Source organism: Vibrio clamense, from assembly GCF_050337905.1.
GTDB lineage: Bacteria > Pseudomonadota > Gammaproteobacteria > Enterobacterales > Vibrionaceae > Vibrio > Vibrio cortegadensis.
The window spans coordinates 1-57671 of sequence record NZ_JAKJTJ010000023.1 but is presented as its reverse complement, the minus strand read 5'-3'; the positions used below and the strand labels follow the sequence as shown (position 1 = coordinate 57671).

Annotated in this window: 51 protein-coding genes and 1 pseudogene (1 of these 52 running past the window's edge); 23 read left to right on the top strand and 29 right to left on the bottom strand. The window is 42.8% G+C overall.

What is annotated here, in order from left to right; genetic code table 11:
- A protein-coding gene (locus L4C39_RS11260) for a DEAD/DEAH box helicase (protein ID WP_429745955.1) crosses the window boundary here: on the bottom strand, positions 1–301 show its beginning. It extends 980 nt beyond the left edge of the window; only the first 301 of its 1281 coding nucleotides appear in the window; the start codon lies at positions 299–301; its stop codon lies off the left edge, out of view.
- Positions 302–502: 201 nt separating this feature from the next.
- Here L4C39_RS11260 and L4C39_RS11255 point away from each other — a divergent pair, with 201 nt between their 5' ends.
- Positions 503–1732, top strand: coding sequence for a M20/M25/M40 family metallo-hydrolase (locus L4C39_RS11255; RefSeq protein ID WP_429745953.1), 1230 nt, complete (start codon positions 503–505; stop codon positions 1730–1732).
- Between the two features lie 65 nt (positions 1733–1797).
- The gene (locus L4C39_RS11250; protein ID WP_429745951.1) at positions 1798–2049 is read left to right on the top strand and encodes a DUF2999 family protein; all 252 of its coding nucleotides are present in this window, start codon (positions 1798–1800) and stop codon (positions 2047–2049) included.
- 131 nt (positions 2050–2180) lie between these two features.
- Here L4C39_RS11250 and L4C39_RS11245 read toward each other — a convergent pair whose 3' ends face one another.
- Positions 2181–3719 carry a methyl-accepting chemotaxis protein gene (locus L4C39_RS11245; RefSeq protein WP_429745949.1) on the bottom strand — a complete coding sequence of 513 codons (1539 nt, stop codon included), beginning with the start codon at positions 3717–3719 and terminating at the stop codon, positions 2181–2183.
- 200 nt (positions 3720–3919) lie between these two features.
- Between L4C39_RS11245 and L4C39_RS11240 the strand changes: the two genes are divergently transcribed.
- A complete protein-coding gene (locus L4C39_RS11240) occupies positions 3920–4546 on the top strand; it encodes a helix-turn-helix transcriptional regulator (RefSeq protein WP_017053454.1) in 627 nt (208 codons plus the stop codon).
- Between the two features lie 72 nt (positions 4547–4618).
- On the opposite strand, the gene L4C39_RS11235 is transcribed toward L4C39_RS11240, so the two are convergent.
- The 3 genes from L4C39_RS11235 to L4C39_RS11225 all read right to left on the bottom strand — a co-directional run bounded on the left by L4C39_RS11235 (position 4619) and on the right by L4C39_RS11225 (position 7834).
- Positions 4619–5743 carry an aminotransferase gene (locus L4C39_RS11235; protein WP_429745947.1) on the bottom strand — a complete coding sequence of 375 codons (1125 nt, stop codon included), beginning with the start codon at positions 5741–5743 and terminating at the stop codon, positions 4619–4621.
- Between the two features lie 44 nt (positions 5744–5787).
- On the bottom strand, positions 5788–6762 hold the full coding sequence (locus tag L4C39_RS11230; RefSeq protein ID WP_429745945.1) for an ornithine cyclodeaminase family protein: 975 nt from the start codon (positions 6760–6762) through the stop codon (positions 5788–5790).
- Between the two features lie 190 nt (positions 6763–6952).
- Positions 6953–7834, bottom strand: coding sequence for a LysR family transcriptional regulator (locus L4C39_RS11225; RefSeq protein WP_429745943.1), 882 nt, complete (start codon positions 7832–7834; stop codon positions 6953–6955).
- Positions 7835–7946: 112 nt separating this feature from the next.
- Here L4C39_RS11225 and L4C39_RS11220 point away from each other — a divergent pair, with 112 nt between their 5' ends.
- A complete protein-coding gene (locus L4C39_RS11220; protein WP_429746150.1) occupies positions 7947–8249 on the top strand; it encodes a putative quinol monooxygenase in 303 nt (100 codons plus the stop codon).
- On the top strand, positions 8246–9226 hold the full coding sequence (locus L4C39_RS11215; RefSeq protein ID WP_429745941.1) for a Gfo/Idh/MocA family protein: 981 nt from the start codon (positions 8246–8248) through the stop codon (positions 9224–9226). The genes L4C39_RS11220 and L4C39_RS11215 overlap by 4 nt, the downstream gene beginning before the upstream one ends.
- Before the next feature lie 105 nt (positions 9227–9331).
- Here L4C39_RS11215 and L4C39_RS11210 read toward each other — a convergent pair whose 3' ends face one another.
- Positions 9332–10231, bottom strand: coding sequence for a DMT family transporter (locus tag L4C39_RS11210; protein ID WP_429745939.1), 900 nt, complete (start codon positions 10229–10231; stop codon positions 9332–9334).
- On the opposite strand from L4C39_RS11210, the gene L4C39_RS11205 reads away from it, so the two are divergent.
- Together L4C39_RS11205 and L4C39_RS11200 are read left to right on the top strand one after the other, a co-directional pair.
- On the top strand, positions 10155–10322 hold the full coding sequence (locus tag L4C39_RS11205; RefSeq protein ID WP_429746167.1) for a hypothetical protein: 168 nt from the start codon (positions 10155–10157) through the stop codon (positions 10320–10322). The genes L4C39_RS11210 and L4C39_RS11205 overlap by 77 nt on opposite strands.
- A gap of 315 nt (positions 10323–10637) precedes the next feature.
- Complete coding sequence (locus tag L4C39_RS11200) at positions 10638–12170, top strand: phospholipase D family protein (protein WP_171755456.1); 1533 nt, start codon at positions 10638–10640, stop codon at positions 12168–12170.
- Between the two features lie 38 nt (positions 12171–12208).
- Here the strand turns inward: L4C39_RS11200 and L4C39_RS11195 are convergent, their stop codons facing one another.
- Positions 12209–12772, bottom strand: coding sequence for a dihydrofolate reductase family protein (locus tag L4C39_RS11195; protein ID WP_429745937.1), 564 nt, complete (start codon positions 12770–12772; stop codon positions 12209–12211).
- 120 nt (positions 12773–12892) lie between these two features.
- Here L4C39_RS11195 and L4C39_RS11190 point away from each other — a divergent pair, with 120 nt between their 5' ends.
- A complete protein-coding gene (locus tag L4C39_RS11190) occupies positions 12893–13453 on the top strand; it encodes a TetR/AcrR family transcriptional regulator (protein WP_429745935.1) in 561 nt (186 codons plus the stop codon).
- A gap of 120 nt (positions 13454–13573) precedes the next feature.
- Here the strand turns inward: L4C39_RS11190 and L4C39_RS11185 are convergent, their stop codons facing one another.
- Entirely contained in the window at positions 13574–14302 is a 729-nt protein-coding gene (locus L4C39_RS11185; RefSeq protein ID WP_429745933.1) for a helix-turn-helix transcriptional regulator, read from the bottom strand.
- Positions 14303–14439: 137 nt separating this feature from the next.
- Here L4C39_RS11185 and L4C39_RS11180 point away from each other — a divergent pair, with 137 nt between their 5' ends.
- Together L4C39_RS11180 and L4C39_RS11175 are read left to right on the top strand one after the other, a co-directional pair.
- Positions 14440–14817, top strand: coding sequence for a hypothetical protein (locus L4C39_RS11180; protein WP_429745930.1), 378 nt, complete (start codon positions 14440–14442; stop codon positions 14815–14817).
- Between the two features lie 103 nt (positions 14818–14920).
- Entirely contained in the window at positions 14921–15337 is a 417-nt protein-coding gene (locus L4C39_RS11175; protein WP_017053441.1) for a GFA family protein, read from the top strand.
- A gap of 53 nt (positions 15338–15390) precedes the next feature.
- On the opposite strand, the gene L4C39_RS11170 is transcribed toward L4C39_RS11175, so the two are convergent.
- Entirely contained in the window at positions 15391–16269 is an 879-nt protein-coding gene (locus L4C39_RS11170; protein ID WP_017053440.1) for a LysR family transcriptional regulator, read from the bottom strand.
- A gap of 130 nt (positions 16270–16399) precedes the next feature.
- On the opposite strand from L4C39_RS11170, the gene L4C39_RS11165 reads away from it, so the two are divergent.
- On the top strand, positions 16400–17656 hold the full coding sequence (locus tag L4C39_RS11165) for an adenylosuccinate synthase (protein WP_429745927.1): 1257 nt from the start codon (positions 16400–16402) through the stop codon (positions 17654–17656).
- On the opposite strand, the gene L4C39_RS11160 is transcribed toward L4C39_RS11165, so the two are convergent.
- On the bottom strand, positions 17646–18497 hold the full coding sequence (locus tag L4C39_RS11160) for a helix-turn-helix transcriptional regulator (protein ID WP_017053438.1): 852 nt from the start codon (positions 18495–18497) through the stop codon (positions 17646–17648). The two genes, L4C39_RS11165 and L4C39_RS11160, sit on opposite strands and share 11 nt — an antisense overlap.
- Before the next feature lie 145 nt (positions 18498–18642).
- On the opposite strand from L4C39_RS11160, the gene L4C39_RS11155 reads away from it, so the two are divergent.
- Positions 18643–18954 (top strand): SemiSWEET transporter, encoded by a 312-nt coding sequence (locus L4C39_RS11155; protein WP_017053437.1) that lies wholly within the window; start codon positions 18643–18645, stop codon positions 18952–18954.
- 203 nt (positions 18955–19157) lie between these two features.
- On the opposite strand, the gene L4C39_RS11150 is transcribed toward L4C39_RS11155, so the two are convergent.
- Positions 19158–19490 carry a LysR substrate-binding domain-containing protein gene (locus L4C39_RS11150; protein WP_429745925.1) on the bottom strand — a complete coding sequence of 111 codons (333 nt, stop codon included), beginning with the start codon at positions 19488–19490 and terminating at the stop codon, positions 19158–19160.
- Between the two features lie 174 nt (positions 19491–19664).
- Here L4C39_RS11150 and L4C39_RS11145 point away from each other — a divergent pair, with 174 nt between their 5' ends.
- On the top strand, positions 19665–19964 hold the full coding sequence (locus L4C39_RS11145; RefSeq protein ID WP_429745923.1) for a Bor family protein: 300 nt from the start codon (positions 19665–19667) through the stop codon (positions 19962–19964).
- Between the two features lie 298 nt (positions 19965–20262).
- Here the strand turns inward: L4C39_RS11145 and L4C39_RS11140 are convergent, their stop codons facing one another.
- From L4C39_RS11140 to L4C39_RS11125, 4 genes are all read right to left on the bottom strand, one after another.
- Positions 20263–20910, bottom strand: a complete 648-nt coding sequence (locus tag L4C39_RS11140) for a hypothetical protein (RefSeq protein ID WP_429745921.1) — start codon at positions 20908–20910, stop codon at positions 20263–20265.
- 388 nt (positions 20911–21298) lie between these two features.
- The gene (gene gcvP, locus L4C39_RS11135; RefSeq protein WP_429745919.1) at positions 21299–24190 is read right to left on the bottom strand and encodes an aminomethyl-transferring glycine dehydrogenase; all 2892 of its coding nucleotides are present in this window, start codon (positions 24188–24190) and stop codon (positions 21299–21301) included.
- Between the two features lie 175 nt (positions 24191–24365).
- On the bottom strand, positions 24366–24746 hold the full coding sequence (gene gcvH / locus L4C39_RS11130; protein ID WP_113797783.1) for a glycine cleavage system protein GcvH: 381 nt from the start codon (positions 24744–24746) through the stop codon (positions 24366–24368).
- 62 nt (positions 24747–24808) lie between these two features.
- Positions 24809–26104: a serine hydroxymethyltransferase gene (locus L4C39_RS11125; protein ID WP_017053429.1), complete on the bottom strand. Its 1296-nt coding sequence runs from the start codon at positions 26102–26104 to the stop codon at positions 24809–24811.
- A gap of 382 nt (positions 26105–26486) precedes the next feature.
- On the opposite strand from L4C39_RS11125, the gene L4C39_RS11120 reads away from it, so the two are divergent.
- Together L4C39_RS11120 and gcvT are read left to right on the top strand one after the other, a co-directional pair.
- Positions 26487–27110 (top strand): helix-turn-helix domain-containing protein, encoded by a 624-nt coding sequence (locus tag L4C39_RS11120; protein ID WP_113797785.1) that lies wholly within the window; start codon positions 26487–26489, stop codon positions 27108–27110.
- 380 nt (positions 27111–27490) lie between these two features.
- The gene (gene gcvT, locus L4C39_RS11115; RefSeq protein WP_017053427.1) at positions 27491–28624 is read left to right on the top strand and encodes a glycine cleavage system aminomethyltransferase GcvT; all 1134 of its coding nucleotides are present in this window, start codon (positions 27491–27493) and stop codon (positions 28622–28624) included.
- A gap of 143 nt (positions 28625–28767) precedes the next feature.
- On the opposite strand, the gene norR is transcribed toward gcvT, so the two are convergent.
- Entirely contained in the window at positions 28768–30360 is a 1593-nt protein-coding gene (norR, locus tag L4C39_RS11110) for a nitric oxide reductase transcriptional regulator NorR (protein ID WP_261889840.1), read from the bottom strand.
- A gap of 243 nt (positions 30361–30603) precedes the next feature.
- Between norR and norV the strand changes: the two genes are divergently transcribed.
- Positions 30604–32130, top strand: a complete 1527-nt coding sequence (gene norV, locus L4C39_RS11105) for an anaerobic nitric oxide reductase flavorubredoxin (RefSeq protein WP_429745915.1) — start codon at positions 30604–30606, stop codon at positions 32128–32130.
- Positions 32130–33266, top strand: a complete 1137-nt coding sequence (norW, locus tag L4C39_RS11100) for an NADH:flavorubredoxin reductase NorW (RefSeq protein ID WP_429745913.1) — start codon at positions 32130–32132, stop codon at positions 33264–33266. Before norV ends, norW begins: the two co-directional genes overlap by 1 nt.
- A gap of 49 nt (positions 33267–33315) precedes the next feature.
- Here norW and L4C39_RS11095 read toward each other — a convergent pair whose 3' ends face one another.
- On the bottom strand, positions 33316–34191 hold the full coding sequence (locus tag L4C39_RS11095; protein WP_429745911.1) for a LysR substrate-binding domain-containing protein: 876 nt from the start codon (positions 34189–34191) through the stop codon (positions 33316–33318).
- A gap of 178 nt (positions 34192–34369) precedes the next feature.
- Between L4C39_RS11095 and hisC the strand changes: the two genes are divergently transcribed.
- From hisC to L4C39_RS11080, 3 genes are all read left to right on the top strand, one after another.
- Positions 34370–35440 carry a histidinol-phosphate transaminase gene (gene hisC / locus L4C39_RS11090; protein ID WP_429745909.1) on the top strand — a complete coding sequence of 357 codons (1071 nt, stop codon included), beginning with the start codon at positions 34370–34372 and terminating at the stop codon, positions 35438–35440.
- A gap of 51 nt (positions 35441–35491) precedes the next feature.
- Positions 35492–36265, top strand: a complete 774-nt coding sequence (locus L4C39_RS11085) for an ABC transporter substrate-binding protein (RefSeq protein ID WP_429745907.1) — start codon at positions 35492–35494, stop codon at positions 36263–36265.
- Positions 36266–36561: 296 nt separating this feature from the next.
- Positions 36562–37566 carry a S1 family peptidase gene (locus L4C39_RS11080; RefSeq protein WP_429745905.1) on the top strand — a complete coding sequence of 335 codons (1005 nt, stop codon included), beginning with the start codon at positions 36562–36564 and terminating at the stop codon, positions 37564–37566.
- Positions 37567–37804: 238 nt separating this feature from the next.
- Here the strand turns inward: L4C39_RS11080 and fruA are convergent, their stop codons facing one another.
- Genes fruA through fruB form a run of 3 tightly spaced genes read right to left on the bottom strand, consistent with a single transcriptional unit; the run spans position 37805 to position 41736 of the window.
- Positions 37805–39562 (bottom strand): PTS fructose transporter subunit IIBC, encoded by a 1758-nt coding sequence (gene fruA / locus L4C39_RS11075; protein ID WP_429745903.1) that lies wholly within the window; start codon positions 39560–39562, stop codon positions 37805–37807.
- Positions 39563–39578: 16 nt separating this feature from the next.
- A complete protein-coding gene (gene pfkB, locus L4C39_RS11070) occupies positions 39579–40574 on the bottom strand; it encodes a 1-phosphofructokinase (RefSeq protein WP_429745901.1) in 996 nt (331 codons plus the stop codon).
- A gap of 10 nt (positions 40575–40584) precedes the next feature.
- A complete protein-coding gene (gene fruB, locus L4C39_RS11065; RefSeq protein ID WP_429745899.1) occupies positions 40585–41736 on the bottom strand; it encodes a fused PTS fructose transporter subunit IIA/HPr protein in 1152 nt (383 codons plus the stop codon).
- A 170-nt stretch (positions 41737–41906) separates the two neighbouring features.
- On the opposite strand from fruB, the gene cra reads away from it, so the two are divergent.
- Positions 41907–43043: a catabolite repressor/activator gene (gene cra, locus L4C39_RS11060; RefSeq protein WP_429745897.1), complete on the top strand. Its 1137-nt coding sequence runs from the start codon at positions 41907–41909 to the stop codon at positions 43041–43043.
- Positions 43044–43169: 126 nt separating this feature from the next.
- Here cra and L4C39_RS11055 read toward each other — a convergent pair whose 3' ends face one another.
- From L4C39_RS11055 to rbsD, 6 genes are all read right to left on the bottom strand, one after another.
- Positions 43170–44177 (bottom strand): substrate-binding domain-containing protein, encoded by a 1008-nt coding sequence (locus L4C39_RS11055; RefSeq protein ID WP_113797809.1) that lies wholly within the window; start codon positions 44175–44177, stop codon positions 43170–43172.
- Positions 44178–44274: 97 nt separating this feature from the next.
- On the bottom strand, positions 44275–45195 hold the full coding sequence (gene rbsK, locus L4C39_RS11050) for a ribokinase (RefSeq protein WP_429745895.1): 921 nt from the start codon (positions 45193–45195) through the stop codon (positions 44275–44277).
- Positions 45196–45343: 148 nt separating this feature from the next.
- Complete coding sequence (gene rbsB / locus L4C39_RS11045; RefSeq protein WP_017053413.1) at positions 45344–46222, bottom strand: ribose ABC transporter substrate-binding protein RbsB; 879 nt, start codon at positions 46220–46222, stop codon at positions 45344–45346.
- A gap of 166 nt (positions 46223–46388) precedes the next feature.
- Positions 46389–47384, bottom strand: coding sequence for a ribose ABC transporter permease (gene rbsC / locus L4C39_RS11040; protein ID WP_017053412.1), 996 nt, complete (start codon positions 47382–47384; stop codon positions 46389–46391).
- The gene (rbsA, locus tag L4C39_RS11035) at positions 47381–48886 is read right to left on the bottom strand and encodes a ribose ABC transporter ATP-binding protein RbsA (protein WP_017053411.1); all 1506 of its coding nucleotides are present in this window, start codon (positions 48884–48886) and stop codon (positions 47381–47383) included. Before rbsA ends, rbsC begins: the two co-directional genes overlap by 4 nt.
- A 52-nt stretch (positions 48887–48938) precedes the next feature.
- Positions 48939–49358, bottom strand: coding sequence for a D-ribose pyranase (rbsD, locus tag L4C39_RS11030; RefSeq protein WP_029203455.1), 420 nt, complete (start codon positions 49356–49358; stop codon positions 48939–48941).
- A 559-nt stretch (positions 49359–49917) separates the two neighbouring features.
- Here rbsD and L4C39_RS11025 point away from each other — a divergent pair.
- A complete protein-coding gene (locus tag L4C39_RS11025; protein WP_429745892.1) occupies positions 49918–50697 on the top strand; it encodes a substrate-binding periplasmic protein in 780 nt (259 codons plus the stop codon).
- Between the two features lie 37 nt (positions 50698–50734).
- Here the strand turns inward: L4C39_RS11025 and L4C39_RS11020 are convergent, their stop codons facing one another.
- The 3 genes from L4C39_RS11020 to L4C39_RS11010 form a co-directional block, all read right to left on the bottom strand.
- Complete coding sequence (locus L4C39_RS11020) at positions 50735–51307, bottom strand: DUF2913 family protein (protein ID WP_017053408.1); 573 nt, start codon at positions 51305–51307, stop codon at positions 50735–50737.
- A 169-nt stretch (positions 51308–51476) separates the two neighbouring features.
- Positions 51477–52514, bottom strand: a complete 1038-nt coding sequence (locus L4C39_RS11015; RefSeq protein WP_429745890.1) for an endonuclease/exonuclease/phosphatase family protein — start codon at positions 52512–52514, stop codon at positions 51477–51479.
- A gap of 168 nt (positions 52515–52682) precedes the next feature.
- Complete coding sequence (locus tag L4C39_RS11010; protein WP_429745888.1) at positions 52683–54134, bottom strand: endonuclease/exonuclease/phosphatase family protein; 1452 nt, start codon at positions 54132–54134, stop codon at positions 52683–52685.
- Positions 54135–54795: 661 nt separating this feature from the next.
- On the opposite strand from L4C39_RS11010, the pseudogene L4C39_RS11005 reads away from it, so the two are divergent.
- A pseudogene (locus L4C39_RS11005) lies at positions 54796–57671 on the top strand (hypothetical protein); the annotation flags it as partial.

The window sequence follows — 57671 nt, the reverse complement described above, 5'->3', positions numbered from 1 at the left end:
CTTGCTTGGCTAATTCACGTGTTGGAACCAAAATAAGCCCAGTAACATAGTTTCCTTTACCGCTTGGCTTTTCAGATTGCTTCTGCGTGAAAACGTACTCTAACAAAGGAAGCGCAAAAGCGGCGGTTTTACCTGAACCAGTATTCGCACCAGCGATCAAGTCACGACCTACTAAAACGCTAGGAATGACCTGTGCTTGAATCGGTGTAGGTTGTTGATATTCAAGTTCAGTTAGACGAGTTAACAGAGGTTGAATTAACCCAAGTTCTGCAAAATTGGCTGGTGTTGTGGTTGTTGTCATCAGTATAAAAGGCTCAAAGCTAAGATAATGGGCAGCATTTTAGCTTATTTGGGCTTGGTTAAGTAGCTCGATATTGACCTAATACGCATTACTCTAAGAGTGATATGGTGAGTAATGTGGGATTATTTTATTCGAATCACTTGAAGTTCGCGGTTGCTCTGATTAACGTAGCGTCAATTAATGGATAGATAAGAGTAAACAATGAATACAACCAATGAGAATGCTCAAAAACAGTCGGTTTGGACCCAACCAATGGCACAAGATCAATTTGATTTCATGTCCACAGTGTTAGCGGCTCCCTCTCCAATTGGCTTCGAAGCGGCAATGAGCTACGGTGTCATCAAACCAGAATTTGAATCTTTTATGCCAGCAAGCTGGGGCGTTCACCAATTTAAGGGAAGTGCGAGCATCGTTTTCGATTCACACCCTGGGCGTGATGATTTAACCAGCATAATGATTGTTGGTCACGCAGATAAGATCCGTATGCAAGTTCGTAAAATTGATGAAGATGGCAAAGTATGGATTAATACCGATTCTTTCTTGCCAACCACGCTTATTGGCCACGAAGTGAAAGTGTTCTGTTTGGATCCTGAAAAGTCAGGAGCGTATAAATCAATTACAGGTTGTACGGTTGAAGCTCTAGGGGCGATTCACTTCTCTACTCCTGCGCAACGTACGGGCGAGCAAGGGATCAAACCTGAATCTATTTATTTAGAATTGCACATGCATGGCGAAGATCGCAAAGCGCAAGTGGAAGCGCTTGGTTTACGTGCTGGAGACCCTATTTTATTAGATCGACCAATTAAACGTGGTGTTGCGGCCGATACTTTCTATGGTGCGTATTTAGATAACGGTTTGGGCTGTTTTTCGGTGACTGAAATCGCACGTATGTTGGCAAGCGAAGGGCTAGATAAAGTTCGAGTGTTGTACACAATTGCGACTCATGAAGAGATTGGTCGTTTTGGTTCAACGCAAGTGGTGGGTGAGATTAAGCCTGACGTGTTGATTGCAACCGATGTTAATCACGATTATGAAGCAGCTCCGGGAATTGGCAGCCGTAACATGACGCCATTGAAAATGGGCGAAGGCTTTACCGTTGGTCGAGGTTCAGTAAGCTCTGAATTTTTAGTTCAAACGTTAGCAAATGTATGTAGCGAGAAAGAGATCCCATACCAAATAGACTTTTCTGGTCGAGATATGGGAACGGATGGCATGGCGGCTGCACTTGCAGGTGTAGATAGTGCTGCGATCACCATCGGCTATCCGATTCGTAATATGCATACGTCATCTGAATCTGCACATACTGGTGACTTATTGGCATCTATTCACGCTATTGCAGAGTTATTGCGTCACTTCAATGATTTTAATAACGGAAACGGTATCACCCGTGATGACCTGAAAAACAGTCATATTCGATTAGATAACCTGTAATTCTCAGCGTAGTCTAAATAATGTTAGACTATGTGATGTTTGATTTAGTATTTAAAGGCAGAGTAATGAACCCAATTCTTACAATCTTGAAAGAAAGTAATATCAGTGACGAACAAATCCGTGAACTTTTTGAGACGTTGACTCAAAATCCACTCGCGGCAATGGCAACAATTGGTCAATTAGGTTTACCTCAAGACAAACTGCAATTGCTAATGGGGCAGGTTATGCAAAACCCTGCGCTAATTAAAGAAGCAGTAGAAGAGCTTGGACTAGACTTCTCAAAAGTTGAAGCAGCAAAAGAGCAGCTTCAGAAATAGACTTAGTTTCAATGATCTAAACATTAGAGATCATCAATAGTCTGAATAATAGAGAGTCGTTTGATGCACCTTATTCGAGGTGCGCTTGCGACTCTTTTTTGATCTCCATTTTATTGCTTATCTACTTTCCATTATTTCTGAAAAGATAACCCCAGCGATGCCAGCTGTTGCGCTTTGCCTTTAATGTGACGCGTTAGCTCCGTGACTTCATCTACTTCTTTTAAGTTACATTGGGATGCATCTCGAATAGTTACAATGTTCTGATTAATATCGCTGGCTACGACAGATTGCTCTTCTGTTGCGGCTGATATTTGAGTCGCTGCGGCTTCGATGTGCTGCATTACACTCGCCATTTCCTCAATTTTCCGCTGCGTATCTGCTGTGAATTCAATGCATATCTGCGCCGAGTTTTTCCCTTGCTTCATCGTTTCAGAGAGTTCAGCTACAGACTCTAATACACTGCCCATTGATTGCTGGATATCGCTGGTGGCTTTTTGTGTTCGTTGGCTGAGTGCTCTCACTTCATCGGCAACAACCGAGAAACCTCGGCCATATTCACCAGCACGAGCCGATTCAATTGCCGCATTAAGCGCAAGGAGATTTGTCTGTTCCGCAATGCCTTGAATTTCAGACATAATCGATGTGATGCTAGTTAGCTTTCGAGACAAGTTTTCGGCAGACTCATAGGAAGCTGAAACGTCGTCCACTAAGGTCGAGACTTGATTTTGAGTTTTCTTACTTAACGAATTTGCATCTTGGCAAGTCGTATTGGCCGAGAGCACTTGATCCAATGTCGAGGCGCTATTTCTTGAAACTTCACCGATGGTTGCCACCATCTGTTCAACCGCCGATGCAATGTTCTCAATCTCTACGGTCTCTTTTTCAATGTTATGGTGAGCGTTATCGGAGACGTTTTCTAAAGAGTGCACTTGTTTAAGTAAATTACTACTGCTGTCTAACGTTCGTCCTAAAATGGTTTGTACTCGTCCTTGCTGCATCTTTAAGTGATATTCGGCGTAGTTTGTCTTGTCATCACAAAAGACCAAACGAGAAATGCTGTCATAGCTTTGTTTGAGTTCGTCGTAGAATTTTTGGCGAATGAATAGCTCATGGTAAAGCACACTAATGGTTGCAAATGGCACGATCAAAGTGGCAAGAGGAGAGACATAAAAACCCATAATGACGGCGCATAATGTGACAAAAAATAGCATGATGATTCGGTGTTTGGTGGTGACAAGAATGTTTGATGTGAGGCTTCGAGCCTTACTCGAAACGGAGTACAAATTGATCGCACGGTTTTTGACTTCGGGCGCTAATTTACGGCGAACAGATTGATAGCCAATCAAGATGTTGTTTTCAAAAATGGGGGTGACAAAAGCATCAACCCAGTAGTACCGACCATCTTTGCAGCGATTTTTAACAGCGCCTCGCCATGCTTGCCCATTCTTGAGATGTTCCCACAAATCTTTAAACGCCGCTTTAGGCATGTCTGGGTGGCGAATCATGTTGTGGTTTTTATTTAGAAGCTCGTGCGTTTCGTAGCCTGATACCCTGCAAAACTCTTCGTTTACATAGGTAATTACCCCCCTTTTGTCTGTCGTTGAGACTAGCTCCTCATTGTCTGAGAATTCGACTTCTTCATCGACGATCGCTTTATTTCTTCTATTCATAATGATAAGCCTGACGTTATATTTTCATTGATAGTCGTTTTTCTTAATATGCATATATAAACATAGGTGACTATGTGCACTTTCGCTAGGGACTCGCGTGAAGTACCAAAATCTATACAATATTAGTGAGGCTAGGTAATATACTTCTTCTTTGCGATGTATTACCTGCATTTAGCTAAACGGAACAGGATAAGAATTCTTTGAACGCCAATACGATATTAAGCCGATATGCTTCTGTTGCTGATGGGATAGCTCTGCTATTTTCTGACTATGTAGAAGTCATTATTCATGATTTAGAAAGTCAGTCCGTAGTGCATATTGCGAATAATATTTCTAAGCGGAAAATTGGCGATCCGTCGTCTCTTGATGATGTCGATTTTGCGCAGAATGAAGCGGTAATTGGTCCTTATGAAAAACTAAACTGGGACGGAAAGAAAATATGTTCCATTAGTATTGTCCTTAGAGATGATCAAGGCAGCCCTATTGGTATGTTGTGCATCAATATGAGCACGGCTCCGGTGCAAGCGGCTCAAGATGCGTTGGCACTTTTGCTTCCAATAAAGAACCTTATTCCACAGCCAGAGAAGCTATTTCATGATGATTGGCAAGATAAAGTAAATAGCTTTATTCATAGTTGGTTAGCGAGTAATAGCTTAACGATCTCGGCACTGTCTCGTCAGGATAAACGTGAATTGATTGAAGCGTTATTTGATCAAGGAGCATTCAACGGAAAAAGCTCGGCAGACTATGTGGCCAACGTGCTTGGGATGGGAAGGGCTACCGTATTTAACTACTTACGTGAAATCAAGCAGCTAAGAAAGTCGTGATGACAAAAATGCCCTTCTTTAGAGTATAAAGTTAAGGGCATTTTTTAGATAATATAAAAACGAATGGAGCATTTAACCATTCAATTCAGCAAGGAACTCCGAAGTCTTCTGAAGCCCATCTTTGAGTACTTGTGGGTTATTGGCATATCCGATTCGTACATAACCTTCCATTTCTAAAACACTTCCAGGTGTGAACATGACGCCTTTTGATTCAAGCAGACGTACACAGAATTCACGGCTGGACATATCAAGATCATATTTAAGTAATGCCACGGTTCCTGACTGTGGTTTTACGTAGCTGATTAACGGTTCATTAGAGATCCAAGCATCAAGAACCTCTCGGTTGGCTTGGCAGATAGAACGACTTCTTTCAAGGATCTGCTCTTTGCATTCTAATGCTATGCAGGCGAAGTGATCGTCTAGCATTCCAACGCTGATCGTATTGTAATCCCGATGGATAGTGACCGCGTGAATAACATCCGTTGGAGCCGCTATCCAGCCCAGTCTTAACCCTGCAAGAGAGAAGCTTTTAGACATACTTGCAGTGCTGATCCCTTTTTCGTACAGATCGGCAATGGACGCGGTGAAACCGTCTCCGGAAGCATCCGTTCCTCTGTAGACTTCATCACACAGTAAATACGCATCACAGGCACGAGCAATATCTACGATTTGTTTTAGAAAAGTTTCATCCATTAATGCGCCTGTTGGGTTATTCGGGTTGTTAATAGTAATCAGGCGAGTGTTGCTATTGGTTAGCTTTTGCAATTCTTCTAAATCAGGTAAGAAATTATTCTCTTCTTTTAGTTTTACTATTTGCACATCCGCACCGAAACTTTCGGGAATGGAGTAGTGCTGTTGGTAAGTGGGTAAGACTGAAACAACACGATCTCCCGGTTCTACCAGCGTTTGGTGAATCAGCGCATTTGCACCAATTGCTCCGTGAGTGATCAGAATGTTCTCTTTTTGCTGATTCTGATAAATCTCAGTGATGTTATTGCGTAAACGATCCGATCCTTCAATTGCTCCATAAGTGAGCTTCATTGGCAGTAACTCATTGAGAATCGTTTCTCGTTTTCCTGCCATGTCGAGCAATTGTTCAACAGTTAAAGATTCAACACAGGTTTCAGCCAAATTATAGAGACAAGAGTTTTCATACTCATTCATCCAAATTTCAACACCAAACTCTTTAATTTTCATATTACATTCCTTTATTCATAAAGTTTTAAAATCGATGGTCTCTATTATTTTTTGCTGTCTATCAGTTGCCATATACCATAAGCGATCGCAACATCTTCGAGCCCTAAGCCGATAGAGCGAAAGAACACAGGCTTCTTATAGTCTGGTAGCTGACAGCGTTGAGCAACAAGATCCGATAAGTCTCCAACAATGTTAGCCTTATCCCAACCGTGTTGATCTTTTGCCAATTTCATTTCCCCAGCACTTTCAGGTGTGGTTAATTTGTAGTCGCAATATACATCCATTTTGTTCAGTAACGCTGGTGGCACTTCATGCGCATTGACGGCATTCGTACTAATGGAAGTGATCAATGCCGATTGTGGGATCTGTTGTTCGGAAATGACAGCGCTTGCCGCAGAGGTACATAGCATAATGACATCGGCGTTTTCTGTGGCTTGACTAGAGTGTAAAGCAATTTGAATTCGGTTATCTATTGCTCGTATTTCATTTTGGCGAATGTCGTTATCAATTAATTCAGGGGCAAATATCGTGATGCGTTCCCACTTTCTTAACGAAATTACATGGCGAAGATGCGCTAAAGCGACGTTACCGGCACCTATTAATGCTAAATGAGAACTCTCTTTTTTTGCTAAGTAATCAATGGCTAATGCCGTGGTTCCTGCGGTTCGTTCAACTGTCAGTTGCCCTGAATCACAAAGCAGCAGTGGCATACCTGTCTTCATCGACATCAGGTGTGTCCAAGCGGTAATAATCGGAGCCCCATCAGTCACTATGTAAGGGGAAAGCTTAGCACCGAACACTCCTTGTTCAGCAAGCACGCCGAGGTAAGTGATGTAATCGCCTTTATTGTTAGGGAATGGTGTTAACGTTTGGCTAGGCTGTACTGCGTTATCACGAGCTAAAGATGAAAACAGCGTCTCCATGAGAGATTTAACATCTAGTTTAGGGAGAAGCGATTGCACCTCTTGGTCATTGAGGACGTAGGGAGCACAGGGTGACTCGGAAGTATTATTGGTCATTTGAGTTACTCGTTAGATTTTGTAATACCAATAATACTCATTAGTCTAAGCTATACTGTGAAGTCTATAGTGTTTTTGTGAATCTATAAATTTAAGGTTTCTATAGCTCTTAAGTTTCCTATCAATTGAAGCTTCCCATAAATTGAAAGTTTCCTGATGCTTTAGGCTATGAGTGAGTATCGAAAATCGGCTAACTCTCATCAATATGCTTGAGAACATAATCAACAAAAGTTCTATTTTTTAAAGACAGATGTTTAGATCGATAAAGTAAATGGATCGGTTTTGGCTTTGGAGTGGAATCTTTCAGAATTTCGATAAGCTGATTCGATTCTATCTCTTGTGTGACTAAAATCTTGGGTTGAAGAAGGATGCCAATGCCTTGAAGTGCTGCAAACTTTAAAACATCACCATTATTAGAGGTCAGCCGAGAGCTTGTATTGCTAAAGGTGTTCGACGGTAAGTTCATCACCTGTTGGCTTTCACCTTGATGATAGTGAAATCCTAAACAGTGGTGGTGTTTGAGTTCTTCTAATGAATTAATCTGCCCATGCTTTTCAAGATAAATGGGAGAAGCGCAGTAAGTCATTTCATAGTGGCCGAGCTTTCTTGCAACAAGGGAAGAATCAACAAGATCGCCAATACGAATTATCATATCTGCATCATTCTGATAAGGGTCAATAAGTCCGTTATCTAGCATTAACTCGATATTAAGATCTGGGTATTCTTCAAGAAAGCTTGCCACAATGGGAGTCAGAATTTTCTTGCCGAATGTTACAGGGCAGTTGACTTTAATGGTCCCTGTTGGTCGGTTGATTAACGTCTGAATCAGGTTTTCCGCGTTTGTTATATCTTCAATTATTCGATGGCACTCGCTGTAGTAAAGCTTGCCTGCTTCAGTTAAAGACTGCTTACGAGTCGTTCTGTGAATCAGTTGTGTCCCCAAGTTTTGTTCAAGAAAATTGACGTGTTTACCTACCATTGTCGGTGAAATTTGGAACTGATGAGCAGCACTTCGAAAGCTGCCATGTTCGACAATATAAGCAAAAATTTTCATGCTTGTCAGTTTGTCCATTATGCACTACCAGTTAATAAACAATAAAATATGGGGTAGTTTATCAATCCTATGAAGTTAATTATAGTTGAGCCCAATATTGAGAATAAATTTAACAACATAGGAAGTGATGATGAACGACACTATATTTGTTACGGCTGAGCTAAAAATGAAGACTCAGTTATCAAGAGAATCCGTTATTCAAGCGGTTGAACAATTTTGTGTCGACATGCAGGCTGAAGAAGGGTGCTTACAAGCGATGGCGACTTACGATGAAAAAGCCCCAGACAGAGTGATATTGTGGGAGCGATATAAAAATAGAGCGGCGATCGACGCACACTTTGTTATGCCACACACTCAAGCGTTTATTGCTTCAGATGTGACCTCATTAGTTCAAGTTTTTGAAACTCATCAAGCGGGAGAGGCAGCAGAATGAATTGGGGAATTTTAGGTACAAGTTTTATTTCTGGCGTCATGGCTGAAGCGATTAACTCAGATCCTGATAGCCATTTGTATGCCGTTGCTGGACGTTCAGAACAGAACCTGTCTTTATTTGCAGATCAATACTCCGTTGGCACTCGTTATACCGATTACGAAGCGCTATTAAATGATGATCTGGTGGATATCATTTACATCGCATTGCCAAACCACGTCCACCACGATTTTATAATCAAAGCCGCGCAGCGTGGAAAAGCGATTCTCTGTGAAAAGTCACTATCGGTTGATATGGAAAAAACAGAACTTGTCTTACAAGCCGTGAAAGAACATAACGTCTTTTTTGCTGAAGGGCTGATGTATTTGCACCACCCACTTATTCGTGAACTCGTTGCGGTTCTTGATTCGGGCGAGATCGGTGAACTGCGCTCCATTCAAACGTCGTACATCGCATCCATTGCTCAATTTGTAAATCCAGACGGTAAAGGCGCGTTATACAATTTGGGTTGTTATCCCGTGTCTTTATTGCATTTGGTAGCAAAAACTATGCTAGGAGAGCACGTTTTTGATAATCGCACACTCCATGCTATTGGAAGAAAAGGCTCGGATGGGAACCTTTGTGAATCTAGCCTTATGATGCGCTTTGGCGACCAGCAGACAGCAACGGTTCACACCGCAGAAGATCATGGATTAAAACACCACTTCACTATTCTAGGTAGCAAAGGGTGCATCACCATGAACTCTAATCCATGGCTGCCAAATAAAGAGAATGATTTCACAGTTGAAGTGTATGAAACGTCAAAGCGTAACGTTTCTGTTCCTGCGGATGGTGACGCCTTTTTGTATCAAGTGCGCCACGTAGCCAATGCAGTAAAAGCAGGAGAGAAAGCGTTATCTAACCCATGCGCGACTTGGGATGATTCGTATCGAATAATGCAACTGCTAACGGAATGGGAATCCGCCGCGACCAGCGAATAGTTTCCAACGTTTGATGTAGGCAAGCCATACTGCTAAAACGATATTTTCTCTTTAGCAGAATGAATAAGCGAAGGCAGAGTCGTTACAAGAGACTCTGCCTTTCGATTACTTAGCGCTAAATTGAGAGAATATTCGTTTGCCGAATACATTGATCAGAGCGCCTGTCACTATCAAACCGCCTCCTAAATAAGTCCAAATTGAAGGGACTTCATTAAATACCCATATCCCTAGAAGTGCAGAAAAAATAATCTGAACATAAGAGTAGGCTGAAGCTTTACCTGCGGCTTGAGTCTGCATCGCTTTAGTAAGACCGTATTGACCGATTTGGGTAAAGATACCAACTAAAACCAGCATGATGGTTAAAAAGAAGCTTGGCCATACGAAGTCATTCCAGATAAGTACAGTCGAGATCGGCAACGCGACCAATGGAAAGTAGAAAATAATGACGGAGCTATCTTCTGTTTGGCTTAGCTTCCTTACGATCACGTAAGCAATCGAGCTTCCAAATGCCCCGCATAAAGCGATGATTACGCTAAAGAGTGGCAATTCATGGGTTAAGTCAGTCGTCATGCTCGGCTGTACCATCACCAATAAACCCGCGAGGCAGAAAGCAATGCATATCATGGTGGAGTGTTGGACTCGCTCTTTAAGAAATAGTACACCGAGTAAAGCAGTAAATATGGGATGAACGTATTGTAAGATGGTTGCCTCAGCTAATGGCAACGTCGTTACGGCATAATACACACACATCAACGCGGTCGTCCCGACAAAGCCTCGAACGAAAAGCAGTGGTTTGTTGTTTCCCCAGATCGAAATCCCTTTTCTTTTGACATCGATATAGCTAATGATCAAAGAGACTAAAGCCCTTGCCGCCACAATTTCAAATACTGGAATACCGTATAGGCTAATGTACTTCACGCAAGCAGACATGAGCGCGAATCCAAAAGCAGAGAAGAGCATGAACCTAACCCCAACAGGGATTAGCGAAAAAGAGAAAGAGGGCATAAAAATATCAGTCAAGTTGTGGGTAGGTCATCATATCTTAGTTTTAGAAATTCAGCTTAAAAGTTTGCTCATTGAGATGCTCAGCCAGTAGCCATAACGTTAGGTCGTGGGTGCAATTTGCTATTATGATCTTGCGAGTAAAATGAAGGCGGCATTCATAGTGGTAAAGGTATTTGGGACTCTTTAATGTTGAGCGATTAAAGTTCAAGTAGCTGAAATTTAAGTGACTATAGTTTATGTGACTAAAGTTTATGTGACTAAAGTTTAAATGGCTATCGTGCTTATCTTGATGAACTTTGTTTGTCATAATAGTTTTCAGTTCGGTACTCCCAAATTGTATGGTGATGCCGACATTAAAGAAAAGATAGTTCTTATTGGACTTCATACTATAGAGGAAGTGCGATTCATGCTTTTGTTACAACGTGTCAGTGTCACCCTATTTTTAATCACGATTCTATCTGGGTGTGGATCACTTCCAGAAGAGATCGACCACCCAGCAGAGCCGATCATCACTTCGTCGACGAGCACATTATCAGAGTTGGTGAGTACTTATCCGCTTAGTCCTTCTAAACAAGAAAACAGTGCCGTCTTATTGCAAGATACGGGTTGGGATGCTCTCTCGCAGCGACTTGCATTAATAGAAACCGCAGAACAGAGCATTGATATTCAATACTATATTTGGAACTCTGATGCGTCGGGTCATTATCTCGCGAGCCGCTTACTTGCTGCGGCTGATCGAGGCGTTAAAGTGCGTGTCATGCTTGATGACATTAATCTTAATGAAAGAGAAGATCTGCTTGTTGCACTGGATTCACATCCTCAAATTGAGATCCGCATTTTCAATCCCATTCCTACTCGTCGTGGTGTCGCCAAATGGTTAAATGTATTAGGTGATTTTTCTCGCCTAAATCGCCGTATGCACAACAAATCATTTACCGTCGATGGTGCCTTTTCTGTTGTTGGCGGACGTAACATTGGGGATGAGTATTTTGATCTCTCAGATGAAATTAATTTCCGTGATCGAGATGTTCTCGTTATGGGCGCGGTTGTTGGCGATATCCAAATGAGCTTTGGACGCTATTGGGACAGTCGTTGGTCATACCCTGTCGATTTGTTAGGCGGGAAGGCGTCATCTGATCTGCCTGTATTAGATGAAATCTCAGCACCTCGTTATACAAATTATCCAGCATTACCTGAAGATAGTAAGACGGCGAATCTGCTTCTAAAAACACTGATGAGTGAGATGACATGGGTGAGCGCCCGTTTTGTTTCTGACCGACCTGTTCCAATTGATGCAGACAACACCAGCGAACCAAAAGCCACGGCTAAAGTATTAGCTGAGTTAGCGCGAGAATCTGATCAAGAGATACTATTGGAATCCGCTTATTTGATCTTTGATGATAACCAATTAGAGGAGTGGCAATCGCTTAACCGTGAAGGTGTTCAGATAAAAGCATTGACGAATTCGATGGCGTCTAATGATTTAACAACGAATCACTCTGGCTATGCAGGTCGACGAGATGAGATGCTTGATCACGGAATTGAGCTATTTGAGCTAAAACCTGAGACAAAATTGTGTGAAGTATCTACGGGTGATGCCTCTAAATGTGCGCCAACATTAGCTTATGGGCTGCATGCAAAATCAGCTGTTTTTGATAGACAAATCGCGAGCATTGGCTCTTTCAATTTTAATTTACGTTCTACCTATCTGAATACTGAGTCTGTTTTGATCATTGAAAATCAAACGGTGGCACAAAGCCTCGCAGATGATATTGAGCTGGCGATGAGTGAAGATAATAGTTGGCGTCTTAGTTTGTACGAAGGCAAGACGCGTTGGTATTCAGGGGATAATAGCTGGGAAAGTGAGCCAGAAACAGGCAAATGGGAGCGTTTCAAATCACGCTTCTTACAGCTATTACCGATAGAGAAATACTTGTAGGCTGAATATCAATATGAATATCACTGAAATAAAATTGGTTATGAATAATTGACGCTGTACTTAACCTGAATGAAATCGTTAGCAAAAGCCGTTGCTTGTGCCTGTTCTAATCTGATTACATTGGCCGTTTCGCCAAATAGAGGGATACCTTCTCCGAGTAACAGTGGGGCGCGTGTTATGGTGATCTCATTGATTAATTGTTTATTAAGAAAGGCTTGAATTGTATTACCTCCATCGACATACGCGTGGTGGTGTCCTTCATTTTCAAGCTTAGAGATTAAAGCGTTGAGATCCCCAGAATACATTTCAACGTGTTGCTTCACGTTGTCTGGAGCCTGCTTTATGGTGTTACTCAGAACGATGATACGAGTGTCACCATAAGGCCACTGTTCTGGCGTTAGTTCCATACTTGAAATCATTTCCATGCACTTTCGGCCCATGATCAAACAATCTACAGACGCCATGAATTGAGCAAATCCCATATCGGCTTGGTCACCCATATCTGCATTTGGGTTACCAGCAGTATGTAGCCAATCGACACTGCCATCATTTTTAGCGATGAAACCATCAAGGCTGGTCGCGATATATACGGAACACTTCATATTGTCGTCTCTTTTTGAGTTTAGAAGAACGAAGCTGAGCTGAGCCCTTGCTTTACATTCAGTATGGAATTAAATTATTCTACAGCGTAGAAATTAAAGTTATTTTAGTGAGAGAGTGAAATGTCTGTCAAGGAAAAAAAACGCGGTCGACCAAAAGGTGTGAGCAATCAGTTAAGTGCGGACACCATTATTGATATGGCCAAATCATTAATGAGAGCTGAGGGAAAAATCCCGAGTATCAGAAAGTTAGCATCACATTTAGATGTTGATGCGATGGCGATTTATCACTACTTCAGCAATAAAAATACATTACTAGAGTTGATCACAACGTCGTTGATAGAAGATATTTATGAACCTCAGGCGATTAACCATTGGAAACTAGAGCTGAAAGAGTTGTGCACCAGCTACTTAGCGTTGTTAAACAATTACTCTGGACTACTGGAAACACTTCTTGGTATGAGTTCTGATAGCCCCGCAGCAGTATTCATTGAGCGATTTCATGTGGTGGTAGCGCCATTAAACTTAAGTGATGAATCAACGAAAAATGCACTAGATTTACTGGTTGATTATCTTCATGGATTTGCACTTGCATTAAATTGTAGTGTTGACGTTTCGAAACTGAATATCGATATGTTAGAAGGCCCACTTAATATGTACTGTATTGCGTTGGAAAATGCATAGAAGGACAGCAACTTATCTCGTACTGGCGCGGCGGTTTTAAGATGACAACATTGTCCTGAAGATGGCGTGAACCAAGCTGCGTAGTTTCGTTTTGTGTGGGCGGTCTTTAGGCCGCCAAAGCTACATGCTATTGAAATAATCCCCATACTCACTAAGTAAACTCCGCGAACTTCTAAGCCGAAAACGCCCATTTTCGACCGTGGCATCGGTTATTCTATCAATTCGAAATAATCTAGGTGCAGCTCTCAGATAGTCCCAGCCTAAAAGATACCAAGCAGGCCAATTGAGTAAAATAAACTGCGGTTCTATGGTTCTTTTTGTCTCTACTTCTTTTTCTGAGACATAGCGAATGGAGAGCTTTTGCTGCTGAATAAATGCTTGGCTGACGTTATTCAAAAAAGGGTAGTGCGTATTCGTCACTGTATTGGCGACAGTTTCAGAAGCAACAGCACCAACTAATACACGCTTACGTAAGAGGTTGATGCGTTTTCTCTGCTCATCGTTTAGAAAGAAAGTGAGTTTATTTTTCACGCTCGATATGTTGTCACCCAGTATGGGGCAGTTCAACGAATCGGTCAGTGCGAGGGCCATTAAGGTATTTAAAATCTCTTCATCACTTAAAAAGAATTTAGGAGGACGGGCCATCCCTCTTAACTCAATCCCACCTCCAGCACCTCGCTCAGCATCAATATCGTAACCTTGTTGACGTAACAAAGTTATATCTCGCGAGATACTTCTCACCGAGACATTAAGTGAATCGGCTAATGCCTTCGCCGTCCATAGATTATTGTTTTCTAATAGACCAATAAGATTATCAAGCCGTTCTTGTCTATTTTGAAAGCTGCGCATTATTAATAGGCCATTTAGTGTCGTATTTATAGTTAGTATAACATTTCACCACTGATTGAGACAGATATGCAGCATTCGCTTTGAGTATGGGCATGACTTAATCAAATAATTGGAATGTTTAAATAGGGAATAGAGAAATGAAAACACTGATGACTGGTTTTACCGCCGTAGTTTTGGCTTCTTCAGTTAGCGCGGCATCGACATTTGAAATTGTGAATACTAAATTTGTAGATGGGGTGAATTATCAAGAGCAGCAAGAGGCGATGGAGAGCTTAAATACAATAGTGAAGCATTTCGATGGTTTTCAGAGCCGTCACTATTTTTATAGTGAGGAGCTAAATCGTTGGACTGATATTGTTGTTTGGGAAAGTGCGGAACTCGCTCAATCGGCAACCGTAAAAGCGATGGAAAACCCAAAGGCTCAGCAAGTCTTTTCTAAAATGGATATGGATAATACGATATTTTCACATTATCAATCGGTTGGGCACATCGAAGCGGAGTCGGTGGCTAAGTAGGGTTAAAGGGGATCTCTAGGTCTCAGTTTTAGTTATATATCTTTATCAATATCTCGAAGAGAGAAGATACGTTGACCGATCCATTCACTAAGGAGTGAAGCGAATGTCTCATTCAGAAACACGTTGTCTTTGTGGCGCTGTAAAAATCGTTGCAGAGGATATAAATCCAAAATTTACGGTGTGTCATTGCCAATCATGCCGGACATGGGGTGGGGCACCCTTCTTTGCGGTGAAATGCGGTTCAAAAGTAAACATTGAAGGGGATGACCATATCAAAATGTATGAGTCATCCTCTTGGGCATCGCGAGGTTTTTGCTCTGAATGTGGGACTCATCTGTTCTATAAACTTAAAGCAACGGGTGAGTACAACATGCCAGTAGGCCTGTTTCCGAATTTGGATGGGCTAGAGATGGATATGCAGTATTTCAGTGATATGAGGCCAAGCTATTATTGTTTCTCAAATGAAACCCAAGAGATGACAACTGCTGAGATCATGGCCTATTTTGCAGATAAAGTGTAAATAGATATTGTGAGGATCTGGGCACAAAACGATGATAAAGAAAGGCTGTCACTTTATTCGTTTCCGTTCTCTTGCAATAGAGAAATGCCATCGTTGACCCAATGAAGAAGCTGCTTGGTGGCTTTAGATAGAATCTGATTTTGCCGAACAATGTAGCCCAGATCGGTGGTCGGAAAGTCAGGTAATGGTGTGACCAAGGAGGTCAGGTGGCGTTGAGTGGATAGGGCGAATTCAGGAACGATGGCGACGCCAAATCCTGCTTCTGCCCAATCGATTTGTGCATCCACGCTGCCGACTTCCATCACTCTGTAATTGGAAAGGTTGAGTTTCGGTAACGCGTTATCAATGAGATCTCTTGTACGAGTATCATGACCGAGCAAGATTAAAGTTAACTCCTCGCCTTGTTCGGTATTTCGTTCAAATCCATCGCCGAATGCGACCCAGTTTACCTGCTGTAATTCGACAAAATGCAAAGGTTGTGTCTGTTTTTGGGAGATAACAAAACCCAGATCAGCCTCCGCATTTTTCACCAGTTTAGAAGCCTGTGATGATGTGGTGTTTAATAGCACGATATCGATACCCGGGTACTGGGCTTTAAACAACTTAAATGCCTCAATGAGTAACGCACGAGAAATAATATCGCTGGCCGCAATGGTAATCACGCCTTTATCGAGATCATTGAGAGCATTAAGGTCAGCTTGGCAAACCTGTAATTCTTGAAGTGTTCTTTGGCTACTTTCAAGTAACCGTTCGCCAGCTTGAGTTAAATGAAAAGGGCTTCGTTCAATGAGTTTGACGTTGGTGGCTTGCTCTAACTGTTTGAGGTGCAAACTCACATTGGGCTGAGTCATATGCAATGCGATGGCTGCTTTGCCAAAATGCTTATATTCCGCCAACGTAACAAATGTTTTAAGCCAATGGATATCGAGCATCGTTTACCTTTATGTGTGCGAACAAAATAGGTTGGTATATGAGTTTCTTATTAAGCTGATAATTATAATTAATTTCTCATATCTCATCAATGAGCCTAAGATCATTTCTTAATCAGTGAGGAGAATTATTATGTCGTCTATTGTTGTTGTGGGTGCCAATTGGGGTGATGAAGGCAAAGGCCGTATCGTTGACTTTTTAGCATCAGATGCTTCTGCCAGCATTCGTTTTCAAGGTGGTAATAATGCAGGCCATACCGTCGTTAATGACTTTGGTACCTTTAAATTGCATCAACTTCCAAGCGGCATCTTCAATCCAAGTTGTATTGCTGTTCTTGGCCCTGGAATGGTGATCAGCCCTGCCGCGCTGACAGAAGAAATTAAAGAAGTAAAAAGTGCAGGTGTCGATGTCAATTTGTGTATCTCTGATCGTGCAACGTTATGCCTTCCTCTTCATGCTTTGGAAGATACGCTAGAAGAGCTACGACTGGGTGATGCCGCGTACGGTTCGACTCGACAGGGCATCGCACCAGCCTACGGTGATCGTGTCATGAAAAAAGGCATCTTGGTCGGTTGGTTGAATCAACCAGAGGTATTAGAACAACGCATTCAGTTCATGCTGGATTGGAAACTACCTCAGTTAAAAGCGTTATATCCTGATTTCGATTACCCCCAAAGTGCGGCAGAACTTACTGCATGGTTATTAGAAGAGACAAAAGCTTGGAGACCATTTATTTGCAATGTCACCGAGCCTCTAAAAGCATTACAGGCCAAGCAAGCCAATCTATTATTTGAAGCGCAATTGGGGGCGGGTCGTGATCTTGTTTATGGCGAGTATCCGTGGACAACTTCATCTAATGTGACGGCGGCGTATGCAGGTATTGGTAGCGGTTTGCCTGCGCTAAGACCAGAGCGAGTGATTGCCGTTGCTAAGTCTTTCAGCTCATCAGTAGGAACCGGAACCTTAGTGACCGCGATGGAAGAGCAAGACAATTTCCGCGAAAGTTCGAATGAGTATGGAGCAGTTACAGGTCGCCCTCGTGATATGGGTTACTTTGATGCGGTAGCCACTCGAAATGGGGTTGAACTGCAAGCGGCCACCGAGATTGCACTGACCAAAATTGACTGCCTGACGGGTATGAAAGATCTTAAAATCTGTGTCGCTTATGAGGGTGAACACAGCGAAAACCCAATCTGGCCTCAAACTGCAAATCTTCAGCCTGTATATGAAACTATGCAGGGCTGGGATGAAGACATCACTGGTTGCCGTACGTTCGAGAGCCTTCCTCAAGGCGCGCAAGATTACATCACACGGATTGAAGCGTTAATGGGAGTGCCGATTGTTATGGTTTCAGTTGGACCAGAGCGTGAGCAAATGATCATTCGCTAGACGCTATATCGCTTTCAGTTGGCTGTTTTCTATATTGGCCTGGGGCTACACCGATCGTTTTCTTGAATCGTTTTGAAAAACTGAACACATCGTTGTAACCCAATTGCTCAGCTATTTGCTCTATAGACCATGTGGTGTGAAGGAGCAAATACTTTGCACGCTCCATTCGTAAAAAAATGAGGTGTTGTATAGGACTCCGTTGGAAGCGTTTTTGAAATAATCGGTGCAAATGAGGAGAGGAATATTGGAGCATTTCTGCCATGTCAGTGACGGTCCACGGAAAGTGCAGTCGTTTCTCTATATCGCGGATTAATTGATCCAAACGTTGGAATTCAGAAGGGCCAGATAAGGGTGCGCATAATGACTCTTCGAGGTAATGCTCCAACTGTTGCATGATGGGTTGTCGATGTGTCAGTGAACGCTCGTAGTAAATTAAACTCAGCGTGTGGAAGATCTTTCGGCAGCTATCAAGCCTGACAACGAGTGGGCGATCAGCACAAATGTTTCTCCAGCGAACACAATCCATAAGGTGAAACCAAACCATGGAAAAAGAAGTGGATGTTAACTCGATTATAAAGGGTTTATTGGCAGGCAACGTGACTAAATGGCATTTACTCACCGTTTGGTGACCATCTTCAGTGTAAAGCTCAAAAGAGCCATCAACGACATAATAGAGGGTATGATCAACAGGATTAGTCCGACCCACACGGTACTTACCTGCAAGATTTGATACACCACATAAACTGATTTCAAGTGCATCCATTTCAGGTGTCTTTGTGCTCTCAACAAACCTTTCGTTGCATTCGGGACCAATCTCCAATACGTCTTGCCATTCAAACATAAACTGCACCTATTTTACCAAATGATAGTTTTGGATAAAAACTGGATAGATTAAACCATAAATAAATAGGAAATATAACCTTATAATAGCCTCAAGATTTAGAGAGACTTCAAATATTCATCCATTAATTTTAGAGAGAAAAACTATGACTAACATCGAGGTTTTGGGATTTACATCAGCATTTTTAACGACAGTTTCCTTTCTTCCACAAGCTATTCAGGTAATTAAGACAAGAGACACGGCTTCTTTATCATTAGCTATGTACAGTATTTTTACCCTTGGTGTGGCATCATGGTTAATCTACGGCTTAGTGATTCAAGATAGTGCAATGATAGCTGCGAACATGATTACTTTCTTTTTGTCTGCCACTATTTTGGCTATAAAACTATATAATGAGTGGAAAAGCAGAGTGCAATCAAAAACCTCATGTGGATTGAATCATTCCGTGCAGAATTAAGCGCAATCCAGAATTCAGTTTGAAAAGTATTACATTGTTAGCGTTTGGAGTGGATCAGGGACTTATCTTGTACTCTTTTAATATTTGAACAGCAGTTAGTGTCAAACTTGGGTTTAGTTTGACCATTATGGCAAGACAGAAAGTAGGGGAAAGAAAAGGGTGATGTTTATTCCCTCAGCTTAGTGACAAAATAGACCTCAAGGCTAAAACGTTAAGATGAATGCTTTATCTTTGCCTTGCTGCAATAATTCAATGAACGCTTTGATTTTTGCTAGGTTAAACATATCTCTATGCACTAAGGCCCAGATAGGGAAATTCCAGTGTAAATGTGGTGCGATTTCAATTAGATCAGCATCATTTTTGACCACACTTCTTGGCACCGCACTAATACCGCAACCACTCTCCAAAGACCTAAACGCAACTTGTGAATTAGAACATAGAAATACAATGTTCTGTTCTGACACATTGTTGTGAATCCACTCATTCCACAATAGATGCGGCGGTCTACCTTTCATCGCAATAAATCGGTGAACCAATGGGCATCTATTTATGATTAATGTTTCGTTATGTCATTCCATCCCTGACAAAGCCATACAGTAATAGTTCAAAAACTCTGGAATAATTTCAGCATTAATGACTAGGTTCACTTTGAAAGCACTCTTTAAACCTTCTAGTCAGATCATATGTAAATATCAATTCTGGAGAGAAACATGAAAAAAATCATTCTTGCTGCTGCACTATCATTCCTTGCGACAGGTTGTGCTCAACAAACTTTTGTAATGGCACCTGAAGCAAGTACAACAAAGACAGAAGCGACATCAGAGCAAGCTCATCATTTCTTCATTAGTGGCTTAGCGCAAGAGAAGCAGATTGATGCAGCAGGCGTATGTGGCGGCGCAGATAAAATTGCAAAAGTAGAGGTTCAGGAAACCTTTATTAATGGACTACTGGCGACCGTGACATTTGGTATTTACACACCTCGCGAAGCCCGTGTTTATTGCAAGGCGTAAATCAGCCTAGTTAGCTTAATGCTGACGTTGTAAAAGTAACAAAACAGAACCGCGCAGAGCTGATTGCTTTGCGCGGTTTTTTGTTTAAGGCTGGCTTATGAGTACAGAGAATTATGGTGGAAACTCTAGCGCATTAATATAAATTGTCGTAAATGGATTTACCTAATCAATTGTGGACTTGGTTAGCTCAGATCTGTCTCGAAACATGTTTGCTTGCTCTCAATTATCACTTTACTAACGTATCATTTGATCTTTTTTTCCTAATGCATGTAGTGTGTCTATAAGATCGAGGGGAATATCAATCTTTAGGAGCAAAAGCTTTGTAGTCTTCTAAATTATCGTAAACCAAGCATTCTCCATTACTGACTGCTGTTAGCTTCATGTAAAGCCATCTAACCTTGTCTATGTTCGATTTTTGAATTGTGAGCGCTTCTTTTAAAGTGATGTCATAAAGCACAAGGTGTGTTGAGGTAGCAGTTATTAATCCATAGCATTTGCCTTTTCCTGACTCAGAGCTTTTAATCAAAACTAAATTTGGAAAAGCTTTATTGCTTATCCATTCTGAACGCTTCGCTGGTGTAGAGATGTCCCAAAAAAGGAACATAACTATCGTTCCACATAGAAGTAATGTAACAGAGCTAAAGAATCTGCGTGAACCAAAGTATGCCCTTGATAAGTTTCTAGAAAGACATACTTCATACAGCTCATTAAATGCATAAAGCGTTATACCTCCGTAAACAACAAACATTATCATTTCAGGGTATCGAAACAATATCATCGGGAGATCGGATGGTTGAGCTATAGTGAGATACTCAACGCCAAAATATTGCAGTGTTCTCACTTCCATATACACCGCTAGTATCTGAGAAGCCACTAGCCCAATAGCGGTTAGCATCCCCCAGTTAGTTTTAATTAAATCCAGTACAGGGTTCTTGCGCAAATCCATCGTTTATAGCCTACTTGTTGAAATTGATTTTTGCCTGCGTAGTTTGAGATTCCCCTACTGGACGAATCACCAACTGTCTTTCTACTCATTAACAAAAAAATCCAGAATGTATTTTAATCTATAGTCTCTGAGGTGATTTTGATGCCACTCGAAACTCTAGTCAGAATATTAGGATACTTGTGTTAATTCGAATTTAGTAGAAGTAGGTACACCCGTTAACACAGTTTTGTCCAAAGATGAGGTTTAATTACGACGCATGAGAGTTTGCTTTGTTTCACCGATGTCTTTCATTTTCAATTTGAGCAAAAAGAAAAAGCGAACCTTGTAGAGGTTCGCTTTTGAATTATTAAGAATTAACTAACTTAATTAGTTATCCTCAACTTGTTTCTTAATCTTCGTAGTTGTCGATACTTGGGCAGCTACAAATTAAGTTACGGTCGCCATATACGTTATCGACGCGATTCACGGTTGGCCAGTATTTCGCATCTTTCGCTGCATTTGACGGGAAGCAAGCCAGTTCACGTGAGTATGGGTGATCCCACTCTACAGACATTAGATCCGCTTGAGTATGAGGAGCATTCACTAGTGGGTTATTGTCTAGTGGCCACTCGCCATTTTTCACTGCTGCCATCTCTTCACGAATCGCAATCATCGCTTCACAGAAACGGTTTAGCTCTTCTAAATCTTCCGATTCAGTTGGCTCAACCATCAAAGTACCCGCAACAGGGAACGACATAGTTGGCGCGTGGAAACCGTAATCCATTAGACGTTTTGCAATGTCTTCTTCGCTAATGCCTGTCTCTTCTTTAAGTGGACGAATATCGATAATACATTCGTGAGCAACACGGCCGTTTGTACCGCGGTAAAGAACAGGGTAGTGAGGGCGTAAACGTTCCATCACGTAGTTAGCATTTAGAATCGCGACTTTCGTTGCGTCTGTTAGGCCCGGTTCACCCATCATTGCAATGTATGCCCAAGAGATAGGAAGAATAGAAGCACTGCCTAAATCGGCTGCAGATACGGCATAGTCACTGCCTTCAACGCCATTTTCGATATGACCAGGAAGGAAAGGTGCTAGGTGAGATTTAACACCAATTGGCCCCATACCTGGGCCGCCGCCACCGTGTGGAATACAGAACGTTTTGTGTAAGTTAAGGTGCGAAACATCAGAGCCGATGAAGCCCGGGCTCGTTAGACCCACTTGAGCGTTCATGTTTGCGCCATCAAGGTAAACTTGGCCGCCAGCTTCGTGAACCATTTCACATACTTCTTTCACTTGTTCTTCGTACACACCGTGTGTAGAAGGGTAGGTGATCATGATGCTTGCTAGGTTGTCTCTGTGCTTTTCGATTTTAGCAGCCAAATCAGCCATGTCGATGTTGCCATCTTCATCACACTTAGTTACAACAACTTTCATTGAAACCATAGAGGCCGTTGCAGGGTTCGTACCGTGTGCAGAGCTTGGGATCAAACATACATTACGATGACCTTCGCCACGGCTTGCGTGGTAGCGCTGAATCGCGATTAAACCTGCGTATTCACCTGAAGCACCTGAGTTAGGTTGCAGTGAGAAATCATCATAGCCAGTGATTTCACATAGCTTCTCTTTAAGATCTTTTGCGAGTGCCGTGTAACCTGCTGCTTGCTCTAATGGAGCGAATGGGTGGATTGAACCGAACTCAGGCCATGTTACCGGAATCATTTCCGCAGCGGCATTAAGCTTCATCGTACAGCTGCCTAGTGGAATCATACCGTGAGTCAGCGAGAAGTCTTTGTTCTCAAGCTTTTTCAGGTAACGCATCATCTGTGTTTCACTATGGTGAGTGTTAAACACTGGGTGCGTTAGGTACTTAGATTCACGACGACAGCTTTGTGGAATCGCTGCAAATTCATTGTTTGAAATTTCAGTTGAAAGCGCATTGACGTCTTCATCTACACCGAAAATGGCAAACAAATCTTGGATATCAGCGGTTGTTGTTGTTTCATCGATACTTACGCCTAATTGATTCTCAAGTTTGCGTAGGTTGATATCTGCTTGTTGTGCTTTATTAAACAGTGAAGTCGTGTTGTCGCCACTGTTTGGCGTATTAGTGTTAATAGTGATGGTGTCGAAGAAGCTGTTGTGAGCCAGTTCGTATCCAGATTTTGTTAAACCTGCCGCTAGAATTGCTGTTAGGTGATGAGTGCGGCGAGCGATAGTGCGTAAGCCTTCTGCGCCATGATAAACCGCATAGAATGAAGCCATGTTTGCCAGCAGAGCTTGAGCGGTACAGATGTTTGATGTCGCTTTCTCGCGGCGGATATGTTGCTCACGAGTTTGCATTGCCATACGCAGTGCTTGGTTGCCTTTTGTATCGATAGAAACACCGATAACACGACCTGGCATAGTACGCTTGTGTTTTTCACGAGTAGCCATGAATGCCGCGTGAGGGCCACCGTAACCCATAGGTACACCGAAGCGTTGAGCAGAACCGATAACGACATCCGCGCCCATTTCACCCGCCGGTTTTAGAAGAGCAGAAGCCAGAAGGTCTGTCGCAACCGTCACGACGATTTTGTTTGCTTGAGCGGCAGAGATGATATCGGTTAAATCGCGAACTTCACCTGTTGTACCTGGGTATTGAACCAAGGCACCAAATACGTCTTGCTCTACGAGTGTTTCAAGTGCGCCAACCATCACTTCAAAGCCGATGAACTCAGCACGAGTTTTTACAACTTCTAGTGTTTGTGGGTGAACATCGTCTGCAACGAAGAAGACTTGGCTCTTACTTTTGCCTGCACGTTTACATAGCGTCATCGCTTCGCCTGCGGCTGTTGCTTCATCAAGCAGAGAGGCGTTTGCGATGTCCATGCCTGTTAAATCCATTACCATTTGTTGGTAATTAAGCAGCGCTTCTAGGCGACCTTGAGATATTTCAGGTTGGTAAGGTGTGTACGCAGTGTACCAGCCTGGATTTTCCAGAACGTTACGCAGAATAACGTTAGGAGTAAATGTGTTGTAGTAACCTTGGCCAATGAAAGTGCGTTTGATTTGGTTTTGATTGGCAAACTGCTTCAATGTGACGAGCATGTCATATTCGCTTTGAGGCGCGGCAAGGGACATTGGTTTTTCTAGACGAATTTGAGCAGGAACTGTTTCATCGATAAGTGATTCAAGGCTTGTGGCGTTGATCATATCTAACATTTTTTGCTGATCTGATTTGTTCGGGCCGTTATGGCGGGCAACAAATTCGTTTTGAGTACCTAAGTCGGTAAGCAATTGGCTATGTGGCTGAGTCATGGCAATAATCTTCTCTTGGCTGGTCAAACAAATATTTCACACTCAATCTTTAGAAATGCGATTAAGAGAACGACTCTTAAACGTTCCTTGTATCTAAAGTATGCGTTCCTAAAATTAAGCTGCCCTCGAAAGAGCAGCTTTGATAGAGCGGTTACTCTTTAATATGTTGCGCTAATTAATCTTCTTCAATGCTAGCAAGGTACTCTTCTGCACCTTTTAGGTTGTCTAGTTCAGATGCATCAGCAAGCTTCACTTTAACAATCCAACCGCCTTCATAAGACTCTTCGTTGATTAGCTCTGGGCTGTCTTCAAGTTCTTCGTTGATTTCAACAATTTCACCAGTAACAGGTGCGTAGATGTCCGATGCCGCTTTTACAGATTCAACAAGTGAAAAGCTTTCACCCGCTTCAACTTCGTCACCTTCTTCTGGCAGGTCTACGAATACTACGTCACCTAGCATTTCTTGAGCGTGCTCTGAAATACCAATAGTTACAGTACCGTCACCGTTGTCTTTTACCCATTCGTGGCTTTCTGCAAACTTCAGTGTGTTGTCCATTGCTAATCTCCAAAAAAGTTATGTTCGGATTTATATCCAGTTAGTCTTTAAATCTAAATGTATTAACGGTATAGAGGGAATCGGTTACAGAGCTCTTTCACTTGTTTGCGAACGCGCTGTTCTACTTCTGCGTTACCTTCAGGGTGTTCTACAAGCCCATCCAGAACGTCACCAATCCACTCTCCGATGAGTTTGAATTCTTCACTGCCGAAACCACGGCTAGTGCCAGCTGGTGTACCCAATCGGATGCCAGATGTAATCATAGGTTTTTCTGTATCGAATGGAATTCCATTTTTGTTACATGTGATCCCTGCACGTTCTAAAGCTTCTTCTGTCTTGTTGCCTTTTAGGCCTTTAGGGCGAAGGTCAACCAGCATTAGGTGTGTGTCAGTTCCGCCAGTCACGATGTCACAACCGCGAGTTTGCAATACTTCAGCAAGAACTTTTGCGTTCTCGATCACTGAATCGATATATGTGCTGAACTCAGGGCCAAGGGCTTCACCAAATGCGACGGCTTTCGATGCGATAACGTGCATCAGCGGGCCACCTTGAAGGCCTGGGAATACGGCAGAATTAATCTTTTTATTGATGTCTTCGTGGTTAGTCAGAATCATACCGCCACGAGGGCCACGTAGTGTTTTGTGCGTTGTTGTTGTTACAACGTGAGCGTGTGGTAATGGGCTAGGGTGTGCGCCTGTTGCGATAAGGCCAGCAATGTGTGCCATATCGACCATCAAAATTGCGCCTACTTCATCGGCAATTTCGCGGAATTTAGCAAAATCGATAACGCGTGGAATAGCAGAGCCACCCGCAATGATCATCTTAGGTTGATGCTCTTTAGCCAGTTCAAGAACGGCATCGTAATCGATTTCTAATGTCTCTTTATCTACGCCGTATTGAACCGCGTTGAACCACTTACCAGAAAGAGCAGGGCGAGCACCATGAGTTAAGTGGCCGCCAGCATCCAGAGACATTCCTAAGATAGTGTCTCCAGGCGTGAGTAACGCAAGTTTTACTGCACCATTGGCTTGTGCGCCAGAGTGAGGTTGAACGTTTGCGTATTCACAATTAAAAAGTTTTTTCGCACGTTCGATAGCGATAGCTTCAACAGTATCTACATGTTCGCAACCACCGTAATAACGACGACCAGGATAACCTTCAGCATACTTGTTGGTTAAACATGTGCCTTGAGCTTGCATAACGGCTTTAGAAACAATGTTTTCTGAAGCGATTAATTCGATCTGTTCATTTTGGCGAGCATTTTCAGCTTGGATTCCCGCAAAAACAGCGTCGTCTGTAGCAGCAAGGTTCGTTGAGAAAAAACTTTCTAAGCTGTGATTCTGATAAGTGTTATTCATTGTAGATGACCTTCCAAATTAGCTGATGAACTTGAATTATTGTTGTTCGTTCATCTGGTCTTTCGTATGTGTCTGCATTGGTTGTAACGTAAAGTGTAGGGCCATTGCAGTGCGAATATAGTGTCCCAAATGGGCAAAAATCAGCTTGGTGTAAATGTTAATAAGTCAATTTATCCAAGCTTGAAATAGCATCTCTTCATCTAACAAGTCGATAACATAACTTTCGTTGCGCCAATAATCAATCAAAAATTTCCTATAGGAAACAGAGTTTCTGTTTTTGCTACAGGGAGCACGCTTTATTTACCTGTATGCCCTTTAATCAATTAAGAGCTTCGTGCAACAATGATAATTAGACAGGAAGCACTAAAATATAGAGGGAAATATGTCGGAAGATATCTATGACGAATACCCGTCCCTGACCTTGGCGAAGGAATCCCAAGATCAAAATATAGAACCATTAAAATTGGGACAACGAATTAAAGAGGTTCGTAGCAAGTTAGGTATAACATTAGAAGAGGCCAGTCAGCGTACAGGTTTAGCGCGTTCAACCTTGAGCAAAATTGAAAATGAACAGATTTCGCCTACGTTTCAGGCGATGCAAAAATTGGCTCTTGGTTTACAAATAGATATGCCTCAACTGTTTGAACCACCAAGGAAAAAGGTAGCAACAGGGCGTCGCGATATTACCAAGTCAGGTTTAGGTAAATCACACCCTACGCCGACATATGAACATGAACTGCTTGCGACTCAACTTTCTAATAAAAAAATGATGCCGTTCAAGAGTCGCGTGCATGCCCGTTCGTTTGATGAATATGGGGACTGGGTTCGACACGATGGGGAAGAGTTCCTGCTTATTCTTTCTGGCAATGTGATGTTTTATTCTGAGTTTTATGAACCTGTCGAATTAAGTGAAGGGGACAGCGTTTATTACGACGCAAATATGGGGCATATGTTGATCTCTACGAGTGATGAAGATGCGCATATTTTGTGGGTAACAGCAAAGTAATTCGATAAAAGGTGAATTTTCTTATAGTGGATGCAACCGTTTGCCTTTGTCTGTATCTAGCTGAAATAGATACTGTTTTAATGCTTGGAAGTGATTTTATCTCGCTTTCAGGGTGAGTTTTTAATGTAATAAAACTGTTAAATGTCACATTTTTAGCTGTTTTAATCTTGTTAAAGGTGTAAAAACAGTCATGCTTGTTTACTATAGTGAACATAGTTTACTTAAGAGAAACTTTTGATTGATGAGGCTGGCAAGCGTCAAACTCATTATTCATTTTTTCATCACTTGCTGATTAGGCTGCGCTCAAGAGAAGTTCGGCTTAGTTAAGATCACAAGCTACATACTCGAATTTGCTGGGTCTGGCTTAATGGAGAAATAAAATGACTCAAGAAAACGTTAATCAAGAAATGCTGAAAACCCCTTTACACGCTTTGCACGTAGAAGTTGGCGCGAAAATGGTGCCGTTTGCTGGCTATGATATGCCAGTGCAATACCCGCTTGGCGTGAAGAAAGAGCATTTACATTGTCGTGATGCTGCGGGTCTGTTTGATGTTTCTCATATGGGTCAACTTCGTCTCCATGGTGCGAACGCAGCAAAAGTTCTTGAGTCTTTGGTTCCTGTGGACATTATTGATTTGCCATCAGGTAAGCAGCGTTACGCGTTCTTTACTAATGAGCAAGGCGGTATTATGGATGACTTGATGGTGGCTAACCTTGGCGATCACCTATTCGTTGTTGTTAATGCCGCGTGCAAAGCACAAGATATCGACCACCTGATTGCTCACCTTCCAACGGATGTTGAGCTTGAAGTGATTGACGATCGTGCGCTACTTGCGCTGCAAGGGCCAAAAGCCGCAGAAGTGCTTGCTCGTTTTCAACCAGCTGTCGCTGACATGCTGTTCATGGATGTGCAAAAATTAGACATTGATGGCGTGGAATGCATCGTGAGCCGCAGTGGTTACACGGGTGAAGATGGTTACGAAATTTCGGTTCCTAATGATCATGCAGATGCTCTCGCTCGTAAATTAACAGCGGAAACTGAAGTTGAATGGATTGGTCTTGGTGCGCGTGATTCTCTACGTTTAGAGTGTGGTCTTTGCCTATACGGTCACGATTTAGATACGACTACCACACCTGTTGAAGCAAGCTTGCTTTGGGGTATTCAAAAGGTTCGTCGTACTGATGGCGAACGTGCTGGTGGTTTCCCTGGTGCCGATATTATTCTGGATCAGCTGATCACGAAAGATGTGAAGCGTAAGCGTGTTGGTCTGGTTGGTCAAACGAAAGCGCCTGTGCGTGAAGGCGCTGAACTATTTGATGCGGAAGGCAATCAAGTGGGTGTCGTAACCAGCGGAACGGCAGGGCCGAATGCGGGTAAACCTGTATCAATGGCTTATGTACGCACAGATTTAGCGGTGATTGGGACTGAAATTTTTGCTGACGTTCGTGGTAAAAAACTCCCAATGACAGTAGAAAAAATGCCATTCGTTCCACAACGTTACTACCGTGGCTAAAAGCTAAAAGCTAAAAGCTAAAAGCTAAAAGCTAAAAGCAGGGCATTCGCTTGTTAGAATTCGAAATGCTCTAAGCAACAAATAAAAAAGAACTCAGCGATGGCTGGGTTCTTTTGGTTTAGGGTAAACGTTTAGGCGCTACGCTATTTCAATCCGAGTCGCTTCATTAATCGATGCAGGTTCCCGGGGTTAAGTCCAAGCTGTTTGGCTGTCGCACTGAGGTTTTGTTCGTTTTCTAAATAGGCGTGCTGAATAAACTGAGTTTGAAACTGCTCTGTCGCGCGTTTTAGCTCTAAATCTTGTAAATGCTCAAAGTTGTGCAGGTTAGTAAGATCGTTATCAGAGTGAGATTGCTGTCCATTGGCACTACTGGCATTTAGGTGAGTCTCAATATCCAATAACCTGTCTGGTTCATTGCTCATTTGGAAGTGATGGGGTTGCAGTGTGAGGTGAGCACTATTTGATTCTGCTCTTGCTAAAACCGCCGCGCGATTGATTGCATGTTCTAGCTCACGAACATTACCTAACCAGCGGCTTTGCAGCAAAAGCGCAAGTACTGGAGCAGAAAGGTTGATACTGGCAATATTCAGTTTATGTTGGCAGCGTTCTGCAAAAAAACCAGCAAGTAAGATGACATCTTTATCGCGCTTACGAAGTGGTGGAACGAATATTGGAAAAACGCTCAAGCGATGGTATAAATCGGCTCTGAACTGCCCTGTTTTTACCTCTTCATGCATGATCCGGTTGGTCGCCGCGACAATGCGAACATCAACTTTGATGTGGCTGTCATCACCGACACGCTGTATATCCCCGTATTGCAAAGCGCGAAGCAGTTTCGCTTGTAAGCCTAACGATAACTCACCAATTTCGTCGAGAAATAGCGTTCCCTTATTTGCCAGTTCGAACTTACCTTTTCGGTTACTGATCGCGCCAGTAAAGGCCCCTTTTATGTGTCCAAACAACTCACTTTCAGCAACAGATTCAGGCAGCGCAGCGCAATTTAAATAAACTAATGCTTCCTCGTTTCGTTGTGATTGAGCATGAATGGCCTGAGCCACCAGTTCTTTACCAACGCCCGTTTCACCCATAACAAGAACGGAGAGGTCAGTATTCGCGACAGCGCTGATTTGATTTTTAAGCTCAATCATAGCCTCTGACTGACCAATGATCTCTTGCTGCGTTGCACGTGTATGGGCTTGGGACATGTCACTGTGGTTGACGCCAGCGTTGCGTTCCAGTCTTTCCATCAATAGAGCGGTATGAAGGCTACTTGCAGCAAGCGCACTGATCAAACGTAGCTCATGATCAGAGAAACGGCTGAACTGCATAGGATCAAAAGCATCAATGGTGACCGCGCCAATAAGTCGGTCATCTTGTAATAAAGGTAAGCCGATACATGCATGTACCTTTAACTCGTCCTCATGATTTGGAATTAGGCCGTCGTAAGGATCAGGGAGGTCACTGTCAGAAGGAAATCGAACAACATCACCCGCTCTTGCAATGGCTTCTAAACGCGGATGCTGCTCAATATCGAATCGACGCCCCATGACATCATCACTTAAGCCATTAGTTGCGAGTGGAGTGAAGTGCTGATCTTGATAGATCAATAGTGCGGACGCATCGCACTTCAACATATTTCGAACCGTTGCTAATAGTCGAACAAAACGATCTTGTTCCGAAATTCCAGACGTAATGTCTAACGCCACCTGAATCCACTCTTGCTTATATTTATCCATTTCAGTCGCCTTGTTTTGCTTACCGTTCACTATAACAAACATGGGGAATAAGAGAGAGTGAATTTTTTGTCAAAATAACAATAATTGTCATTTATACAAATTATACCTTTTTATCAAAATGACAATTTATAATATTATTTTAAGGTAATTCGATTAAAATCAATAAGATAAAAACTTGGCACGGCAGGTGCAATAAGGAGTTCAGATTCAACATTTATTATTAAACTGTTTATAGGTAAAGCCATGACAATTCATGTAAAAAACAATATTCACTGGGTCGGTCAACGTGATTGGGAAGTTCAAGATTTCCACGGAACAGAATATAAAATGACCAAGGGTACCAGCTATAACAGTTATCTCATTCGTGAAGAAAAAACCGTATTGATTGATACGGTTGACCATCGATTCAGCCATCAGTTTATTCAAAATTTAGAGATGGAAATCGACCTTAAAAGCATCGACTACATAGTCATGAATCATGCAGAAGAAGATCACTCAGGTGCGTTATCGGCACTGATGGAAAAAATCCCCAACACGCCTATCTACTGTACAGAAGCGGCGATTGATTCGATTGTTGGACACCATCATCATCCTGAATGGAACTTTAAAACCGTCAAAACCGGTGATAGCTTGGATATTGGTAACGGTAAGCAACTGGTGTTTGTTGAAGCGCCGATGCTGCATTGGCCAGATAGCATGATGACTTACATCACTGGCGACGCCGTATTATTCAGTAACGATGCGTTTGGTCAGCACTACTGCGATGAGCACTTGTTCAATGATGAAGTGGATCAAAATGAGTTGATGGATCAATGCTTGCGTTATTACTCTAATATCCTTACGCCTTTTAGCAGTTTAGTGATTGCAAAAATCAAAGAGGTGCTGAGCTTTAACTTACCGGTCGACATGATTGCGACGTCTCACGGTATTGTTTGGCGCGATAATCCGATTCAAATTATCGAGAAATATTTAGAGTGGGCAGACAACTATCAAGAAGATCGAATCACGATTTTTTATGACTCAATGTCGAACAATACTCGAATGATGGCTGATGCAATTGCACAAGGTATTCATGATGTGGATCCAAGTGTTGCAGTGAAAGTATTTAATGTTTCACGCCAAGATAAGAATGAAATTCTTGCTAATGTTTTCCGTTCTAAAGGTGTGCTGGTCGGCTCTTCTACGATGAATAACGTCATGATGCCAAAAGTGGCGGGTATGCTAGAAGAAATCACCGGTCTGAGATTTAAAGAGAAGAAAGCCGCTGCATTTGGTAGCTATGGTTGGAATGGCGGAGCGGTTGATCGTATCCATGCTCGCTTAACTGATGCTGGTTTTGAAACCGCGATTAGCTTAAAAACGAAGTGGCGACCAGATGGTAAAGCGATGCGAATTTGCCGTGAACATGGACAACAAATCGCCAAACAGTGGGCATTACATGATTTAGCCGCCGTTCCATTGAGTGCTGAAACCAAAGCCAATTCAAGTTTAGTTGCCGCAGAGCTGCCAGCATCTAATAAGACCGTCAATACAAGCGTTGAAAACACAGTTGAGCATATTGACCCGAAATCTAACGATTCACACGGTGATGATTGCCAATGCATGATTTGTACGGTGTGTAACTGGGTATATGACCCAGCCATTGGCGAAGTGAATCAGGGTGTTGAGCCAGGAACCGCGTGGGATGCCGTTCCAGATTACTTCCTTTGCCCTGAGTGTAATTTAGGCAAAGATGTCTTTGTTCCTCATCAACGTTCCGAGGTCGCGTAATGACAGCTCCGATAACGATTATTGGCAGTGGTTTTGCTGCTTATCAACTGGTGAAATCGATCCGTCGCCAAGATAATAGTGCCTCAATTCGCGTGATCACTGCCGATGATGGACATGATTATAATAAGCCGGATTTAAGCCATGTATTTTCTAAACAGCAGCAAGTTAGTGATGTCATCACATTGAAATCGGAAGCGTTCGCACAGCAGTATCATGTTGAGCTTCTAACCAATCATCAGGTGACATCTGTTGATGCTGAAGCGCAAACAGTGACTTCCAATGAGAAAACATACAGTTATTCGTCGCTGGTTTTCGCGACAGGAGCAACACCATTTGTCCCTCCTTTTGCAGGAAGCGCCGATAACCGGATCATGACGTTGAATAGTTTGAAGGAATTTGAACGCTACCAAACAGGCATCTCAACATCTAAGCATATGCTGCTAATTGGTGGCGGCTTGATTGGAGTTGAATTAGCGCTAGATTTGGCGAATTCAGGTAAAAAAGTGACTTTGGTCGAACCTAATACGACCTTAATGCAAAACCTGTTACCTGAGTATGTTGCGGACAAATTGACTCAAGCATTAAAGCGCAATCAAATTGTTGTTCATACAGAAGTCACGGTTACTGAACTTAATGAGCGTGAGGAAATAATCACAGCGCAACTTAATGATGGCAGTAAGGTTGAAGCTGACAGTGTGATGGTTTGTGCTGGCTTAACACCCAACGTTGCCTTGGCTGAAAAGAGTGGATTAGCTGTAAATCGCGGGATCTGTGTCAATACGCAGTTACAAACCTCTCAGCCGAACATTTATGCATTAGGTGATTGTGCTGAGCTTGATGGTCAGGTTAGGGCGTATTTACAGCCGACATTGATGAGTGCAACGGCGCTAGCGAAAACATTGCTTGGTAGTCCTAGTGCTGTGAATTTACCGTCGATGATGATTAAAGTGAAAACGCCGAGTTATCCCATTCAAGTTGCAGGTATTACCGATAGTAAACAAGTCACCCGCTGGAATATGGACATTGATGCTACGGGGATCATCGCAAAAGCCTTTGATGAAAAGGAAACGCTAATAGGTTTTGTTGTGACTGAACAGAAGGTAACACAAGCCTTTACCCTATTAAGAGCTTTATAAGATAAAAGACGGCATCATAACGAATGAGTTATGGTGCCACTTTCGCCCTCTATTTCAGCAGCCAATCCACCAGCATTGACAGTGAATGATTCTGTCTGTTTTTTGGTTGAATGAGAAAATACCCATTTCCCGACAGCACCGTTTGTGGATGAGGTGAAACGACTCTTCCCAGTAATAAGTCTTGCTCCGCTAAAGTGATATCACCTACTGCTATTCCAAACCCTTGAACTGCTGCATTCATTGCTTGATCTAGCGTCGCAAAGTGTTGGTTCTGCTTACTCTGTAAATTAGCTTTGCCGACATGGTTCAACCAGATTGCCCAGTCACTTTGAGCGGCATTGGCGTGCAACCAAGTAAATTGAGTGAAATCTTCTGGGGTGAGCGCCTTCTTCTGCTCAATCTCTGTCATTAGTTCAGGTCGGCAGATCGGCGTGAGTTTTTCTTCGAATAATAGATCACTCTGTAGTGCTTTTTGTTTAGGAGGTTGACCAAAAACAATCACAGCATCGAAAGGATCGAAGTTCGGTTCGAAGCGATGTTTGATGGTTGACGTCAATTCAACATCAATGTCCGGAAAGGCTTGTTGAAAGCTCATTAGTCTTGGAAGTAGCCATGACGTAATGCAGCTAGGAGCATTCAATTTAATGTGATCTGGGGAGGACGAGACTTGAGAGAGTGCACTTTTGAGCTGTGAGATGGTCTCTTCAATTAACGGAACAAGCTCAACCCCCTTAGGTGTGAGGGATAGCCCTCTTGCATGACGATAAAAAAGATCAATGCCTACATGCTGCTCCAAACTTTGAATCTGCCGACTAATTGCGCCTTGTGTTAAATTCATCTCCTTGGCGGCATGAGTCAAGTTGAGGTGATGAGCGGTCGCAAGAAAAGATTGCAGTGTTTTCGTCGAGGGAAGTGGTTTATTCATAAGTTAGCCATCAAAAAAATGCATGGCTAGTATGCGTTTTTTTCGATTCAAATATCAATGTCTATTTGTTTGAATAGCGTAATGGAATCGTTAGTGTGCATTTTTAGTAAGTAATAAGCCGTGTTATTGAGTGAAAAATCTCAATAAATGAGTAAATATTTATGAAGAGGGATTTGTATTGTCATCATTAGCATCTTGCTTAGTACCGGAGGCGGTAAAAAAATTAATACCTTATCAATCTGCTAGACGTATTGGTGGCGCTGGCCGTATTTGGTTGAACGCTAATGAACTTGAGACACCAGTACAGTATGGTTCGTCAGTGCAAGCTTACAATCGCTATCCTGATTTTCTTCCTCATGATATTGCTGCTGCCTACCAATCATATTGTCAGATAGATAGCCCTACGGTGGCTGTTCGAGGTGCGGATGAAGCCATTGATTTACTGATCCGAACTTTTTGTCAGCCCGGAAGAGACAGAGTTTTGATCTGCCCGCCGACTTACGCGATGTATGAGTTCTGTGCTGATGCATTAGCGATAGAGACGATTCAAGTTCCTCTACTTGATAGCTTCAATTTAAACGTAGAAGCCGTGATTGAGCAATCACATAACGCCAACCTTGTATTTTTGTGTTCACCGAATAACCCAACAGGTAACGTGATCCCGAAAGAAGAGATCATTCGAGTACTCGACGCGACTCAACAGCATGCGATTGTCGTGGTAGATGAGGCGTACATCGAGTTTGAAATGAAAACCAGCGTGGTTTCTCTTATCGAACAGTATCCAAATCTTGTGGTTATTCGAACGTTATCGAAAGCGTTTGGTCTTGCGGCGGTGCGCTGTGGGTTCATTCTCGCGGATGAAAGCGTCATGGAATATGTGGCAAAGCTTATCCCACCGTACCCTATGCCAGATTGTGTAGCCGAAATCGTCTTGCAAGCCTTATCTCAGGAAGGTTTAGAAACCATTGCAACCTCAACGAATGAATTGATTGATGTTAAAACGTGGTTTATTAAAGAACTCGAAAAGTTTGAATGCATAGAGAAGATATACCCTTCTGCAACGAACTTTGTATTGCTTCGAGTTTCAGAATCATTTGATTTATTTAACCTCTTGTTAAGCAATGGCATTGTGACCCGAAATCAAGGGCATGAACCCGCACTTAGGAACTGTATTCGTATCACTATAGGCACCAAAGAAAGCATGGCCGAAGTGCTCAAGGTACTACAAAATCACGTCAGTAATCAGTAATCAGTAATCAGTAATCAGTAGATAGAATAGTCATTATAAAAGGAATTTCTAATGAAGAAACTTGCTCTAGGTCTTACATGCGCAGCGGCAATGCTCTGTTCAGCAGTTCAAGCAAAAGAGATACGCTTAGCATCAGACTTTACTTATCCACCTTTTAATTACAAAAACAGCGAAGGTACGCCAGTCGGATTTGATATCGAAATTGCTGATGCTTTGTGTTCAGAAGCAAAGCTTGAGTGTGTCTGGGTATCTCAAAGTTGGGATGCATTGATTCCAAGTTTATTGGCTCGTAAATCGGATGTGATTATGGCATCGATGCGGATCACTGACGAACGTAAACGCAAAGTCTTGTTTACGGATAAATATTACCAAACCCCTGCTCGTTTTGTGGCCAGTTCGACGGAGTCGTTCTCAATTGATTCGCAAGGTTTGACAGGAAAAACCATCGGTGTTCAGCAAGGTACTATTCATGATCGCTATGTGACTGATAAATTTGATGATGTTGCAAAAATTAAGCGTTATACAGGACAAGATGAAGTGTATTTAGATCTTGCAAGTGGACGCTTGGATGCAACTTTTGGCAATTCCGATCAATTAGCTCTCGCTTTTTTAGAGAAAGAGCAGGGAAAAAGGTTTGAATTTAAAGGGAAAGCGGTCACTGATAAAGCTTATATCGGGGAAGGAACCGCTTTAGCGTTAAGGCTTAAAGATAAAGCGCTGGCTGAAAAATTTAACAACGCAATTATGAAGATTCGAGCCAATGGCACCTACGATAAAATTGCCAATAAATATTTCACATTTGATATTTATGGTGCTGACTTGTAAATCATCGTTTGCTGTATGGTAAGTGATAAAGGAAACCAATCTCAGCGGGATTGGTTTTTTGCTTTTTATGGGGCTAATCTTTAACTGCGATTGAATTTTTGATAGAGATTAGTGTGAACTATAACCTATTGATTAATTAGACATTAACGAATTTTCGATAATTGGTTCATTTAAAAATACTTATATTGCGCATAATATGTGCTCCGCCTCGAAAATCTTGATGATTTTGTAAAATCGATTCATATCATTTATGTAAAAAGGTATTATCGTTTCAGACAATAAGAAGGAATGATGAAATGAAACAATGGACACTTCTCGCTTTAGCGTGTTGTTCGGCAGTCAGTATGGCGGATGTAGAAGTACAACCATATATCGTTAACGGAACGTCTGCGTCGGTAGATACATTTCCATCAATGGCGAGTTTGTTTATTGATGCAAGGGAGTTTACAGGGAATGAATCGGACTATTGGTCATATTGTGGTGCGACAGTATTAGCTCCACAATACATATTGACTGCGGCGCATTGTGTATACGGTGACGATACAAGTGGGAAGCGATCGAAGCTGTTTACTGTTGTGGTGCCTAAGCTGCAAAAGGAAGATGACTTTCCAAATGGTAACATTCAAAGCGCACGTGTCAGTGAAATTTTTTACCGTTCAGACTATAAACATGGGGCTGAAAATTTATGGCGTAATGACATTGCGATATTAAAGTTAGACTCTGCGCTGAATATTGACTCGATTAATGGAATAGCTGAGTTTGCGGATAATGAAAATTACCGCACTGTAGCAAATTCGTTTGTGGCTGTTGGGCATGGAAATACCAAGACTGGTGTTGATAGTAGTAAGAATTTATTGAAAACAGAATTGAAATACGTAGTTAATTCAACCTGTGCAAACGTATTTCTTGCGGGCTCATCATTAACGGAAAAACAAATCTGTTTTGATGGCGATTTTAGTGCTTTGACTGGCCTTTCTAATGCAACTTGCCAAGGTGATTCTGGTGGGCCAGTGTATTGGAATGATGGAGGCACTTATAAACAAGTGGGTTTAACCAGTTTCGGGCCAACAACTTGTGGCGATCCAACTGCGAATGTTACGTCAGTATTTACTGAAATCACCGATTATAAAGGTTGGATCAATAGTGTCGTTAGCGGCAATGAGACTCCAAAATTTGTCGCGACTGATGCAAAACGTCAAGCCTTCTTTGATTCAAGCTCTGGTGGCGGTGGTGGGAGCTTACCTCTATGGAGTGTGTTCGCACTTGGCTTCATTGGACTGTTTAGAAAACAACAACGATAAATATATCGACCTTAATCAAATTGCTCTGAAATAACATTTAAAGCCTGCTGCATTATTGCCGCAGGCTTTTTTGTTGCTTGTGAGTTTGAGTCTTAAAAACTTTAAAGCTAGGAAGACATTGATGCAGCCTTATTCATAGCTGGCTTATTTATAGATCGAGAGATAAAAAAACACCTCCACAATTCGGGAGGTGTTAATGCCTACGGGGGAGGGCATAATGAATTCTGAAGTTTACTCTTTATGCTGCGGAGATAGACTTCTCTTTACTGTCAGCTCTGCTTTTTAGGAATGCGTAACCAAACCCTGTTACGGCTGTACCTGCTGCAATGGCCACTAAATACATCAGAACTGGTGAAATAGCACCTGGGATGAGTAGGACGAACAACCCGCCATGTGGAGCCATTAACTGAGCGCCAAATAACATAGACAGAGCACCTGTTAACGCACCGCCAGCCATGCATGCAGGAATGACGCGCATTGGGTCTTTGGCTGCAAATGGAATCGCACCTTCAGAGATGAAACATAAACCAAGCACGAAAGAGGCTTTTCCTGCTTCACGTTCACCGGCTTCAAATTTCTCTTTTACAAGGAATGTCGCAAGGCCCATACCTAATGCTGGAACCATACCTGCCGCCATAATCGCTGCCATCGGTGCATAAGTTTGTGAAGCCAATAAGCCAACACCAAACGTATAAGCCGCTTTATTTACTGGACCACCAAGGTCGAAACACATCATGGCACCAAGAATAATGCCGAGTAGAACCGCGTTTGATGTTCCCATGTTATTGAGGAAGTCCGTCATAGCAGACATGATGCTTGATACTGGGCCACCGACGATGTAAATCATCACAAGGCCAGTGAACAAACTCGCAATAAACGGAATGATAAGAATAGGTTTAAGCGCTTCCATTGATTGTGGAAGAGAGACTTTATCGGCTATGAACTTCGCTGAGTAACCCGCGATAAAACCGGCTGCGATGCCACCTAAGAAGCCCGCACCAGTTGAGCTTGCTAACATGCCACCAATTAAACCCGGAGCTAAACCTGGGCGATCTGCAATGGAGAACGCAATAAAACCAGCCAATACCGGAATCATCAGAGCAAAGGCTGAACCACCACCGATGGTCATAAGTGCAGCGGCCAATGTCCCTTCTTCTTTAAAGGCTTCGATACCAAAAATGAATGAAAGCGCGATAATCAAACCACCAGCTACCACAACAGGAAGCATGTGTGAAACACCAGTCATTAAGTGTTTGTATACCCCTTTCTTTTCATCATTTTGTGAACTATCAGATGATTTGCCGCTATGGGTGTAAGTGGTCGCTTCAGCCAATGCCTTTGTGATCTCTTGCTCGGTCTTTTTCAGAGCAAGCCCAGTACTTGTACGGTACAAAAGTTTACCGTTAAAGCGATCAAGAGGTACTTCAATATCGGCGGCGATAATCACTAGATCGGCGTCTGCAATATCTTGATCAGTCAGTTGGTTTTTAGCGCCAACCGAACCACGGGTTTCGACTTTGACATGATGGCCTAAGCGTGTCCCTTCATTTTCTAATGCTTCTGCTGCCATGAATGTGTGGGCAACACCTGTTGGGCATGCTGTGATTGCGACAATTTTCTTTTGGTTGCTATTCAGTGCAGTTTCAGATTCAACAGATGTAGATGTCGGCAGAGTAGTGGCTTCGGTTAATACTTCGGCTTGATTGATGGCATTTTGCAAAAAAGATTTTGGATCTGAAGTGCATTGAGAAATCTCAGCTTGATAAACTTTCTTACCAACAAAGCGAGAGGTATCTACAGGTGTGTTAGCCGCGATAACCACAACATCAGCCGTGGCGATTTGGTTGTCGGTTAGCGCTTCTGTAGGCATAACAGTGGATTGACACTCGACTGTTGGGTTCCAGTTCAGTGCTTTAGCCGCCTGTTCTAATAAGCCAGCGGCAATAATGCTGTTTGCTACGCCGCTCGGACAAGCGGTAATAATAGAAATATTCATAATGTTGACCTTTGTCTTATTGGCTCGCCGCGAGGCTAAGCGATTCAAGTTTGATTTGTTTCTGTGTATTGTCGAGCTCTTGTTGGCTCTTTATTCCCACGCCGACCTGCGAAACGGCTAGTGCAGATAAAGCGGTAGAAAAAATGAGTAATTCATCTTTGTTCATGGCTTGCATGTGGCCCCAGCAAAGTCCTGCAACGAGCGTATCGCCAGCGCCAACGGTACTTACAACCTTCATTTTGGGTGGGTAAGAACGTAGCCATTCACCTTGGTTCAACCACATCACGCCTTCCGCACCCATCGAAACCACAATGTTATCGATTCCTTTTTGTGCTAACTCTGACGCGGCCTGCTGACATTGAATCGGAGTCTTTAGCTCTCGACCGACGAATTGAGAAAGCTCTTCATCGTTAGGTTTAATCAACCAAGGCTGTGCATTTAAACCCGCTGCGAGAGCATCACGGCTGCTATCAAATAGAACTTTTTTACCCATTTGGTGAAGCTGTTTAATCCAAGATGCGCAAAGTTCTGGTGAGATCCCATTGGGTAGACTGCCTGCAAGCACAAAGTATTCGTGATCGTCGGCAAGGCCAAATAATGTCTGTTCAAACTGTTTTATGTCGTTAGGCGTAACGGTGACGCCTGGGAAATTGATGTCGCTGACACCACCACTTTGTTCAACCAACTTAACGTTAATTCGAGTCGCTCCATTCACACGAATAAATTGATCCTTTGCACCGATGTCGTTAAACAGTTGGCAAAACAACTCTTCGTTATCTCTGCCTAGAAAGCCTGTGACGGTGACTTTTGCTCCAAGCTCACTTAATACTTTTGCTACATTTACGCCCTTGCCGGCTGCATGAAGCGAGCTTTGATTGACAAGGCTAACGGAGCCAAGATTGAAAGTGTCGAGGCTTCCCGTTAAATCGAGTGCTGGGTTAAGCGTGATCGTCACAACCTTGGTTTGCTTCTCTGGGGTTCGAGTTGAGTTTCCCTGAATTGAGTTTGTCATTTGTGGCCCCTTAACCTTCACCAAGACCAGCAGAAATCGCTTGGCCAATGGCTTCTATGGCTTGAGGCGCATCCGCACCTTCCGCAGTAAATTGAAGTTCATGGCCGTGTCGAACGCCCATCGCAATGACTTTCATTAAGCTTTTTGCGTTGACAGGTTTTGAATCGCCATTGAGGTTGGCAACTTTGATAGTTGATTCAAACCGCTTCGCTTCAGCAACAAGCATGGCGCCCGGTCTAGCATGTAAACCATGGACATTTTTAATTTTGAATATGCCAGTGTTATCACTAGGGAGACTTGATGGTTCGTCTTCCGTTGATGTATCAACTTCGTTGTTGTTGAAGATGGTTAACAGTTGTGGTGTATCAGCATTGAGTAATGTCTCTTGCTGCTGATTGAACACCAGTTGTCCGATCGTGTTGAGGGCATTTTTGTGGGCATGATTACAAGCTGCGATGGCGATTAACCCTTTAACTGGCTCACCTTGGTAGTTGCAATCATTCGCGGTGGTGACAAATGAGATACCTGTGCGTTTGACGGCTTTATCACTGCTGACAAGCCATAAGCCTTTTCCTAAATGTGTCGGCTTTTTCGTGACAAGTTCCGCAACAAATTCAGATTCAGCACAACCAGTATTACTGAGTAAACCACCTGCTACCGCGCTCATTTGAATCATATCGCTTGCTGGAAAAAGGCGCTGAATCAACGACGCATCAAAATCGACATTTAGCTGAGCTTGACCATTGAGGATGGCAATAATCTCATCTTTTGTTTTCGCTAATCTTAGGCACTCTTCGATACCCTCATCGGACAGCACTTTGGTCAGTTGCTTGAGAATTTCCAAGTGTTCGTCAGATTTGGCCGCGATACCGATAGCAACATAAACGGTGTTGTTGTCTCCCCATTGAACACCTTGAGGAAAATGGTGGACGGTAATGCCAGTTTGTTTGACTAAATCTCGGGTATCCGTTGTGCCGTGTGGAATTGCAATGCCGTTTCCGAGGAAGGTTGAATTTTGTTTTTCTCGATTGATCATACCGTCAATGTAGCCGTCTGAGACGAAACCTTTCGAGGTTAAATCAGCGGCAATCGCAACAATCGCCGTCAACTTATCAGTAGCAGATTGAAGAAGGGTGATGTCTTGGCTTGTTAATTTCAACATGTGGCCTCTTAGCGTTTCCGCTGTATTAGTTTTAGTTTCAACGATGTTCGCAACGTTAAACAGACGACTGATTGATGTTTGCTTAACTTTAGCTGAATCGTTTCAGCAAAAATTTTAAAAAAATTCAGCAAACGCTTTTTTATCGAAATAAGCATAATGCTGTTAACCGTATGGATGATCTTACAAAGACTGTGTTTGAAAAATCATTTTGGCTTTTGCTGAATCCTTTCAGCTTTTATACTGAATCGATTCAGCGTATAATTCAACTTATCAAAAGATCGGATCTGAATTTATATGATCCGTCGCACAGAATAAGGGTTATCCATATGACACTGGATGAAATATCAAAGCTGGCAGGTGTATCAAAAACGACAGCAAGTTATGTGATCAATGGGAAAGCTCAAAAGTACCGGATCAGTGAAAAAACACAGAAGAAAGTCATGGCCGTTGTCGAGGAGCATAACTATCGCCCTGATCATGCCGCATCGTCTCTGCGTGCGGGTAATAGCCGTTCTTTTGGTTTGATTATTCCGGATCTGGAGAACACCAGTTACGCTCGTTTAGCCAAACTATTGGAGCAAAATTCGCGTAAAGCGGGCTACCAAATTTTGATTGGTTGCTCAGATGATGATCCTGAAACGGAAATGAAAGTGGCAGAAGCTTTGGTTAGTCGTCGAATCGATGCGCTATTTGTGGCCAGTGCGATACCTGACGCCAACGCGTTTTATCTCAAACTGCAAAACTCAGGTACCCCCGTCATTGCGATTGACCGTCCATTAGATGACGAGCACTTTTGCTGTGTGATCAGTGAAGATTTCGGTGCTGCGTTTGAATTAACACACTCGCTGTTAACCGATGAAGTAGAAACCGTTGGGTTGATTGGAGCTTTACCAGATTTGAATATCTCTCGTGAGCGTCAACAAGGTTTTGAGTCAGCATTGAAAGCTCAGTCAAAAGTAGCTCAAATTGGTTATGGAGAACACTTCAATCGTGAGGCTGGTAAGAGCGTGTTGAATGAGTGGGTGAAGAGAGGAGAAATTCCTGATGCGATTGTCGCGACATCTTATACCTTACTAGAAGGGATGCTCGATGTTTTGCTAGAACATCCAGATTTAATGAAAAAGATCAAACTTGCGACATTTGGTGATAATCGCTTATTGGATTTTCTACCGACCAAAATAAATTCTTTGCCTCAGCAGTTTGAAGTGATTGCAGACAGCGCTTTAGCCCTTGCTCTTAATGCCTCCGCGAAGCGTTATCAAGCCGGAGTGGAGTTGGTACCGCGAGAGATCATTGTCCGCCGATAATCATTCGCGCCAATAATATAGTACGAAATTAGGTGTGTGGTTGAAAAACCTCTAATCAAGGCTGGTGAATGATTAGAGGTTCTGTTATTCGGAGTGAAGTGACCGATATTAGTTGATAAATTCTGGTTAGGCGTTCACATTTTTAACGCTTTTACGCTCAACCAAACTCGGATCCAATTGCACTATCTGTGGTTCGTCATCGGGGTTTTCTAGGCGATAGAGCAGGGCATCAACCGCTGATTGACCTAATCGATATTTAGGCTGGTGGATAGTTGTGAGTGACGGAGTCATGTATTTTGCAAGGCGAATGTCATCATAGCCAATGATTGAAAGATCATTGGGAATGTGAACGTTGGCCTCAGATGCGGCATTAATCAAGCCCATCGCCATCATATCGTTGCCAACGAATATGGCACTTGGCAGTGGCCCGTTTGCTTGTAAATGGTGAAAAGCATCGAAACCGCCATCGCATTCGAAGTTGGATTCTACTATCCAATCAGGGTTCACCTCTATTTCAGCTTCGGCCATTGCTTGCTGAAAACCTTGATAGCGTGACAATGCTTGGCTGCGAAAAAGCGGCCCAGTGATACACCCTATTTGACGGTGACCCTGCTTGATTAAATGCTGAGTGGCTAGATAGCCCCCTTGATGAGAATTATCTTGAATTTTGTCACTCGCAAATGATATCTCGCCCCAGTCCATCACCACCACTGGTAAATCAGGATAGCGGCTAAATACATCAATTTGTTGACCTTCAAGGGTTGAACACATCAGCATCAGCCCATCAACACGCTTTTGCAGCAGCGTATCAATGGATGCTTTCATTCGTTCGTCATCACCTTCTGTATTGCATAAAATTAGGTTGTAGCCTTTTTCGTAACAGCGACGTTCAACGCCTTTTACGACTTCACCAAAAAATGGATTGGTGGAGGTTGTGACTAGCATGCCAACGGTTTTTGTACATTTTACTTTTAAACTACGCGCTAGAGCTGAAGGGGCGTAATTGAGTTCTTTGACGGCATTGTTGACGCGTTCAGCGATTTCGTCACTGACAAAGCGAGAGCGATTGACGACATGACTGACGGTAGAAGAAGATACCCCGGCCAGTTTTGCTACATCTTTCATTGTTGCCATGAATCGATCCTTGTAAATGTATGTCTAAAGCTCTGTTCAATGAGCGTAAAATAAGAGTCGCTCATTGAAGGGAGTAAACATTGAAGCAGTGGTTATATTACCCTTGCGCTTTTAAGAAAATGTCTGTCTCTTCTCTATTGGGTATAGAGGTTTGTGCTCCAAAGCGAGTGACAGAAATAGCCGCTGCCGCGTGTGCAAATTTGATCGCTGATTCTAAAGACATTTCTTCAATTAAACCAGTCACTAATGCACCATTAAAGGTATCTCCAGCAGCTGTGGTGTCTGTCGCTTTTACTTTGAATCCCGAGATCAATTCACCACGTCCATTTTGACTTAACCAAACGCCTTTTGCGCCAAGTGTGATCATCACAATTTCAATGCCTTTTAAATGCAGCGCATTGGCGGCAAGCTGTGCTGATTCATTGTCGGTAACGGTAATGCCTGTTAGTACTTCAGCTTCCGTTTCGTTAGGCGTGATCACATCGATACACGATAACAGCTTGTCCGAAAGAGGCTGAGCAGGAGCGGGGTTGAGTATCACGTTTGTCTTGTTTTGTTTGGCAATCTCAATCGCATATTCAATGCCTTCAATTGGAGTCTCCAGTTGAGTCAGTAGATATTTAGCATTGCGAATGCTGTCTGAGTGTTGCGCAATTTGATCTACTGTGAGTTTATCGTTGGCTTCTGGAGATAAGCAGATGCTATTTTCGCCTGCCGCTGATACTTGAATCATCGCAATACCAGTTGGCGTATTCTCAGCTACGATCACGCCATCAATGTTAATACCATCATTGGCAAATTCATTCCGAATCTTGTTGCCAAATGAGTCATCTCCAACGCAGCTAATGAATCCGATATCTGCGTTTAAACGTGCTGCTGCGACGGCTTGATTTGCCCCTTTTCCACCTGGGATTACTTGGTAATTAGCACCAACAAGAGTTTCACCAGGACGAGGGAAAGATGGAACTTGAAGGACATGGTCGGCGTTAACACTACCTAAAACAACGAGTTTATTCATAATACGAACCTTGAGATATATCGTATGGAAAAGTTTATTGGTGTGCAACCTAGCCAGCTAAGTGTCACACCAATCAACTCTGAAAAGTGAGGGGACATTTCCCCTCACTATTTTCGATTAGCGAAAATGCTAATCGATGCGCTAATGATTATTTAGCGATAATTTTTAGAGGTACTGGGATGTACGCTTCTACTTTTTCGCCTTTTAGGATTTTATCTGCAATCTCAATACCTAAAGAACCAATCATGTCAGGTTGTTGAGCAACTGTTGCTGCTAGAATGCCGCGATTTACCGCTGCAATCCCGTCATCGGTGCCGTCAAAACCAACGATCATCACATCTTTACCCGACGCTTGAACCGCGCGAACCGCACCTAATGCCATTTCATCATTTTGAGCGAAAACGGCTTGAACGTCTGGGTTTGCTGCAAGCAAGTTTTCCATTACGTTAAGGCCTTTAGTGCGGTCAAAATCAGCTGGCTGGCTTGCAAGTAGCTCCATATGGCTGCCTTTAACTGAGTTCATGAAACCTTCACCACGTTCACGAGCCGCAGAAGTACCAGCAATACCTTCTAATTGAATGACTTTCGCTTTTTCACCTACTTTTTCCATGATGAAGTGTCCCGCCATTTCACCACCGATAACATTATCAGAAGCGATGTGACTCACGACATCACCGCGGCTTGCACCACGGTCAAGAGTCAATACAGGGATCTTAGAGCGGTTAGCCATACGAATCGCGTTAGATACGGCGTCTGAATCCGTTGGGTTAATCAGGATTGCCTTCACGCCACGAACCGTCAAATCTTCAATGTTTGAAAGCTCTTTACTTGGGTCATTTTGCGAATCCAGAACAATAAGGTTGTAGCCTAGCTCTTCTGCTTTTGCTTCAGCTCCATCTTTCATTGTTACGAAGAAAGGGTTGTTTAGCGTCGAAAGTACGATTGCCATAGTATCTTGAGCTTGTGCTGTTGCACTAACAGAAGCAGAAAGAACAGCGGCTGAAATTAGAGTAGCTAATTTATTCATCGTTAAAATCCTTGTAGTAGGGGTGATCTAGGTTAAACCCAGTTCGTTATCGTCGTTATCGTCGTTATCGTCGTTATGTTATCAAGAGTGTTGCCTGCTTTCTAACGAGTAACTTCAATCTTTCTCGTTAGAAAAGAACCATTTATTAATAATGTTATCTATATTGCTATTTGTTTTTGTTATCGACTAATACTGCCAGCAAAATAACCACCGCTTTCGCGATCATCTGGTAGTAAGAAGAGACGTCTAGTAAGTTCAGTGCATTGTTTAAGAAACCGATGATAAGAGCGCCAATGAGCGTTCCCATGATCCGGCCTCTACCTCCGGCTAAACTTGTGCCACCGAGAACAACCGCGGCAATTGCATCAAGTTCGTAACCCATACCAGCGGTCGGTTGGGCGGATGACAAGCGTGAGGTCACGATCAACCCTGCTAATGCAGCAAGTAAACCACAGATGGCGTAAACACCAATTTTCACGCGATCAACATTGATACCAGAAAGGCGAGTGGCAGATTCGTTTCCACCTAGCGCGTAAACATAGCGACCAAAGCGAGTGTGATTAAGCAGATACCAGACAGAAGCAAACACAATCACCATCAGCCATACAGGGACAGGAATGCCAAGAGCGTAACCGGTACCAAACCATGCGAACGCATCGCCAGTATCAGTAAAACCCGTCGAGATAGGGCGGCCATCGGTGTAGACCATAGTGACACCGCGAAGCAGAGTCATGGTGACGAGTGTGGCAATGAAAGCTTGCACTTTACCTTTGGCAATAATGATTCCGCTGATTGCACCGAGTGCAGCGCCAGCTAACAATGCGGTAGGAACAGCAACAATAACGGGCACTTCCATTCCTATTAAGCTAGCCGCAAATGCACCACAAAGCGCAAGTACAGAGCCAACGCTTAAATCGATACCAGCTGTTAAAATAACCAGTGTCATACCGACGGCAATAATAGCGTTAACGGATGTTTGTCTAAGAATGTTGAGAATGTTGTCGAGAGTAAAAAAGTTAGGGTTCAAAAATGAAACCACGACAATCAGAAAAATAAGAGCGATAAGTGATTTCTGCTCAATGAGCCACTCTTTGCTAATCAGTGGTTTCTTCATGTTTTTTTCAGTATCTGAGTTTGTCTTGCTCATTGTTTTGCTACTCATGCTGCTTCCTCGTTAATCTTTTTACCGACTGCGCACGCCAGTAGTAATTCTTGGTTGGCATCTTTTGCTTCAAATTCGCCACTTATGTGCCCTTCATGCATAACCAAAATACGGTCACTCATGCCTAATACCTCAGGCATTTCAGATGAAACTAGAATGATGCTCATCCCTTCGGCTTTAAATTTGTTGATCAGTTGGTAAATCTCTTTTTTCGCACCGACATCAACACCACGAGTTGGCTCATCGAGAATCAATACGTTGGGACGAGTCATTAACCCTTTTGCAATTGCAACCTTTTGCTGGTTACCACCGGAAAGGTTGCCGATGATCTGATCGCGGCTTGGCGTTTTGATATTGAAAAGTTTTATGAAATCTTCAACAGCAATGGCTTCATCTTTATGTTGGATTTGCATTCCTTTGGTGAGCTTATCAAGCGCACAAATGGACATGTTTTCTTTGACGGAAAGACCAAGTACGAGACCATCGCCTTTCCTGTCTTCAGATATATAAGCAATGCCATTTGCTAACCCATCTTGAGGGCTTATGGGGTTGATGGTTTTGCCGTGCAGTCTAATTTCACCAGACTCATAGGGCAGTGCACCGTAAATGACTTTCATTAATTCCGTTCGACCTGCACCCATCAAACCTGAAATACCGAGGATCTCACCGTGATCTAACGTGAAGCTGATATTATTAACACCGGAGCCACATAGATTTTTAACTTCTAAACAAACGGTGCCGTGTTCGGCATTAATGCGTGGATATTGTTCGTCTAGCTTACGTCCAACCATCATTTCGATAAGCATATCTTCATCGGTTTCAGCAACGGTGCGTTGACCAATGAATTTGCCATCACGTAAAACGGTGATGTCATCGCAAATCTCAAAAATCTCTTTCAAACGGTGTGAAATATAAACAATACCGCACCCTTCTGCTCTTAGTTCATTAATGACCTTGAACAACGACTCTGTTTCGGTATCGGTCAGTGCATCGGTGGGTTCATCCATGATGATGACCTTAGACTCAAATGACAGCGCTTTAGCAATCTCGACCATTTGCTGCTCACCAAGGCTTAAATGACCTAATGGCGTTTTTGAGCTGTGCTTAACATTTAAGCGAGCCAGTAATTTGTCTGCCGCTTGGTACATCTCATTCCATAGAATACGACCCATCGTTCCGGTGATCTCTCGACCAAGGAAGATATTCTCTGCGATTGTCAGCTCAGGAATTAAGTTCAGCTCCTGGTGGATAATGCTGATACCAGCTTGTTGAGAGTCTCGCGGACCTTTAAATGATGCAGGTTGCCCTTGATATTGAATACTCCCTGCGTCCATCGCGTAGATGCCAGTTAGCGCTTTCATTAAGGTTGATTTACCAGCTCCATTCTCTCCCATAAGTGCCATTACTCGGCCGGGATAAACATTCAGGCTGGCTTTATCGAGTGCTTTAACGCCAGGGAATGCTTTTTCAATGGAATCTAGTTCTAAAATTGCTTGAGTCATTTTTGGTCCTCAACGTTAGCGAATTTCATTTTCTGGTGAATTAAGCCAAGCATTAAAAGGTCACACCGGCTTGAAAAATCACGTTGGCGTAGGGAGTGCATTCACCTGTTCTTATTACCGCTCGGCTCTCTGCTGTGCGGGCTTTGAACTCTTCGTGTGGTAGGTAAGCAATGGTGATGGTTTTTTTACAACGTAGTTCCTCTGCCTTAAGTTCTTCAATAAGCAAGCCGTGAAGATCTGGGCTTACCTTGGAAAATTCTTCTGCGATGATAACGCCTTCAATTTGCGATTCGTCTAACGTGACTTTTACCGTGTCAATGAAGCTTGGAACGCCATGGGTGAGGGCGAGGTCAATACGTTGAACAAAATCCGGAATCGGTAATCCAGCATCGCAAATAGTGATTTCATCGGTGTGGCCAAGAGTCGCCACCAAAAAAGACATTTCAGAGTTGAGTAGGGTACTTTTTTTCATATTACGACCTTTAAAGTGTAGATGGTCCGAGTTAATGAGTTTGAGATAGCTCGAAAAATGCCCATCGATACGTTTCGATGGTGATAATAGCGTTGATTTTATAATTTGCACATCACGAAATGTGAATGTGTGATCTTTGTCATCGATACGTTTCGATGAGGGCAAAAAAGGTGATATTCATCACTGATGATTTTGTCAGTAGAGCGAGCGAATTTCATATTTCGTTAGATAAAAATCTCTAAAGAGTACGTTCAAAAGCTATACATCGGCGTGAGGTGACTTGAAATCGGTGAAGAGAGGGAGATATTCGCCATGTTAAAGCTAATAGACATAGAATCTAACGTGAGATGCCTGTTGCTCAAGCTTAGCCAAGAAAACACTCGAATATTCAATTAATGATCATTTTATAAAATATTAATTTACAAGCGAATATTGTGACCCGTTGGGGAGTTTGTCAGAATAAAGTCAGTATTATATGAGTTATCTTTATCTACTGGGTGGAGATAATTGTACTTTAAGGATATATTCTGTTCTATCAATAAGATAGTTGGGGGGGCTTATGATTAATAATGGTTTGAAACTTTGGGTTGCCTTATCCGTCTCTCTCTTTTCTGGTCTGTCTTTGGCCTCTGAAACGATAATTCTTGCTTATTCAGATACACAATCTTACCCATTTCAGATGGGAAGCGGCCGAGATGTTGCTGACCCTCCGGGTTTATCAATAGATCTCATAAATAAAAGTATGAGCGAGTTGGGTATCAATGTGAGGTACGTCCGTCTACCTGGCAAAAGGGTGTTGCAGTACCTAAAAACGGGGAAAGTGGATGGCGCGTTTATTCTCTCTCACAATGCACAACGTGAAAAATATGCGAGCTATCCAATGGTGGAAGGTAAACTTGATAGCACGAAGCGAGTTGCAACGTTAGGCTATTATTTTTATAAATTAAAGAATAAGCCGCTTGATTGGGATGGCGAAAACCTGACACAAACAAATAAGCAAGTGGGGGCCCATTTAGGGTTTTCAATTGTAAGAGAATTAGAAAAAAGAAAAGTTAAGGTTTATGAAGTTAAAACCACGTCTCAATTATTTGGAATGCTTAAGTTACAACGTTTAGCAGCAATAGCGGTACAAGATTCAACAGCTTTAGATTTCTTAAACAGTAATGACTATCCAGATGTGGAGCAGGTTCAACCAGCCATCATCACGAAGGACTATTATTTAGTGTTTGGTCAGAAATTTGTCGACAGTCACCCGAATTTAGTTAACCAGGTATGGGACACCATTGGCTCAAGTAGAGATAGTGTCCTATCTGAAAATCGACATAAGTATGTGGATTGAACCCATCGATTTTGGCTTCATTAAATAGTCGATGGTATTACATCCTAAACAATTCGACGCGCAGGTGTTCTTTATCTTCATAAGCCACGACGGATTGAAAGTGATCGCTCTGGTCGACAATGATTGAAAACATCTCTTTATGTTCTGAGCTTCCGATAAACAGAATCTGGGTCGATTTGCTCATCATTCCATGTTCATCAAAACTTGATGTTAAATCTTCATCTACGACACAAACTAAGACTTTTCCGTAACGTGCATTCAGATCGATATTATGAGCATGGGAGTATTGAATTTTAGTTCGAAGCTGAGTTTCAATTCTGCCAATTAGATCGACAAAACGGAACAAATCGGTCGAGCATGTTTGGACGAGATTATCTCTATTTTTGACTAGCACGGACTCAAGATTGCTGCCAGATTGTCTGCCAATTAATAGCCACTTTTTCGTGGTCTTTCTTACGGCTTTGTATCGATTCGACTTAGCGATGCGCTTAAGATATTGAACCAGCAGGTTATTGATTTCTGCTATGGAAAGGCGTTTGTCGAGTTTTTTGAATTCCAGATGTAATAAGGCGTGTGTCGTGATGTCTAATAGTAATTGGGATTGGTTCATTCGCGTATCGATTTGGTGCTGAAATTAACAAATATCATACACTTAATCGCGTAAAATAATAGTCGCGTATGATATCTTCTTTCTGAGTTTGTTACATTTTACTACTAAAATAATCGTCATACAAAAATAACCCGAGTGATTAGCTTGAATGCATTCAGGGTCGTTTTCTCTATGCATGTCGAATTTGAGCTGTGATTGAAACTAATGCATGATCGGTACTGAATTGATCGTGTTCAAAACTAGGGTTGATGATATGTTGATCCGTTACCTTATATTTCACCACCTCTAGAATATTAGATGAGTTATGACAGTCGAACTCATTAGATAACAGTATGTAATCCAATACCGATCCTTTTGCTCCGTAATAATGAGTTGGCGCTCTATCTTCTAATAAGTCGACACCGTTCAATTGGCAATAAATATCCCAACTGTCTTTGAGTTGAAATGGTGCGAGCCACTCTAGGCTAAATCTATCGCGCCTTAATTCACAGGAGAGTAAGCCACTAAATTCTTCGTTGAATAGGGGCTTATTGAAATCGCCCATTAATACGACTGCTTGATCGGTTTTTTCTCTTTGAGTAGTGATGTAGCGATGCAGTAAATTCGCTTCAAGGCCGCGTTGAAGAGTGGATAGCCATGAACCAAACTGTTCATCATGTAATGAGTTCAGCTGTTTTTTTTCATAAGCAATGGGTTCTGGCTCTGCTCTATTTTCTAACTCGATGGGTTCTTTTGGACGTTGAGATTTGAAATGCACCACATAACAATCTGTAATGCCTATATGAGGCAATTCAATGCTGGCATGTACTGGAATTCGATTAAATGAAAAATCAGTGCTCGTTTCAAATCGAGCGATGAACTCATTGTCCGATACTACAGGTTGGCACTTCACAATCGGAAAACGTGATGCAATGGCAACCACCGGAGAGTGGAATAGATAGCCATCTTCGGCTTTGGGTTCATCAACGGTACAAAAGTAGGGATAACCGAGTTGGTTAAGCTGTTTTTCTAGTGCGTTGGGGCTAAAGACTTCTTGAAAACCAATAACATCAGAATTTAACTGGCTGATTTTGTCGTGAAACCATTTCTGTTTTTTTTGCCACTCTTCTTGCGTCAAAATATTTTCAAAATCGTAGTAAGCATTGGGTGGCTCAACATAATTGAAAAGATTAATGGTGGTGAAGGTGATTGCATCAGGATTAGGCAAATTTCAGTTCTCAAAATCAGATTCTGGTTAGTTGTTTACAATAGTACTGAAATGCGCCGAAAATGGTATGGCTAACTGTTAATTAAATTGGACGGCTACGAAAAAGCCCCACGTTTATGGCGTGAGGCTTTGGTATCGTTTAATTACCCGTAGAGGTAAATTGGATGATTATAGCTCTGCTTTGATCCAAACCAGACGGTGGTCAGAAGAGATAGCTTTGCTGTTTCCGTTACCAACGCGTTCATCATTCACAAGAAGACGACCTGATTCGAAAGTAGCAGGCCAGTGTACTCCTGACTCAGTAATATTGAGATTGGCCGATGGGATAACGTGATCAAGGCGTAAACCACTTGTGCTTGTTACTTGATCAGGATTTGGAGTATCCCAGTTTGCTTCTTTACACTCACCAAGTGCAAGGCATTCAGGACCACCAAGACTAGCTGGAGCTAAAGGTCCAAATGTCGCTAGGCGATTTACTTTATCGTGATCCATCAGTGCGTTGATAGCCGTTAGGTCACCATCACCTTTAAGTGGATCAGCGTTTAGGTCGCCCATAACGATAAAGTGAGCACCAGACTCAAGTCCACCCGTCACGCCTTTATCATCATAAATGTAGTTTGCATTACCACCTACGTAATCAACCCAGAAGTCAATTTCAGCACGGTTTAGCATCTTGTTGTTGGTTGTTAATTTGTCAAAAATAGGCGGTGTTGGATGCGAAAGAAGCAAATGAATTTTTTCTTCAGTACCATCTTCTTTAGTTATGATGATTGGTGCATCTACGTGGTTTTTAGATGACATTGGTTTTTCTGCCCATGCAGCATCAGTATACCATTTGTCACCACATGCCATACCAGCAGGAATTGCGGGGTCACCGTCACAATCAGTAATTGTAGGGTTAGTTTCTCCTGGCATATCTTTCCATTTGAAGCTTTGGAAAGTACGTATGTTATCTTTATCTATTTCATATTGAGACATCAATGCAAATGCATATTGACCGTGGTATTGACCAAAGCCCCATGAATCATTAGCGTAAGTGTATGATCCTTTGTCTGCATCTGTTGCTACTTTACCGTCTCTATTTAAATCGTAGCCACTTAGTTTACCTGTATTCGTCGCGAAGTTTGCGAAGTACTGGAATGAAATGGGCTTAAGTACAGTACCATCTTGGTCAATACTGTTTGAATTTTGAGGAACCGCTAGGTAGTTCAGACGGAAACCAGTTAGAGCATCATTGTTCGTGCCTGTACCATCATTATTGAACTCAGACATCATAATAGCAGCTGGTCTTTCCGTTTGGATAATAGCGGCAACATTGCGAATTTGGATTACTTTTAGTGCCGTCGCGTTATCTTCATCAGACAGAGTACCAGCTTTCCAGCCATCGACTAGAGCGGTTTGCTCGATAGTCGTTAGTTTCATTTCTGCCACAAGGTCTTCGTATGTATAGCGGTCAAAAGAAAGGTTAAACGCTGCAATACGACCTTCGCTATCAACGGGAGCCGGAGCTGGGGCTACAGGAGTCTCTGGTAAGTAGTTATTAACCGTTTCTTCATCATTACAACCTGCTAATAAAGCGACAGTGATTGCTAGCGCAGCAGTAGTTTTTAGTAGTTTCATTAGAATTCTCAAATTAGGGGGGAGTGAAAACCATGTGAATAATACGGAACGCATGATTTTATAAATGAGAGTTTTGTCACTACTATTACTTTTTGTAATGTTACTTTTCACTATTAATGAGACAAAGATCGCACTGCTGGGTGATTGGTGTCTCAAAAAATATTGATTATTAACTATTGTTTATCATGTTTTATTTGAGGTTGAATGAAATTATATGTGGAGATATTCCAACTAACCTTACTTTTCTAAATGCTAATTCTAGTGACTCTCATCCTTAGCGCATCACTGCCTTTTCTAGGTCGTAGAGGAATTCATTCTGTGTACTCGATTAGAAGTTGATCCAAATAATGTCACTTTTTTATGCTGTGTAATTTTTTATACCACCGCTGCTATTAGTGGGTTCTAGCATGGATGAATTACTTTATAGTTGCTTAAGTTCATATGCTTAGCTTGCCTTTCTACCTCGTGCATATCAAGAATCAATTGAATTTATAAAACTGTGCATTAAGCACGTTTTGTGCAGATTTAGATGCCTACATGGTCACGAAATGTACACTATTGGTTTTGTTACTATTTTCGCGTTTATATTTTGCATTTTGTTACATTTTTTTAAGTGCTCAATTCCAAATTTGGCGCTTTAGATCTGTTGGGGGGAGATTACATGAAATTTAAGCTTACCAGTATGGCAATGGTTACAATGCCACTGGTGACATTATTATCTGGTTGCTGGGATGGTAGCTCGGTAGAACAGAACAACAGTTCATCACAAGTGCTTGAAATTAAGGCTATAGATGGTTATTTACGTAATGCAGAAGTTTGGCTAGATCTAAATCGAAACTACTTAAGGGATCCCGGTGAACCCTTTGCCATATCTGGAGAAGGTGGCCGAGCTTTAATTGATGTATCTGAAATTGGCGGCGACTTAACTTCATACCCTGTAATGGCGAGTACGATTGCGGGGCAGACTATCGATGAAGATAATCCAGATATTCCTTTAAGGGATGGCTATTTAATGGCTGCTCCTCCTGGTTCTAAAGTCGTTACACCAATTACTACTCTCGTAGATTCGAAAATGGTTGAAGGAAAAAGTGAAGCAGAGGCAATAAAAGAAATAAATCAACTGCTTGCACAGCCTGAAACTAATCTTATGAGTGATTACCTTGCAGATAAGAATGAATTATTGGCTGATAGTGCTAGAGCTTTAGTCCAGTTATTGCCACAGCAAGTAGACGACATGAACACTCCAGAAAAACTTGAGATACTTACTCAAGGGGCAGAGTTATTGGGGGAAGAGGTTCGTAAGCAGGAGTCTAGAGGTCAAATAGTTACATTAGAAAAATTAGTTTTAACTGTAACGAACAATCAAGCCACATTGAATCAAGACCGAGATGAAGATGGTGTTGAGGATGACCGAGATGCGTTCCCAGACAATAAAGCGGAAAGCCTTGATAGTGATAACGACGGCACGGGCAATAACGCGGACACCGATGACGACAACGATGGATGGAGTGATGCCGACGAAGCGCGTCTCGGTAGCGATCCATTAAGTGCCGTCAGCAAGCCTGCGGATCTGGATGGCGACTTGATTGCCGACAGTGAAGACGGCGACCGCGATGGCGACGGCGTCGACAATGCACAAGATGCGTTCCCAGATAACAAAGCAGAAAGCCTCGACTCTGATAAAGACGGCACAGGTAATAACGCGGATACCGATGACGACAACGATGGTTGGAGTGATGCGGATGAAGCACGCTTAGGGACCAATCCACTTGGTGCGGCCAGTAAACCTGCGGATCTGGATGGTGATTTGATTGCCGACAGTGAAGACGGCGACCGTGATGGCGACGGCGTCGATAATGCTCAAGATGCGTTCCCAGACAATAAAGCGGAAAGCCTTGATAGTGACAAAGACGGCACGGGCAATAACACGGACACGGATGACGACAACGATGGTTGGAGTGATGCGGATGAAGCGCGTCTCGGTAGCGATCCATTAAGTTCTGCCAGTAAACCTGCGGATCTGGATGGCGACTTGATTGCCGACAGTGAAGACAGCGATCGCGATGGTGATGGCGTCGACAATGCACAAGATGCGTTCCCAGATAACAAAGCAGAAAGCCTCGACTCTGATAAAGACGGCACAGGTAATAACGCGGATACGGATGACGACAACGATGGTTGGAGTGATGCGGATGAAGCACGCTTAGGGACCAATCCACTTAGTGCCGCCAGCAAGCCTGCGGATCTGGATGGTGACTTGATTGCCGACAGTGAAGACAGCGATCGTGATGGCGATGGTGTTGATAATGCACAAGATGCCTTCCCAGACAACAAAGCCGAAAGCCTCGACTCTGATAAAGACGGTACGGGTAACAATGCGGATACGGATGACGACAACGATGGTTGGAGTGATGCGGATGAAACTCGTCTAGGCAGCGATCCATTAAGTGCCGCCAGTAAACCTGAGGATCTGGATGGCGACTTGATTGCCGACAGCGAAGACAACGACCGCGATGGTGATGGCGTCGATAATGCACAAGATGCCTTCCCAGACAACAAAGCCGAAAGCCTCGACTCAGATAAAGATGGCACAGGTAATAACGCGGACACGGATGACGACAACGATGGTTGGAGTGATGCCGACGAAGCGCGTCTCGGTAGCGATCCATTAAGTGCTGCCAGCAAGCCTGCGGATCTGGATGGCGATTTGATTGCCGACAGTGAAGACAACGATCGTGATGGTGATGGCGTCGACAATGCACAAGATGCGTTCCCAGACAACAAAGCAGAAAGCCTCGACTCTGATAAAGACGGCACAGGTAACAATGCCGACACCGATGACGACAACGATGGTTGGAGTGATGCCGACGAAGCGCGTCTTGGCAGCGATCCATTAAGTTCTGCCAGTAAACCTGCGGATCTGGATGGCGATTTGATTGCCGACAGTGAAGATAGCGATCGCGATGGTGATGGCGTCGACAATGCACAAGATGCGTTCCCAGACAATAAAGCGGAAAGCCTTGATAGTGATAACGACGGCACGGGCAATAACGCGGACACCGATGACGACAACGATGGTTGGAGTGATGCGGATGAAGCACGCTTAGGGACCAATCCACTTGGTGCGGCCAGTAAACCTGCGGATCTGGATGGCGACTTGATTGCCGACAGTGAAGACGGCGACCGCGATGGCGACGGCGTCGACAATGCACAAGATGCGTTCCCAGACAATAAAGCAGAAAGCCTCGACTCTGATAAAGACGGCACAGGTAATAACGCGGATACCGATGACGACAACGATGGATGGAGTGATGCCGACGAAGCGCGTCTCGGTAGCGATCCATTAAGTGCCGTCAGCAAGCCTGCGGATCTGGATGGCGACTTGATTGCCGACAGTGAAGACAACGATCGTGATGGCGACGGCGTCGACAATGCACAAGATGCGTTCCCAGATAACAAAGCAGAAAGCCTCGACTCTGATAAAGACGGCACAGGTAATAACGCGGATACCGATGACGACAACGATGCCTGGAGTGA

Excerpts from the sequence above, each read along its gene's own strand:
- L4C39_RS11255 (WP_429745953.1), top strand. The coding sequence starts at position 503 with ATGAATACAACCAATGAGAATGCTCAAAAACAGTCGGTTTGGACCCAA.
- L4C39_RS11250 (WP_429745951.1), top strand. The coding sequence starts at position 1,798 with ATGAACCCAATTCTTACAATCTTGAAAGAAAGTAATATCAGTGACGAA.
- L4C39_RS11245 (WP_429745949.1), bottom strand. The coding sequence starts at position 3,719 with ATGAATAGAAGAAATAAAGCGATCGTCGATGAAGAAGTCGAATTCTCA.
- L4C39_RS11235 (WP_429745947.1), bottom strand. The coding sequence starts at position 5,743 with ATGAAAATTAAAGAGTTTGGTGTTGAAATTTGGATGAATGAGTATGAA.
- L4C39_RS11230 (WP_429745945.1), bottom strand. The coding sequence starts at position 6,762 with ATGACCAATAATACTTCCGAGTCACCCTGTGCTCCCTACGTCCTCAAT.
- L4C39_RS11225 (WP_429745943.1), bottom strand. The coding sequence starts at position 7,834 with ATGGACAAACTGACAAGCATGAAAATTTTTGCTTATATTGTCGAACAT.
- L4C39_RS11220 (WP_429746150.1), top strand. The coding sequence starts at position 7,947 with ATGAACGACACTATATTTGTTACGGCTGAGCTAAAAATGAAGACTCAG.
- L4C39_RS11215 (WP_429745941.1), top strand. The coding sequence starts at position 8,246 with ATGAATTGGGGAATTTTAGGTACAAGTTTTATTTCTGGCGTCATGGCT.
- L4C39_RS11205 (WP_429746167.1), top strand. The coding sequence starts at position 10,155 with ATGAGCGCGAATCCAAAAGCAGAGAAGAGCATGAACCTAACCCCAACA.
- L4C39_RS11210 (WP_429745939.1), bottom strand. The coding sequence starts at position 10,231 with ATGCCCTCTTTCTCTTTTTCGCTAATCCCTGTTGGGGTTAGGTTCATG.
- L4C39_RS11200 (WP_171755456.1), top strand. The coding sequence starts at position 10,638 with ATGCTTTTGTTACAACGTGTCAGTGTCACCCTATTTTTAATCACGATT.
- L4C39_RS11195 (WP_429745937.1), bottom strand. The coding sequence starts at position 12,772 with ATGAAGTGTTCCGTATATATCGCGACCAGCCTTGATGGTTTCATCGCT.
- L4C39_RS11190 (WP_429745935.1), top strand. The coding sequence starts at position 12,893 with ATGTCTGTCAAGGAAAAAAAACGCGGTCGACCAAAAGGTGTGAGCAAT.
- L4C39_RS11185 (WP_429745933.1), bottom strand. The coding sequence starts at position 14,302 with ATGCGCAGCTTTCAAAATAGACAAGAACGGCTTGATAATCTTATTGGT.
- L4C39_RS11180 (WP_429745930.1), top strand. The coding sequence starts at position 14,440 with ATGAAAACACTGATGACTGGTTTTACCGCCGTAGTTTTGGCTTCTTCA.
- L4C39_RS11175 (WP_017053441.1), top strand. The coding sequence starts at position 14,921 with ATGTCTCATTCAGAAACACGTTGTCTTTGTGGCGCTGTAAAAATCGTT.
- L4C39_RS11170 (WP_017053440.1), bottom strand. The coding sequence starts at position 16,269 with ATGCTCGATATCCATTGGCTTAAAACATTTGTTACGTTGGCGGAATAT.
- L4C39_RS11165 (WP_429745927.1), top strand. The coding sequence starts at position 16,400 with ATGTCGTCTATTGTTGTTGTGGGTGCCAATTGGGGTGATGAAGGCAAA.
- L4C39_RS11160 (WP_017053438.1), bottom strand. The coding sequence starts at position 18,497 with ATGTTTGAATGGCAAGACGTATTGGAGATTGGTCCCGAATGCAACGAA.
- L4C39_RS11155 (WP_017053437.1), top strand. The coding sequence starts at position 18,643 with ATGACTAACATCGAGGTTTTGGGATTTACATCAGCATTTTTAACGACA.
- L4C39_RS11145 (WP_429745923.1), top strand. The coding sequence starts at position 19,665 with ATGAAAAAAATCATTCTTGCTGCTGCACTATCATTCCTTGCGACAGGT.
- L4C39_RS11140 (WP_429745921.1), bottom strand. The coding sequence starts at position 20,910 with ATGGATTTGCGCAAGAACCCTGTACTGGATTTAATTAAAACTAACTGG.
- gcvP (WP_429745919.1), bottom strand. The coding sequence starts at position 24,190 with ATGACTCAGCCACATAGCCAATTGCTTACCGACTTAGGTACTCAAAAC.
- gcvH (WP_113797783.1), bottom strand. The coding sequence starts at position 24,746 with ATGGACAACACACTGAAGTTTGCAGAAAGCCACGAATGGGTAAAAGAC.
- L4C39_RS11125 (WP_017053429.1), bottom strand. The coding sequence starts at position 26,104 with ATGAATAACACTTATCAGAATCACAGCTTAGAAAGTTTTTTCTCAACG.
- L4C39_RS11120 (WP_113797785.1), top strand. The coding sequence starts at position 26,487 with ATGTCGGAAGATATCTATGACGAATACCCGTCCCTGACCTTGGCGAAG.
- gcvT (WP_017053427.1), top strand. The coding sequence starts at position 27,491 with ATGACTCAAGAAAACGTTAATCAAGAAATGCTGAAAACCCCTTTACAC.
- norR (WP_261889840.1), bottom strand. The coding sequence starts at position 30,360 with ATGGATAAATATAAGCAAGAGTGGATTCAGGTGGCGTTAGACATTACG.
- norV (WP_429745915.1), top strand. The coding sequence starts at position 30,604 with ATGACAATTCATGTAAAAAACAATATTCACTGGGTCGGTCAACGTGAT.
- norW (WP_429745913.1), top strand. The coding sequence starts at position 32,130 with ATGACAGCTCCGATAACGATTATTGGCAGTGGTTTTGCTGCTTATCAA.
- L4C39_RS11095 (WP_429745911.1), bottom strand. The coding sequence starts at position 34,191 with ATGAATAAACCACTTCCCTCGACGAAAACACTGCAATCTTTTCTTGCG.
- L4C39_RS11085 (WP_429745907.1), top strand. The coding sequence starts at position 35,492 with ATGAAGAAACTTGCTCTAGGTCTTACATGCGCAGCGGCAATGCTCTGT.
- L4C39_RS11080 (WP_429745905.1), top strand. The coding sequence starts at position 36,562 with ATGAAACAATGGACACTTCTCGCTTTAGCGTGTTGTTCGGCAGTCAGT.
- fruA (WP_429745903.1), bottom strand. The coding sequence starts at position 39,562 with ATGAATATTTCTATTATTACCGCTTGTCCGAGCGGCGTAGCAAACAGC.
- pfkB (WP_429745901.1), bottom strand. The coding sequence starts at position 40,574 with ATGACAAACTCAATTCAGGGAAACTCAACTCGAACCCCAGAGAAGCAA.
- fruB (WP_429745899.1), bottom strand. The coding sequence starts at position 41,736 with ATGTTGAAATTAACAAGCCAAGACATCACCCTTCTTCAATCTGCTACT.
- cra (WP_429745897.1), top strand. The coding sequence starts at position 41,907 with ATGGATGATCTTACAAAGACTGTGTTTGAAAAATCATTTTGGCTTTTG.
- L4C39_RS11055 (WP_113797809.1), bottom strand. The coding sequence starts at position 44,177 with ATGGCAACAATGAAAGATGTAGCAAAACTGGCCGGGGTATCTTCTTCT.
- rbsK (WP_429745895.1), bottom strand. The coding sequence starts at position 45,195 with ATGAATAAACTCGTTGTTTTAGGTAGTGTTAACGCCGACCATGTCCTT.
- rbsB (WP_017053413.1), bottom strand. The coding sequence starts at position 46,222 with ATGAATAAATTAGCTACTCTAATTTCAGCCGCTGTTCTTTCTGCTTCT.
- rbsC (WP_017053412.1), bottom strand. The coding sequence starts at position 47,384 with ATGAGTAGCAAAACAATGAGCAAGACAAACTCAGATACTGAAAAAAAC.
- rbsA (WP_017053411.1), bottom strand. The coding sequence starts at position 48,886 with ATGACTCAAGCAATTTTAGAACTAGATTCCATTGAAAAAGCATTCCCT.
- rbsD (WP_029203455.1), bottom strand. The coding sequence starts at position 49,358 with ATGAAAAAAAGTACCCTACTCAACTCTGAAATGTCTTTTTTGGTGGCG.
- L4C39_RS11025 (WP_429745892.1), top strand. The coding sequence starts at position 49,918 with ATGATTAATAATGGTTTGAAACTTTGGGTTGCCTTATCCGTCTCTCTC.
- L4C39_RS11020 (WP_017053408.1), bottom strand. The coding sequence starts at position 51,307 with ATGAACCAATCCCAATTACTATTAGACATCACGACACACGCCTTATTA.
- L4C39_RS11010 (WP_429745888.1), bottom strand. The coding sequence starts at position 54,134 with ATGAAACTACTAAAAACTACTGCTGCGCTAGCAATCACTGTCGCTTTA.